The following is a 46,535-nucleotide window of genomic DNA, read 5'->3' as shown; positions in this document are numbered from 1 at the left end:
GAGCTCTTTGTTAGGTATTCCTTAAACCAAGCTCCATTTACATAATTCTCTTCGTCCTTACGCTTGGCTTCTTAGAACGACAAAGCTTATGAGCAAGCCTGAGGAATGTCATGGATTCCTCGTAAAACCATCTCTACTTTTGCTTTCACTACCTGCAGAAATCGGATACTTTATCTCCTTGAATTCTGTAATCTTTCACCACAACCGTAAAGCATAAATTAATGACGAAAACATCGGACCGAAAATTGGCCAAAGGCTGCTACGAACACCTCGGTGGGCAGCTCGGTAAGCTTCTACTGGAAAAGTTTCTAAAAGAGGGTTGGCTTACCAAAGACGACGCTGGCGATAAGTATTTTTATATTACCGAAAAAGGAACCCTGGAGTTTACTAAACTGGGTATCGACTTATCACTAATTAAATCCTGAACACCATGAATCTCATCCATGATTTTGATAACTTCTTTCTCCCGGCCGACAACCTGGAGGAGGCAAAGGAATTCTACACAAAGAAACTAGGACTTGAAACGAAGTTCGACTTTTCCGACAAGGGGATGACGGCCTTTAAAGTCGGTGACAACGAACCGGCCATTATCCTTAACCGTATGCCGAATGCAAGTCCTGCAATCTGGTTTACCGTAGACGATGTTCAAAAGGCATATGAAGCACTCCAGCAAAAAGGGGTACATTTCCTAAGTGAACCTTTCGAAATAGCGACTGGGTTTGCGGTCGAATTCCATGATCCGTTTGGTAATAAGCTTGGGATAACGGATTATTCTAAGATGAAGGATATGAACATACCGAATTAGCGGGAAACGATACTCTATAATAGGCGAAGAAGTTACACTTGCTTAATAGACTTTCTAATTTTGAATTTGCTAGGTCTCAGTAATAGTTAAGACCTTTACATCTCCGTTGTGATCCAGAAGCTCAGATCAATATACTAATTCTTTTTCATTAAATCATTCTTATGCCCACTTTGGCAACTATACGACATTGATATTAAACATCAGAATTGATGAGAAAATTAGATTAATGGAGCACCAAGCTAAAACAAAAGAGACATATGTATGAGTTGCGAACGAAACAGCTATTTGACTTGATTCTGTTTATTACTATAACTATAAACAAGGTTTTACTTATGATAAATCAATTACCTACAATGAATTTATTAAAAATTTAATGGGAATAAATAAACTTAACTGTAGAGCTTGATTCTTCCAAGCATCCGGGTAATCTGGATTGGTTAAATTCAATTTAGAAAAGCTTCTCTCATAACTTACCTTAATTGTAAAATAGTCTCTGTCAGATAAAAGAATTTTACTACCAAGACCAATCTCACCTCCCCAATTAAATTTTTTAAACCGATTTTTAGCATTTTCTACAAAATCTCCTCCTTGCGTATTAGTGTAGATATGTCTAGAAACATCAAGAATATATCCTGTGGATAATCCTACAGAAACAAATGGTTTAAATAGGAATCTTTCTAATAATGATACTTGTATAAAGGGTTTAAGCTCCAACATTTTTAATCTGTGTTCTAATCTCCCAAATATTATAGTTTGATTATTTAATGGATCAATACCTGAGGCAGTTTTATTGTCCGCATACGCAGAATATGTTAAGTTTACTCCAGCATCAATAAATGAATTCACCGAATAGATATTTGTTAATCCTGCTTTAAAGCCAACACCGGTTTTAAAAGGGCTGATGCTTTGATTAATGGAAGTTGCTCCAATGGATCCTTGTATGCCCCAATAGTTACGCTTTTGATTAGCCTGAAAGGGATTTTCCTGTCCTCTTGATAGGAAAAAAGACAAGCTTAGACAAATAGTATAAATCAGCCGAGGTCGGATAAAGCACATAAATACAGAATTGAAACAGTGAAGAACAAATATAAGTAAAAGTTCAAGAGAAGAACAATTAATCAAGATAAGAAAACTATATCATTACAAAAATGAATACACGATAAATATGAATGTATTAACTAATGAAATGTTGACGTACTGTCCTATTTTCATATCTTAATTCCAGGGTATAATGAGCAAAATTGCTGCCAAATGCACACCCACAGCTAATAATCAGCATACTTACAAAAGAACTAGACAGTCAATGAAGGTCTTTTTACAAACACGCTAATTGTTTTATAAGCCCCTAGTACTAGTAATGATGATAGCACCAGGACTACCCATATACCCGTACTATTCAAACTTTTTGTGAGGTGTTGGTTTTTAGAATTGATTTTGTACTTCATCAATTTCGTTTCCACAGTAGCTACATCATCTACAAAATAGCTTCCTTTTTCATAGTAGGGCTTAATGAGCACTTTTCCCGTTTGGTCTACATAACCAACTTTACCATCAGCGATTACTATGGCTATTCCGTTATAAAATGGAGACACCTTGTCATAGATACAAGGTACCATTAAAACGCCCTGATTGTTAACAATACCCGTTTTTTTATCTTTTACAATCGAGTAATCTTTCAAAGCCTCGATCACGTCTGTATACACAAAAGGAACCAAAACTTTATTACTAGCATTAATTAGACCCCACCCTTCATCTGATCTCGCCCAGATAAAGTTACTATTTTCAGATTTTTTAAATTCAGTATACGTTAAAGGTATAATGATCTTACCATCAAACGTATCAACAAAGCCAACTTTGTTAGTTAACTGTATTTTACTTAGGTGATTAAATCTCTCAAATCTGTTCGTGTCAATTAAATCATAAATTAATGGCACTGCTAACTCTAAGCTATCTCCTAATAAGCCATATTTATTACCTTTTCTTACGATTTGCAGCGTATCTTCCATAAAGCTGTACTTCCCTCTACTCTCAATAAAGTCAAATTTTCCAGGCATAAGAAAATTTCCACTATGATCTATATAATTACTGGAATTGTTCGATAGTTTTACATAAGCAATTCCTTTATAAAAATCATTTACATATTTGAATCTCTTTTCAGAAAAAATTTTCTTATTAGATTTATCAATAAAGTAGCTAGATTGTGTCGAATCATAAACTGCCGCTAATCCCTCTGAAAAGTTAGATACATATGGATACATGATAGGTATTACAATTTCTCCTTTTTTATTGATAAAGCCTTTTAACCCTTGGTAATCAAAAAGGTAGGCCGTTCCTCTTTTACTTTTTACAACTCTTGCTATTCCATCATGGAATGAATCAATATTATCGTAATAATTATCAGTAATCCGGTGCCCCTCTTCATTACACAAATAGGCTCTCCAGGAATTTCTATAAAAGATCGTGTCGTTATCTTTTAAATGCGGCGTTCTGATATATTTTCTGCAAATAAATACACCTTCACTTAACACGACTTCGTCGTACTTTTTTACCCACTTATATTTTTGAGCAAGTACAGTATCTTGAGTGGTACGGCTATAAATCACAACTTCCTTTTGTGAGTAGGCCGGGCTTGTGAAACCGAATAAAAGGATAAATAGTAGTACCAAATTGAAAAAGGAGGCAGACAGATTAGGCAGATATAGCATTTTCTTCATCAATTAAGTTTTGGGAAAATACTTATTTATACGTTATCCACGCAAATTAATATTAATTTATTGCGAAATTTTATCATTTAAACTTGCTGCTTCTTTAAACTTATTTCAAGTGTCGCAACCTCAAGTATAAAAGTAGTTGTACTTATGAATGCCATTCTATTGCAAAGGCATTTATATCTATTCAAATAATTAAGATATATCCTATCTCAATTATTGCTCAATAGAATAACGGGACTTTAAGGGAAAGTGTATTAGAAGTAATCTATGAATCTACCAATTCAACCCAGTGAATAGAAACCTAATGGAAAACATGATTGTAAATTAGTGGTTCAATCGGAGATATAGAGCCGAAGAAATCAAATTCATTTTATTCGGTCGAGTAGACGCCTGTAACCGTTGTTACGAAGTTTATGGCAGCCAGCCTTGTCGGTATGTCCTAATGGGAAACGTTTTCTTCTCTTTTAAAAGGGCCTTAAATCTGGCAGCAAGAGGCTAACAAAAAAAAAGACAAAGCAGCCGATGGCTACTTTGTCTTTTGAAGTCGGGATGGCGGGATTCGAACCCACGACCTCCACGTCCCGAACGTGGCAAGCTACCAGCTGCTCCACATCCCGCTGATGTGATCGAAATCTTGCCGTTTTAGCTAATTTCGGAGGGCAAAGGTACGATCTCTGGCGAGAATTCGCAAAATCAGGAACGTAAAAATTCCTGTCGGTATTGCAGTGGAGCCAGCCCGGTGGTTTGTCGGAATTGCCGGTTAAAGTGCGAAATATTCCCAAATCCACTCTGAAAACAAACTTCCGAAACCGTCAGGTCACCATCCGAAAGCAAAAGCTGACTGGCGTACCGAATGCGGTACTCGTTCAGCGAATCGATAAAGGTCTTTTTCGTGACTTTCTTGTAATACCTGCAAAAAGACTGGGGCGTCATGTTGATTAGCTCGGAAATGGTTTCCAGACGAATCTCCTGCCGGAAATGCTCGGCCATGTACGCGTAGATTTTATTCAATCGTTCATAGTCCGTTTTCGGCAATTGGGCAAAAAACTGACTGGTATCCAGCGTATGTACTTCCTGACTATCGGCCAGCGTATGGAGCAAATCAAGCAGGCCCAGCAACCGGTGAAAATGGTTATCTTTCAGCAGATACTGCATTTCCTTCGTAGCCCGTTCCGCCGTTTTACCGTAAAAATGCAAACCGGATTTAGCTCGTTGCAACAAACGGGCAATGGGTAAAAATTCAGGCTTCCGGAAAAATTCAGGACCTAAAAATTCTTCCTTGAACTGAATGACAATCGAATGGGCCGGGTCCGTATTGTTCTCGTTTTTCCAGTAATGAGGCACGTTGGGACCTATCAGTACTAGATCGCCCGCCTCAAAATCCGATACATTCGTACCCACAAAGCGTTTACCCCGGCTCGAAAGAATCAGCGTTAACTCAATTTCAGGGTGAAAATGATACGGAGCATCGAAGGCTTTCAGAACGTGCTCGCGAAAGGTAAAAGAACTATCAGGTAAAGCATCTATGTGTTCAAAAGATGGCTTCATCTTGTATGATTTTGATCCTTGATTTAACAAAACTATAGATTCTGGGTAGTATTACATAAGGTTCTGTTCAAAATATATGCACACTGCTTTTTAATAACTTTTTGAACGTTATCAACTATACGAAATAAAAATACCGCAGAAAGTTGCCTTGGCAAACTTCTGCGGTAAACAAACGTAGTACTTGGTATTATTTGCCAGCTCCGGATTTCAGTAAAGACTCGTAGCGATTCATGTCTTTGAAAAGCTTGAGTGATTCCCGGATTTCGGGATCTTTACTGAACGAATGTTCGCGTACTCCTTTTTGCAGGTAGTACCGTAGGATGACTTCCTGTTCCAGCATGTACCGGATTTCATCTTTGAATTTCAGAAGATCCGAATCTTTACTGTGAGCAAATTTGGTCTTCAAAACCTTCAGCTGCTCCTGTACCACATCGTAGTATTTTTCTTTTCGGGCGGACGCTTCCAGTTCCTCGAATTTCCGTTCCACGTCAGTCGTGTAATCGTAATCTTTGTCGCTCAGCCACTTCACAAATTCCTGATACTCCGCATCCGAAAGGCTGAACTCACGACCGTCTTTAATACTGGGGTGTTCTGACCGGTATTTGTTAGCGTAATCGAAAATGTAGCCTTTCCGTAAAAGACTCACCAGAATGGCTGACTGGGCCGGACGATCTACGGTAACGTCCGGAGCAATGCCCCCGCCGTCATACACCGTACGACCGCTTTTCTTGGTCTTAAACGCCGTTTGCAGGGAATCGGGAATTTTCCCCACTGATCCATCCGGATTCCGGTGACCGTAATCAATGGCCTGAATACAGCGACCCGAGGGAATGTAGTACTTGGCCGTAGTGATCTTGAGTTTGCTGTTGTAGCTCAAATCACGCGTGATCTGTACGAGACCTTTCCCAAAGCTTCGCTGACCGACCAGTACGCCCCGATCGTAATCCTGAATCACGCCGGCTACAATCTCGGCAGCCGACGCACTGCGGCTATTGGTCAGTACGACCAGCGGAATTTCGGCATCCATGGGTGGATTCAGGGCCGTGTAGGTTTTGTTCCATTCGCTGACTTTTCCTTTGGTACTGACAATTTCAGAATCTTTATTGACGAAGATGTTTGAAATATCTACCGCCATATTCAGTAGCCCGCCCGGATTGTCCCGCAAGTCCAGGATGACTTTTTTCATTCCTTTTCCTTTGAGATCGGTGAAGGCCTGGCGTACTTCCTTGGAAGCCGTTCCGGTAAAATCTTTCAGGTCAATGTAGCCTACTTCCTGATCAATCATGCCGTAGTAGGGAACATTCGTCATTTTCACCACATCCCGCCCTACGCTGATTTCCTCGGTATTTTGCTGGCCGTATCGCCGGATGCTCAGTTTCACGGTTGTACCCGTTTGCCCTTTCATCAGCTTATCGACGTTCATGCCGGGCTTTTTAATATCCAGGCCATCGATTTTCAGAATCTCATCCCCAATGCGAATTCCCGCTTTTTCGGCGGGTGTTCCTTCGTACACCATGAGTACCGTAAATCTGCCCTGTCGTTGCTGCGTTAGGATACCGATACCGTTGTATTTGCCGGTCGTCATGGTCATATAATCCTCGATATCGTCTTCGGGGTAATAGACTGTATACGGATCCAGATTTTTAAGCATCGCGTCGATGCCCGTCCGAATGGTTTTATTCGGATTCACCTCGTCTACATAATACGTATTGAGTTCTTTAAACAACGTAGCGAAGATGTCGAGATTCTTCATGATCTCGAAGGTCCGCTCTCCCGGGTCCGTGAAGGAAAACAATCCGAGGCCTCCGACCAGGCAGGTAGTAAGAATGCCGACTTTCAGAGCGGTACGTTTCATGCGAATAAGGGCTGGCGATGAAATCCTGTTTTTAAGAACAATTTAGCGATTTTTTTTCAATTTTCGGTTATCTAACGGCGAGATTTGCAAATTCGCCGGAGACTATTGCCCGTTTTCGCCTTAGGGAAGCGTCGGTGTACTGGTTTTCCCGAGTTGTTTGAGTACGAATTTCATCTTTTTCTCGATGTCAGCGAAAGGCAGTATTTCTTTGGCTACGTACACAAAAGCAATCGCCACGGGTACCGATTCGACCTCCGTAATGAGGGCTTTATGCAGGCGATACGCTTCCCGCATCCGGCGTTTAATTAGATTTCGATCAACCGCTTTCTTGAAGTTTCGCTTGGATACGGATACCAGAATCTGCGGAAGCGGAGCCGTACCGGAAGCCGGCAAGGCATTCACTTTCAACGGGTAACTGAATACAGCCATACTCGTATTGTCCTTCCGGGCAAACAGCTGGTCAAGCATTTTTTTGCTTTTCAATCGTTCCGTTTTCCGCAAACGCTGATCCATGGGTCGGGCTCTAAGTAAGAAGGTAATCGCGATACCTGCGTTCGGATTTCTTCTGAATGAATGGAAATGAATGAACGGCAAAGATACGGCGAAAGTACCGCAGGCCGTTCCAGAAATAAGGAAGCACCCCAAACCGATGTCCACGATGTCTGCCAAACAAATACTCTTAGTCGAAGACGATCAGCGTTTATCCGAAAGCATTTCGCGAACGCTCACCCGTAAAGGATACGAAGTATCGCCGGTTTTTGACGGTACGGCCGGATTACAGGCGGCCCTGGGCCAGCGATACGATCTCGTCATTCTGGATGTGGTTCTGCCCGGTCTGGATGGCTATGCCATTTGCGGCGAACTCCGTCGGCAACGCCCGCGGCTACCCATTCTGATGCTCACGGCTCTGGATGATACGGAAGATCGCCTGCGGGGCTTTGAACAGGGCACGGACGACTACCTCGCGAAGCCCTTCGATATTCGTGAACTGCACGCCCGTATGCTGGCCCTGCTTCGCCGGAATGAGTTCATGGACGAGATTCCGATGCAAACCCGGCTTCAGATCGCCAATCTGGAAATGAACCTGTTGAGCAAAACCGTCACCCGGGATGGCGAAAAGCTGGAGCTGACCGCCAAGGAATACGCGTTGCTGGAATACTTACTGCTGCATCAGAATCAGCTTATCACCAAAATGGAACTGCTGAAAGAAGTCTGGGGCCTGAACTTTGATCCGGGTACCAACATCGTTGAGGTCTACATTGCCTATCTGCGGAAGAAAGTCGATCGTCCCTACGAACCCAAGCTCATTCATACCAAACCCAGCCAGGGATACATTCTCCGGCCCGAGTATTAATTATGTTCATTCGCTACAAACTGGCCTTGCTGTTTTCACTGGTCGTGGCCGGATTACTGACTTTATTTTCGGCCGTGATTTACCAGATTTCCGCTTCGTACCGCGAGGAGGAGTTTCTGGGCCGACTGGAAAACAAGGCTCGCACAACGGCCCGTTATCTGATGGATGTCAAGGAAATCGATAATGATTTGCTGAAAATCATCGATCAGAATTCGCTGACGTCCTTATTCGAAGAACAGGTTCTCGTGTTCGACGAGCATAATCGATTGCTGTATTCGAGTCTGGACGATCAGCCGCCCCAGTATGATCCCGCCTTGCTGGCTGAAGTACGCGAGGAAAAGCGGGTGGAGCAAAGTTCGGCCAAAATTGACCTGATTGCCTTGGCTCTGCCCTCAAGTCTGAAAGCTTCGGGCAGTGAATACGTCGTGCTGGCTTCGGCCTACGATAAATTCGGTAAAAGCAAGCTCATTTATTTGCGAAATACGCTGATGATCTGCTGGGTCGTGGGCGTAGGACTGACCGTAGTCGTCAGTGGTCTGCTAGCGGGTTTGTTTCTGCGGCCCATCGCCACGATTAATACCCAGATTCAGCAGATTACGGCCCAGAATTTGAAAGAGCGTCTTCCGGAAGGCAATGGGCGGGACGAAATGGCTCAGCTGGCGATCAACTTCAACCAGATGCTTAACCGGCTTAATCTGTCTTTTGAACAACAGAAGAGCTTTGTATCCCACGCTTCGCACGAACTCCGAACGCCCCTGGCGGCCATGAAAACCGATATTCAGTCGGGTCTGGAAGAAGCCTTATCCTCGGAAGAATATCGCCTGATCCTGCGTGATCTATTTCAGGATACGCAACGTCTCATTGGACTAACGAATGGACTTCTGCAACTGGCCCGTCCGCTGGACCCGGTACTCCGCCGAAAACTGATTTCCATTCCTGAATTATTGCTGGACATTTACGCGGAACTCAGTTCGTTGCGAAAAGCTCAAAAGCTGGTCTTTGAGCCCGTACTCGATGAACGCCGGGAGCTTCTGGTACCCGGTGACGAAGCTTTGCTAAAGACTCTTTTCACGAATCTGATTGACAACGCCTGTAAATACTCGTCTACGCACGAAGCATTCATTCGGATTGGAAGCGATGCAACCCATTGCCTGATCGCCATCGAGGATAAAGGTATCGGCATCCCGCCTGAAGATCAGGAACGGGTTTTCGGACCTTTTTTTCGGGCAAACAATGCGTTGATTTATAGTGGGTATGGCATTGGCCTGGCCGTTAGTCAACGGATTGCGGAATGGCACGGAGGCAGCATTTCGCTCCATAGTACGCTGGGGCAGGGAAGTACCTTTACCGTTCGATTACCCCTGAGCTAAAGGCCCTTTGCCCGTTTATTTTAACATCGCTCGAAATGCGAACTTTATCCCGGTAATCAGCATATTCGCCGCTTTGAAATTTGATACGAAATGTACTTTCGTACTTTAGTGTACAACAACACACGGACGACTTGTGCGAGAATTTAAGACGAAAACTTTTACTCAATCGTTGACCGGGCTGATGCACCTGGCATTCTGGGCATTTTTTCTGTCCCTGCCGTTTCTGCTTCGTTCCCCCCAGAACCCGCCGGGTACGCCCAAGGTAAAGGTACCAGACGAGGTGGTGATTCTATTACAGATGCTCACCATTCCGCTGTTTTACATTAACGCTAATTTTCTGATTCCCCGGGTATTACAGCGTCAGGGCGTCTGGTATTACCTCGCCTATATTTTGCTGTCGGTAACGGGCGTTTTATCCATCAATCTGAGCTTACGCAATTACGTTTTCTTTCCCGAACTTCCTTCCGCTCGCATCACCTTTTACACCCTGTTTCCGGTCTTTTTCATTCTGGCGATTAGTACCATTTACCGTCTACTGAGTGATTATCTGTCGGATCAGCAAGAGCGGAAAGAGCTGGAAAACGAACGACTTAAATCCGAATTGAGCTTCCTGCGTTCGCAGATTAGTCCGCACTTTATGTTCAACGTGCTTAACAGTATCGTATCGCTTTCCCGCAAGAAATCGGATATGGTTGAACCCGTAGTCATTCAGCTTTCGGATTTGATGCGGTATATGCTTTACGAGTCGAATGGCTCGCGGGTTTCGCTGGAAAAAGAAATCAAGTACCTTAACAATTACATTGATTTACAACGAATTCGTTTTGGTAACGATGTGAAGATTCATTTTCACGCGGATAATCAGCTCACGCACCAGTTAATTGAGCCCATGCTGCTGATTCCATTCGTTGAAAATGCATTTAAACACGGGGTTGGTCTGATTAGTGATCCGGTGATTGAAGTGTCGCTCGAATCCAGGGATCATACGCTGATCTTTACGGTGCGTAACAAAGTCAATCGTCGGTTCAAGGAGGTTAAAGACGGTAGTTCAGGCATTGGTTTGCCCAATGTAAAACGCCGGCTGAGCCTGTTGTACCCCGAATCGCACGAATTAGTGATTGACGAAAATTCGGACTGGTACGAAGTAAAACTTACCCTGCACTTTACCAATGACCACCCTTTGAAAGACCGCTCCTGGAAAGAAGCTGTGAATCACTAACCAAATTCATTTTCGAAATGAATCAGTAGTGAATCCAACTATTTACTTTTGCGGTGTACCCAAAACAAACGAAACCATGATGAACTGCCTCGCCGTTGACGATGAGTCGTTAGCCCTTGACTTACTGGAAGATAACATACGAAAAGTACCCTTTCTGAATTTAGTAAAGCGTTGTAAAAATGCCTTCGAAGCTCAGGAGGTGATGCAGCAGCAGCCGATCGATCTGCTATTTCTGGATATTCAGATGCCGGGTATTAGTGGGGTACAGTTTGTCCAGAGCATGACGCAGGCTCCGATGGTCGTTTTCGTAACGGCTTACGAAGAGTTTGCCCTGGAAGGATTTAACCTCGACGTACTTGATTATCTGCTCAAGCCCGTCTCTTTTGAACGCTTCTTAAAAGCAGTCAATAAAGCGTACGAACTCCATAATTTGCGGCATCAGGAAACGCCAGTAGTAGCCGAGCCTACGCCCGCTCCCACCCAGGAATACCTGTTTGTTAATGCCGATTATTCGTTAGTAAAAATCCGTATTGCCGATATTCTATACGTAGAAGGATTAAAGGATTACGTAAAGATTTATCTTGAAGGACAGAGCCGTCCGGTAATTACGCGACTGACGATGAAAGCCATGGAAGAAAAGTTACCCAGCGGTCCTTTTCTACGCGTTCATAAATCGTTCATCATTGCATTCGATAAAATTGAATCGATTCGTAACTTACGGATCAAAATTGGTCAGGTACACATCCCCATCAGTGAATCGTACGGAGAGGCCTTATTCAAAGCCATCAATGCGGGTAAAGTTGAATGAGTTCGCTTTTTGATAAGACTGAAAAATTTTTCGTCTTATCTCTCTTTTATACGATCTGATCGGCAGAAAATTGAAGGGAGTATATTTCCGATTTTTACGCTAGTGGCTTTCCGCTCAGATTGATTTTTATTTGATTCAGTATTCCGCAGCCTCTTACGGGCCTGCCCTTTTCAAATTCGATTATTCGCTGATTTTCATAGCCCGGCTAATGCTACGAGCACGAGCCGAAAAAGGAATCCCCTTGTGGGTAGTTTAAGTTTTGGGGTGAGAGTAACCGTCGTTTCTTTGAAGCGACGGTTCTTTTTTGTACCTAACGTCCCGCTTTCACACAAAACCTTTTTACGGTATGTCCACATTTCGGGATCAGGTCGTCTGGATTACGGGAGCTTCGTCAGGCATTGGCGAAGCCTTAGCTCATGCCTTCGCCCGCGAAGGAAGTTGTCTGGTACTTTCAGCCCGGCGAGAAACCGAATTACAGCGGGTGGCTCAAGAGCTGGCTCTGCCCGCCGACCGCGTCCGGATTGTGGTCATGGATATGAGTCAACCCCATACGTTTACTGCTTGCCTTCAGGACGTTTTACAAACCTTTGGCCGTATTGATATTCTGGTACAGAACGCAGGGATTAGTCAGCGGTCACTGGCTCTGGAGAGCTCCATCGATGTAGATCGTCGGCTGATGGAGGTCAACTATTTTGGCGTCGTTGCCCTGACTAAAGCGGTATTACCCACGCTACTAGCTCAGAAAAACGGCCTGATTGTACCCGTTTCAAGCATTGCCGGGTACGTCGCTACACCGATGCGGACGAGTTATGCCGCCTCCAAATTCGCTATTCGTGGTTTCTTTGATTCGCTACGGGCCGAAATCTGGCGGGAAGGACTTTGGGTGACGATCATCTGTCCGGGTTACATCAAAACCGCTATTTCGCTTAATGCCCTGAACGGTCGCGGCGAAGCCAATAACCGGATGGATGAAAACCAGGCCCGGGGCATCCCCGCCGATGTATGTGCTGAACGTATCCTCAAGGCCCTCCGCTCCCGCAAGCGGGAAGTGTACATCGGAGGCCTGAAAGAAGTAGCCGGGGCCTATCTCAAACGATACGCACCCGGCCTGTTGTGGTTGATGATCCGTAACTACAAAATTCGCTCCTAACGGCTGCTGACTTTAGCCGACTTGTGCTGATCGGCGTAGTCTACGACCAAATGACAGAAGGCCCGGATGCCCAGTTCAAACCCGCCTTCGTCAATGTAAAAGTCCGGCGTATGGTGTGGAGCGGTTTGTGCCTGGGATTTGTTAAGCGGAGCTCCGCCCAGGAAGAAAAACAGTCCGGGTACTTTTTGCTGGAAAAAAGAGAAATCTTCCGCTCCGGTTACGGCGGGTGTCAGCAGAACGTTGTCTTTCCCGGCCACTTCTTCCAGCGAACCAACCATCTGATCCGTCAGGGCCGGATCATTATAAGTAACGGGATACATGACATCAATTTTCACATCCGCTTTGGCTCCCTGGCTTTCGGCTGTTTTTTCGGCCACCTGCCGAAGGTTGTCATGAATCACCTTTTGCATCGGAGCATCCAGGTAGCGAATGGTCCCCATCATATTCACTTCTTCGGGAATAATGTTCTGCCGGATGCCCCCGTGAATGGCCCCGACTGTTACGACAGCCGCTCCGCTAGTCAGATCCAATTTACGACTAACGATCGTTTGCAGGTTATTGACAATCTGAGAAGCCGTCACAATCGGATCGATACTCAGCCAGGGATAGGCTCCGTGCGATTGTTTCCCTTTCACTTTCACACTGAAGAAGTCAACGGCAGCCATGGTACCTCCGGGCCGGTATTTGATCTGCCCAATGGGTGTCTGAGCATTGAGGTGTAAGCCGAAAATGGCATCTACCTTAGGATTTTCCAGTACGCCTTCTTTAATCATCAAAGCCGCTCCGCCTTCTTCGCCCTGCGGGGCTCCTTCTTCGGCGGGCTGGAAAATAAACTTGATGGTTCCTTTTAGCTCATTCTTTACCCCGGCCAGTACTTCGGCTACGCCCATCAGAATGGCTACGTGGCCATCGTGACCGCAGGCGTGCATAACCCCCGTTTGCTGTCCGTTATATTCGGTGGTAACCTTTGAAACGAAAGGAACGTCTACGCGTTCTGTTACGGGTAAGCCATCCATGTCCGCCCGTAAGGCAATGACCGGACCGGGTTTACCCCCTTTCAAAATGGCTACAACACCCGTCTTGGCAACGCCCGTTTTTACCTCCAGCCCCAGAGCCTTCAAATGAGCCGCTATCTTCTCGGACGTACGGAATTCCCGGTTTCCCAGCTCCGGATGTTCATGAAAATCCCGCCGCCAGGTAATCACTTTTTTCTCAATCTCTTTAGCCATCTGATCCATGCGTTTTTTAACGGGATCCACCGCAGCATGACTCCCTAGAGAGACCAGTAGTAAGGCGGCCAAAATAGAATTTTTCATAGTTTTCTCTGGTTAGAACAGACCTTATTTTGAAAATGATAACAAAATATAATTTTGCCTTATAAGCTTTTCAACCAATGAAATCAGGCCTCGTCAAGACTCATAAGAAAAAAACATAGGACATTTCGTAAAAAAAATACTTTCCTATTGTCTGACAAAATAAACCTTCTACTTTTGCAACCCATTGGAATTTTCCTTAACCAAAACTTCATCAACATCGTGATTACTTTTTTCCTTACATCCCCTAAACCAGGGCCGATTCTCTGCGGCTGTCCGGTTTTCTAACCATCGTCAGCTCTTCTGGGATTACTCAGGTATTCATTCGGCCTGAGCCGGAAGTCTATGTTGCCAGGTTACTGGCAAGAATCTGGGTATTCATTCCTGTGTTACCTCCCGTTCGTTGTTGCAACCCTGAGGGCTTACGTACAGGAACGTGCAGTAGCGGCTACGGCTACTATGGCTGGTGACGATAAATCCATTCTGATGTCATGAGCAGGGAAACGAGCTATGGCGTAGTTACAAACGGCACGGCTAGCCGATGAACCTCTGAATTCAGCAACGTATGACAACTGTTTCAACAGTTGTATGCGATCTTAAGAAGGGCGGTAATGTTTCCACTGATGCTTTGACTTCTGCCGTAGGAAGCCAGAGTTACAACGTACCTCGCTAGGACCAGGCAAACAACCAGATTCTGCTAAGGTGAGTTATGGATTGTTTAATCGCTAACCTACAGACGGATTCTCGTTCCTACTATTTCCGCCCCGGTTTATACCAAATACCTCTGATCGATTTCAGCTTTTGAACGAGCCACGAATTTGCTGGCAACGGATAACTAACTCCTTGTTTCTTTCCCTTCACCGAGGCGGCCTCTTTTGAAGAACAGGCCGCCTCGGTATCTATGTATAGTCTCTATTTTCCTGTAGCCACCGTCCTTTTTTTACACACCTGATACCGAGACTAAATCGCAAATTATAGTACTATATACTCAACCCATATTGGAGGAGCAAATTTTGATTTTTGTCCCGCTTTCCAGGATGCTAAACATTGGATAACTCCAGAATCATCAAAATTTAATTTCTTTAAAAATTTTAAAATATATCTAATTTTACTGGAGGACATTGATCAATTTATCAAAAATTCTGCCTTCAAAGAGCTTTTATTAGCATTTTTAAAAAAAACGGCTTTGGATCATTTCCTTAAAATGTAATTACTTAAATAATATTTTACCGAATTTTATTCGGATATCTATAGCAAACAGCTAATTTTGTAGCCCATTTTTAAAAGGCCTCCTTCACAAAGGCTATTTTTAAGTAAAAATGCTCACATTTTAAAATTATACTTTAAGTACTTAGCCATTACTTACTTCATCAACTCTTAAAGCTATGCCTAACTACTACACGCTCCTCTCCACGCGAAATTTTTTGCTTTCGACAGCCTCTTTTATCGGATAGAATTTGCTGGATTCTCCTATCAGTAAGGCTCTGCTTTTCCTGTTTCCTTTTTGTCTATTTCTTAACCAATTTACCACAACCATGAAGAAACTTTTATTCTTCACTTTTCTGATGCTATTCGGGTGGATTGCCCAGGCACAGGATCGTATCGTAACGGGTACCGTTACGGCCTCCGAAGATGGAGCACCCATTCCTGGGGTTACTGTTGTTGTCAAAGGCAGTAACACCGGAACCAATACAGACGCGAAGGGCACTTATCGGTTGACCCTACCTGCAAACGGTACTACCCTGGTATTCAGTGCGGTCGGCTTCGGTCGTAAAGAAGAGGAAATCAACGGCCGGACGACGATTGATGTCGTTCTTCAGTCGAGTGTTGAATCGCTGAACGAAGTGGTCGTCACCGCACAGGGTATTGAAAGAGATACGCGTTCGCTGGGGTATGCTACTCAAAATGTAAATGGTTCTGCCTTGGCCCAACGCTCGGAGCCCAACGTGCTGAACACCTTACAGGGTAAAGTAGCCGGGGTTAATATCACGAGCTCTTCGGGTGCTCCGGGTGCCTCTACGAACATCAACATCCGCGGGATTACTTCCTTCAATGGTAGTAACCAGCCGCTCGTCGTTGTGGATGGGATCATCTTCAACAATGACGTAGACAACTCTCAGAATACGCTTTTTGGCTCTCAGCCTTCTAGCCGTCTCGCCGACATTAGCCCGGAAAGTATCGAGTCTATCAACGTACTGAAAGGCCCTGCCGCTTCGGTATTGTATGGTTCCAGAGCTTCCGCCGGGGTGATTGTGATTACCACGAAAAGCGGGAAGGGCTTAAATGGTAAAACCGAGGTGACGTTTAACTCTTCGGTAAACTGGCAAAATGTTGCGTATCTGCCCAAGCTTCAGAACCAGTACGGACAGGGTACGCAGAACAACTACGTAAACAATAGTACGAATTCCTGGGGACCTGCGTTTGGTACGCCTGGTTTCGAAACGGTACAGAACTTCCGGGGAGAAACGGTTCCCTACCGGGCTTATCCGAATAACATCCGGGATTTCTACAAAACGGGAACTATGTTCCAGAACGCCCTGAACATTGCGGGTGGCGATCAGAACAACAATTTCGCGGCTACGATTTCCAGCACCATTCAGAATGGGGTCGTTCGGGAGAGTGATTTCGATCGTCATAGCGTACAAGTGGGTGGAAACAGCAAGCTGAAAAACGGTATTAAACTGGGCGGCACCATCACGTACGTAAAGTCGGCTCAGAAAAATACGCTGATGGGTAATGGCGGTAGTGCTTTTGGACAGATTACGCGTATTCCCAGAAGTTACGACCTGGTCAACACCCCTTATCTGGATCCCCTCACGGGTGAAGATTTTTACTTCGTGAATGGTCAGAATCACCCGTTATGGAGCATCCAGAATACCTTCTTTAACAGCAACGTTGACCGGGTTTTTGGTAACCTTTCCGTCGGATACGACATCACGAACTGGCTGAACGTTAGCTACCGGGTGACTGCGGATACGTATACGGACAACAGAAAGCAGATTCAACGCGTGGGAGCCGCCCGTGCACCTCAGGGCCAGATCGATGAAGATCTACGTTTCCGGTCGGAGTTAAACGGTGACCTGTTGATCAACGCCAAGAAAAATGATCTGTTTGTACAAGGCCTGAATGCGAATCTGTTGTTAGGACAAAACCTGAACCAGCGGTCGTACAGAGAATCAGGCGTTATTTCAGAATCACTGGCTATTCCTGGTTTTGACAACGTGGGCGTAGGTTCCGTATTTACTAAATCCTATGCGTCTACCAACCGACGCCGCCTGGTAGGTCATTACGGTCAACTTTCGTTGGATTACAAATCGTATCTGTTTCTGGAATTATCGGGCCGCGTAGATCAGTCTTCTACGTTACCAAAGGAACAAAATGCCTATTTCTATCCTTCGGCTGCGTTGAGCTTTGTCCCGCTTGAAGCGTTTAACGTAAAAACGGAAGCAGTTTCTTATTTGAAAGTGCGAGGAAACATTGCCCGGGTAGGTCGTGATGCTGATCCGTATCGCTTACAGTCTTTCTTTACTTCAGCGACTTTCGGTAATAACGTTGCGGATATAACCTTCCCGCTGAATGTGGGCGGTACTAGCCTCCCCGGTTTTCAACCCGATGGCCGGATTGGTTCCACGAACTTAAAACCTGAGTTCGTAAACTCCTTTGAAGTAGGTCTGAACGTAGGCTTCTTCAACAATCGTCTGGGCGTTGATTTTACATATTTCAATACCAGAAGTACCAGCCAGATTTTCAACGTAGCGATCTCAAATTCCAGCGGTTACGACACTCGCACGACGAACATCGGCGAAATGCAGAACAAAGGGATTGAGTTACAGCTTTCGGCTACGCCTATTCGTACGTCTTCCTTCAAGTGGGATGTGTTGTTGAACTTTACCCGTATTCGCAATAAAGTGGTTGCGATCTCGGAGGGTGTTAACAACTCCAACATCACGGGCGACAGTTTCTCCGGTATTGCTCCTTCGATTGCCGTTGGTTACCCCTACGGCGTAATCATCGGAACGGCCAATGCCCGTACCGAAAGTGGTGAATTGCTGGTTAACCCCAATACGGGCTTATTCGTGCCCGGTATTGCCGGACAAGTAATCTCGAATCCGCAGAAAGACTGGGTGGCTGGTTTGACGAATAACTTCTCGTACAAAGGTTTCACGTTATCCGCACTGGTGGACGTCAATAAAGGCGGACAACTCTATTCCTTCTCTCAGGTAGATATGCGAAATGCCGGCCAGACGGAAATTACCGGTGTTGACCGTAACCAGCCCCGCATTTTACCCGGCGTTATTCTCAATGCGGATGGAACCACCCGTCCGAATAACATTCAGATCTCCGCTCAAAGTTACTGGCAGAGCCTGGGTGGTTTAGCATCACAAGGAGCCGTATTTGACGCAACGGCGTATCGTCTTCGGGAGGTTGCTCTGAACTACGCCCTTCCCAGCTCGCTGCTGAGCCGTACGCCTTTTGGCAACATCAGCATTGGCGTCAGTGGCCGGAACCTGTGGATGTACGCTCCTGGTTTCCCCAGCGATCCTGAAATCAATACGCAAGGAGCCGGTAATATTCAAGGTCTAGACCTGAACGGTATTCCTACTACACGCAATTATGGAGTTAACCTTCGTGTAACATTCTAATTCTGTACTTAGATGAAGTTCTCAGCAATACATAAAAAATGGATAAAGGGAGTAACGATGGCCTGTTCGGTAGTCGCTCTTTCTTCCTGCTCGGATTATCTGGACATCAATCAGAACCCCAACAATCCTATTACTGTACCTCCTGCTACCCTGTTACCGAGTGGACTGGCGGGTTCTGCATTCTCCAATGCTAATGATCTCAACCGCTTTGCCAGTGTGATCATGAGCGTAACGGCCGGAGCCAACGGTAGCCCCGTTACCTGGGATCGCTACAATACGGATGGATCTGATTTCGGAAACCAGTGGCGATTTGAAATCTACGGTGGTGCTCTGATCAATTATCAGAAACTTATTGAAGTAGCCCAGACGAGCAATTCCAACGCCTATGTCGGCATTGCCAAAATCATGAAAGCGTATACGTTTTCCATCGCAACGGACGTATGGGGTGATGTGCCATATTCGCAAGCTCTGCAGGGAGATGCCAATACGCAACCTCGACTGGATACGCAGAAAGAGATTTACCTGGGCGATAATGCCAAGGGCATTCAAAGCCTGTTTGACCTGGTGAAAGAAGGGTTGGCTGATCTGGAAAAAACCAGTAGTACCACGCCCGGTAGCGACGACATCGTTTACGGCGGTACGATCGAAAACTGGAAAAAAGCCGGTAACACCTTACTGTTGAAGCTAGCCTTGCAAATCAGTAGCGTAGAGCCCGCGAAGGCGAAGTCAATCATTGATGAAGTCATTCAAGGCAATGACTTCATTACGACGAATGCTCAAAATCTGGCCGTGAATTTCGGATCGCAGGTAGGTAGCCAAAGTCCGATTTACACGTACACATACAACTCTTCCTTCAGTACGGATCAGTTAATCAGTACCCGTTTCGTAACGTTACTACAGGGATTGAAAGACCCCCGGCTTCCGTTATTCGTAACCCGGCCTACCGGCAACTACGTAACCATTGATAACGGTTTTGCCGGTACCCCTCCACAGGCGGCGAATCGCTCCATGTTCAGCTCGTACGTAACGGGTGAAAACGGAGAAGGTCCCGTTCGGTTAATTACCAACTGGCAGCGTGCCTTCATCTTAGCCGAATCTGCTATCCGCTTAGGTACGGCAGGCGATGCTCAGAAACTTTACGAAGAAGGCATTCGGACGTCCATGGCATCGGCGGGTATTTCTGACGCGGACATCAGTGCTTACTTCACGGCGAACCCTACGGTCGTAACGTTAGCGGGTAGTAACGAAGAGAAGATCAAACAGATCATTACCCAGAAGTATATTTCACTGTACGGCAATGGTCTTGAGCAGTGGAATGACTGGCGGAGAACGGGTTACCCTACGTTAGCCCAGCACCAGAACGCGGTCGGCGTGGACGGAACGCGTCCGGTTCGGGCTCGTTACATTGATCAGGAAATTGCCAGAAATCCTAATTTCCCGAACAACATACTTCAGAACGTACGGGTTTGGTGGGATGTGAACTAAACACACTTCTAATTATCGACACAGATGAAAAACATATTTCTTTTAATGATCCTGTGCTTTCCCATCCTGCTTACGTCTTGTAAGGATGATTTTGGCACGTTTTACGAAGACAACCGACCCGCAGTACCCGTGACGTTCCCCGGTACGACTACGTACGGATTCAATCCCTACATCACGAAATCCATTAAGGATTCTACCTCAGCGATTGAGTTCACGCTGTCTATTCCAGAAAATAGCGGACGTACGATTAAGGAAATCACTCGGGTTTCGGCTGGAAACAGTAGCATTAACGCAGGTTCAGTAGCGAACGCTACGTACATTGCCCAACCCATTGCAGGCAATGGAACTTCGGTTAAATTCACCACGACGCTGGTTGAATTTAAATCCAAATCAGCTGCTAATGCTCGTCTCGTCACGGCCAACGGTGAAATCGCCTTCATGTTCCTAGTTACACTGGACAATGGCGAAACGATTATTCCCGTACAAGTACGCGTACGACTAACGCCTTAGTACACCAGAACTGAAAAGAGCCTCCGGTATCCCGGAGGCTCTTTTTTTATAATCCGCGATTAGACTTATCGTTCAATCGCCTGCGTCAGATCCTCGATCAAATCCTCCACATCCTCGATTCCTACGCTCAGCCGAATCAGCGTATCCTTCAACCCGGATTTTTCGCGTTCGGACTTGGGAATGCTGGCGTGCGTCATGCTCGCTGGGTGCGTACAAAGCGATTCCACGCCACCGAGCGATTCGCCCAATGAAAAAACCTTGAAGCTCGACATCACCCGAACGGCTTCTTCGTAATCATCGCCTTTAAGTTCGAAGGAGAGCATTCCCCCGAAATCCCGCATCTGTTCCGCCGCCAGTGCATGGCCCGGGTGCGTAGCCAAGCCGGGGTAGTACACTTTGCCAACCTTCGGATGATTGTTTAGAAACTCCGCTACCTGCCGGGCGTTTTCGCAGTGCTGTTTCATACGAATATGTAGCGTTTTGATTCCCCGCAGCACCAGAAAGCAATCCTGTGGACCGGGTACGGCTCCGCAGGCATTCTGAATAAATCGCAGACGGGCAGCCAGCTCATCGTCATTGAGCATCAAGGCTCCCATTACGGTATCGGAGTGTCCGCCGAGGTATTTCGTCACGGAATGCATGACAATATCGGCTCCCAGGTCCAAGGGGTTTTGGAGGTAGGGCGAGGCGAATGTGTTATCCACCACCGTAAGAATGCCGCGATTACGGGCCTGAGCAGCCAGGGAACGAATATCCAAAATACGCAGCAGTGGATTCGTGGGTGTTTCCAGCCAGAGCATTTTGGTCTGTTCGGTGAAAGCCGTTTCAACGGCGGCCGGGTCACTGAGGTCAATGAATTTAAATTTTAGCCCAAAGTCTTCAAAAATGCGTACGAAAATCCGGTACGTGCCTCCGTATAAATCATTCGTCGCCACAATTTCATCGCCCGGCTTGAATAGCTTCAGTAAGGCATCCGTTGCGGCCAGTCCCGAAGCGTAACAAATGCCGTGTTGGGCATTTTCCAGGGCTGCCAGAGCGTTCTGAAGAGCCGTACGCGTAGGGTTGTGTGTACGGGAGTACTCGTACCCTTTATGCACCCCCGGAGCCTGCTGTACGTACGTGGAAGTTTGGTAAATGGGTGTCATGATGGCTCCCGTAGACGGGTCCGGTTCAACGCCCGCATGAATGGCTTTCGTGGCAAAACGCATAGCAATCGAAGTTTTAAACGTGTCACAGCGTACGTTAGCCGTCCCAACGTTCAGCTAACGATTTGTACATCCTTCTTTAGCGAAGTGACTGCGAGGTTAAGCAATCTTTTTCAGATCAGTCCGGAAATCAGGTAATTCTTTTAACTTACCCTTTCTTAAGATCAACCTTTATGAAACCTTACGTTCTGTTTATTCTACTTCTCTTTAGCTTTTCTGACAGTGTGGGCCAACACTTGAAAGCTGGTTTTGATCCCAACGAATACCGCGACATGCTGGGGCTGTTCATGCAGCAGGTAGATACGGCCAAATCCGACCTGATTCCAATTCCCACGCAGTATAAACGACTCTATCGTAGTCCTGAATACGAACTCAAAAACCTCTGGGAACTCTGGCAACGAACGGACGGCGTAGCGGTAATTTGTGTTCGGGGAACGGTACAGGCGACTCCCAGCTGGCTCGAAAACTTCTACGCCGCCATGGTTCCGGCTACGGGCGAACTGGATCTGGGTAGCGGGAGAAAATTCCGTTATCAGCTGGCCCAAGATTCCAAAGCCACAGTACACGTCGGCTGGATGCTGGGTTTAGCGGATTTGGCTCCGACCATCGTGGAAAAGGTACGGGAACTTTACGGCAAGGGCACCCGTGAATTTCTGATTATGGGTCATAGTCAGGGTGGGGCACTGGCGTACCTGACCCGTTCGTACCTGGCTGACCTGGTGCGACGCCAGGAGCTTCCCGGTGATCTGGTCTTCAAAACGTACTGCAGTGCCGCTCCTAAACCGGGTAATCTGTATTATGCCTATGATTATGAGTTTCTCACGCGGGATGGTTGGAGTCATACCGTTTTAAACGCCGCTGATTGGGTACCCGAAACGCCCTTTTCCATTCAGACGCTCCGTGATTTCAATCCCGTCAACCCATTTAAAGACGTTAAACCAGCCCTTAAAAAACAGCCCTTTTTAATCCGAATTTTTGCGAGACGCATTTATAACCGGATGGACCGGGCGACGCGTACCGCCGAAAAACGTTTCCGGAAAACCCTCGGGAAAATGGTGTATTCACAGGTGAAGAAGTACAAACCCAACCTGCCGCAACCTACTTATGCCTCCGTGAACAATTACATGCGGGCGGGTTCACCCATCATCCTCCAACCGAATGATGCGTATCGAAAACGTTTTCCCGAAGATGGCAAGAACGTATTCGTACACCATTTGCTGACACCCTATTACTTTTTAGTGAATACATACTATCCGAAAAAATGATCGGATAGGGGCAATGAAGTAGGGCAACCTGTTTTTTCACTTGACGCCATGCAAGGGACTTGGCCAGCCCGGCAGGCACAGCCTACCAACTAAAAAGTCCGTAGCGGATGCTACGGACAATCTGTTAGCGAGTTTCTAAAACTGAAATTTGAGACGGGAAGACTGAGTATAGGGCTTCAAAAGGGTAAATACATTTTAACCATGGGTACCTGTTCCCTTCCCAACCAAACCCCCAACCCCGAAGGGGTTCAATACACATAGCCCCGCATGCAATGCGGGGTATCGAGATATGCTGCCCCATCAAAACCCAAAAAACCGCTGATCTGAATGGACTCAGATCAGCGGTTTTTTTACCAGCCTAACCAAGGTTAGGCTTCCGTAAGCATATAAAATTCGTAACAGAACGGATCGAACAGGTCCAGTAGCTGACTGATAAACGCCGGATTGGCCAGGTAAAAATTCAGGAAGTTATCCGTACGTTCCTGCAAGCCGCCACCGGGAAACAAGTACGCTTTCAATTCACTCAAATGCCGTACCCCCGTTTCCTGTTTTTGGGCTTCGGAAGCCACCAACCGGCGGTCTAACCGTTCGGCCCAGTTTCTGAGCTTCTGAGCTTCTGCTTTGATGTGCCCGTCCAGCGTCGGATTGACTTGTACGGCTTTCGTTCGCATCGCTTCCAAGGCCTCCAGCATCTGTTGAAGATCAGGCTGAATATCCAGGGAGTAAGCCGCGTGTTTTTCTACATACTGCCGGCGTAACGTTGCTTCATCTTGGAAGAGTTCTTCCGGCGTCAGGCCCAGATTCTGAATCCGCCGCTGCGTTGCCTGACTAATAATCATGGCAAAATTACGCGGCATCAGGATGGGGTAGGGAATCTGGTAATGATCAAATACCGGCTTGAGTTGCAACCAGTACGCCAACTCTCCAGGTCCACCGAGGTACGCCAGATTGGGCAAAATCACCTCCTGATATACGGGTCGCAGAATAACGTTCGGACTGAATACTTCCGGCGACTGATCCAGTAGTGACTGAATTTTATCTTTATCAAAAGTCAATCGCGTATCATTCACCCGAACTCCGTTTTCATCTGGTACCAGACGTTCCCGAATACCTTCGTTCAGATAGAAGAAGTTGATTTCGCGGGGTGTGACCTGCTGTTTATAGCCTATGGCTTCCAGTTTTTCAGAAGCTTCCTGAACGAGTTTAAACGCCGTATGATTGAAGAGATCATCTTCGATTACGGGACGGAATTCGGCTTTCAACGCCCGATCATCGGCATCAATACAGATTAATCCTTCGGCTCCCAGTAATTCGTGGATGTAATAACGAACCGCGTCAGCCAGGGTGTTATGCTGGAGGTACGCCTGTTCAAAGAGGGGCAGTCGTTCGGGAATTTCCTTGAACAGAGTCGCCAGTTCTTTCGGATTCATCCGACCCACGGCTCCTTTTTGTTGCGTATGCCAGGTATGGGTTTTCCCCGAAAGCCGGAAATGATTGATTTCCTCAAAATCATGGTCTTCCGTAGCCATCCAGTACACGGGTACGAACGTATACTCCGGAAACTCCTGTTTCAGTCGCCGGGCCAGGTTAATGGCCGTTACTAACTTGAAGATAACGTATAACGGTCCCGTAAAGAGATTGAGCTGGTGACCCGAGGTTACGGTGAAGGTTTTTTCATCCAGTAAAACCTGAAAATCAGGCTTGGAATCGAGTTCTGCGTATTGTTTTTCGAGCACCGAAACCAGCGTCTGCCGCTTCTGTACATCGAATTTCTTTTGCTCAATCTGCTTTCTAAATCCTTCTAAATCAGGAAATTCACCGTAAAAAGGTTTTAGATTTTCCTGACCGGAAATAAACGCTTGAAATAACGAAGAAAACTGCCGCGTATGGGCTAAAGGAATACAGCTAACCTGCATAATACCGGGATTTGGAGCCCGAAGTTCGTAAAACGGGACTGGCAAACAAACTCGTTCGCCAACGGCTTAGTTCAAAAGGCGGTGAAAGTTTAGTTGGAGCGGGAGAGCAGAGGCTGATTGGAGGACGTTTCAGGTTTGATTCGTTTGAAAAGGTTTCAAGGTTGATGGCGTTTTAAGGTTGATTGATTGAAGTTGAACATTCATCAACCGTATCAAAAAAGCAAAGGTTTGAACAGGTGTCCTTAAACCCCATTCAAACCCTTTTAAACTTAACACTTACTCAAACCTGAAACACCCTTCAAACCCTACACCAACTCCCCGTAAAGGTCAAATTCCTCCGCCGATGTAATCCGTACCTGAGCAAAATCGCCCTGACGTACGTACTGGTTAGCAGCGACGAGTACTTCGTTGTCTACTTCAGGAGAATCGAATTCAGTACGTCCAATAAAATAACCGCCTTCTTTCCGATCAAACAGTACTTTATAGATCTGACCGATTTTGGACTGGTTCAACTCCAGGGAAATGCCCTGTTGTAATTCCATGATGTCATCGGCCCGTTGCTGCTTTTCTTCCGCCGGCACGCTGTCTTCCATCGTTGCCGAGTGCGTCTGATCTTCGTGTGAGTACTGGAATACCCCCAGACGATCGAAACGTGTGTTTTCCACAAAGCGGTACGTTTCCTCGAACAGTTCTTCCGTCTCCCCGGGGTGACCCACAATCAGCGTGGTACGCAAGGCAATGCCGGGCACTTTATCGCGAATGGTATGGATAAGTTCTTCGGTTTTTTCCCGCGTAATGCCCCGCCGCATCAGTTTCAGCAATTCCGTCGAGCCCGTTTGCAGGGGCATATCCAGGTATTTGCAGATGTTAGGCTTGGCGTTCATGACGTCGAGCACGTCCATCGGGAACCCAGAAGGGTACGCATATTGTAAACGAATCCAGTCGATTCCTTCGACGTCCGAAAGACGGTCGATCAGCTCGGCCAAATTCCGCTTTTTATAAATATCCAGTCCGTAATACGTCAGGTCCTGAGCCAGCAAAATCAGCTCTTTGGTACCCCGCCGAGCTAATGACTTGACTTCGGTTTCCAGATCTTCAATTGTACGGGAAACGTGATTCCCCCGCATCAGCGGAATGGCACAGAAGCTACAGGGACGATCGCAGCCTTCCGCAATTTTCAGGTAGGCGTAATGAGCGGGTGTAGTCAGTAAGCGTTCGCCCACGAGCTCATGCTTGTAGTCAGCCTTCAGCGTCTTGAGCAGGCGAGGCATTTCGTTACTGCCAAACCAGGCATCTACTTCCGGAATTTCGACTTCCAGCTCGTCCTTGTACCGTTGCGACAGACAGCCCGTTACGTACACTTTCTCCACCATGCCTTCGGCCTTGGCGTCTACGTAGCGAAGAATGGTGTCGATGGATTCCTGCTTGGCGTTGTCGATGAAGCCGCAGGTATTGATCACCACAATCTGGGAATCGTCCCGCTCGGATTCGTGAGCCACGGCGTAGCCATTACCCTTGAGCTGCGTGAACAGGTTTTCTGAATCAACCAGGTTCTTGGAACAGCCCAGCGTAACGATGTTTACTTTATTCTTTCGTAATGTCTTGGTTTTCATGCGAATGGAAACAAGTCTTTAAAACCGGAAACCAGAACGAAGGCCGCCATCTTCTGTCTCCGGTTTCTTGCTTCTGAACTCTAAAAAACGGCTGCGTAATTGATTTCAAATTGAATCTCTTCGTATTTCCCTTTTCGAACGGTTACTGGAAAAATATTTCCCTGCCCATCCGTAAGGTTCGCCCATAAGCCCTGCGGCTCTTTGGTAAACAGCGAGTAGCGGCCCGGGGCAAGCTTGACTTTAAAGCGACCGCTGGCATCGGTAACTACTTTCCTGACCCGTTTGGTTCGGATGTTCCGGTAAAAACCTTCCTGCTGTTCGGCCTGGTTCTGATTCGTCAGCTGATAAATCCAGACTTCCCGCTTTACGCCCTTGGCCGCCGATGCCGGCCGGTCGGGCGAGGGCATTTGGTTACCAGATTTCCAGATGACCTGTCCCCGAATCCCCGAGGTCAGGCGGGTGGTTTGAGCCTGATTTTGAAAAACGAGGCACAAAAGTACGCATAATATCAGTAACCTTCTCATAGCCAGTCGCATAAAAAAGCGGACGTCATTTGGCGTCCGCTTTACAAACGTAAAAATTTCGCTAAAAATTTACCCCAGCACCTCTTTTACCAGTTCGGGAATATTTAACCCATCAAACGTACCGGATGACATCAGCAGCAAGTTAGATTCGTTCCACTGCTGACTCAACAAAAATTCTTTTAACGCCTGATTGTCCGTAAACACCTGCAGGGCTGGATTTCCGAAAGCTTCAATAATGTCTTCGGGTGAAATCGGCGTCAGTTTTTTGTGTTCAATCGTATGCGGACTGTAGTACACGGCGGCCACATCCGGCGTATTGAACTTGCCTTTGTACTGCGGCAAAAAGTACTTATTCAGACTACTGAACGTGTGTAATTCCACAACTGCGACCAGTTTACGTTCGGGAAACTGACTTTTCACCGCCGTAGACGTAGCTTCCAGTTTAGACGGAGCGTGAGCAAAATCCCGGAAAATAACCGTCTGCTCGTTCTCACCCACCCGTTCCAGCCGATTCGCGGCACCCGAGAAGGACTGAATGGCTTCGTAGAACATGAAATCTTCTACGCCCAGTTTCTCCAGGACGATTCGGGCTCCGTTCAAGTTTTTCATATTATGCCCACCGAAGATTTTCAGGGGCACTTCCTCGCCGTTGGGCTTAAGCAGGTACGTTAACCCGTCACGAATCACGTGCGGGTGCTCGCCGTAGCCAACGGGTTGTACATCTGCCCGTTCTTTCTTGCAAATCACCGATATCACATCATCCGTATCATCGTAGATAAGCATACCGCCTTTGGGTGAATCTTCGGCCAGCAGTTCAAACTGACGAACGTATTCCTCAAATTCCGGATACACATTGATATGGTCCCAGGCAATGCCCGAAATCAGGGTAATGTGGGGATGATAATGCAGGAATTTCGGCTGACGATCAATCGGCGAAGAAAAATACTCATCGCCTTCAATCACGATCACCGGAGCATCGTCGGAAAGTTTGACCATAGTATCAAAACCCGCCACCCGGGCTCCTACCAGATAATCGAATTTCCGGTTGAAAAACTTCAGTACGTGCAGAATAATGGCTGTAGTAGTGGTTTTTCCGTGACTACCCGCAATGACCACCCGCTGTTTATTCAGGCTTTGCTGATACACAAACTCCGGGTAGGAGTAGACCCGAATGCCCAGTTCCTGAGCCTTCAGTAACTCGGGATTGTCGGCCCGGGCGTGCATGCCGAGAATAACGGCATCCAGTTCTGGCGTAATTTTTTCGGGAAACCAGCCCATCTGATCCGGTAAAAGGCCCGCCTGTTGCAGACGCGATTGGGCCGGTTCATAAATTTCATCGTCCGATCCCGTTACGAGGATTCCTTTCTGATGCAACACGAGAGCCAGATTGTGCATGGCTGCTCCACCGATCGCAATAAAGTGAATGCGTTGAGACGGGGTTATTTCACTGGATAAAGTCATTCAAAATCAGCTTTTAAAATTTTACTTTCCTGGCTCCTTTCGTTGAAAAGCCAATCTTGGGGCCACGGACAAAAAAAATGACCGAACCTGCAATTATTGCGACGGTTTTTCGGTTGCAAAGGTTATAATTTCCGTGCAATTTCGCACGCTTGTTTTCAATCGGTCTTTGCAGGCGTAAGTCTTTAAAGCCGCGTGAGTTCAAGTTTTTCGATATAATTCACCTTTTAAAATGTATTTCCGTCCCAAAGGATGAAAAACTACATTGATCTTATTGAGCAAACCTTTGAATTCCCAACCCGGGAATTCGGTGTGGACGAGAAGAACACGCTACTCTTCAATAATGTCCCGCTGATGGATATTATTCGTCAGTACGGTACGCCGCTCAAACTTACGTACCTGCCTAAAATTGAAGAGCATATCGAGCACGCCCGGTTGCTGTTTCGGAACGCCATGAAGAAATTCAATTACAAGGGCAGCTATACGTACTGTTATTGTACGAAATCTTCGCACTTCCATTTCATTCTGGAAGAAGTGCTGAGTAATAACTGCCACTTAGAAACCTCTTCAGCGTACGACATCGCCATCATCCGGGAACTGTACCGGCAGGAGAAGCTGACGAAGAATACGTTTATCATCTGTAACGGCTATAAACTTCCGCAGTACCAAAAATACATCACGAACCTGATCAATGACGGGTTTAACTGTATTCCCGTACTCGATAACCTGAAGGAAATTGATTATTACATCGAAAATACGCACACCGAGGCCGTAAATCTGGCCATTCGGATTGCTACGGATGAAGAACCCAATTTCTCGTTTTATACGTCACGTCTGGGAATCCGGTATTCGGATATCATGGATTTGTACAAAAACAAAATCCAGCCCAATCCGAAACTGAAGCTGAAAATGCTTCACTTTTTCATCAATTCCGGTATTAAGGATAACGCCTATTACTGGTCGGAATTGACTCGCTTTATGTTCAAATACTGCGAAATGAAAAAGGTATGTCCCGACCTGGATTCGATCGATATTGGCGGTGGGCTGCCCATTCAAACCTCGGTATTCTTTAAGTACGATTACCAGGCCATGATCGACGAAATCATTGAAAATATTCAGTGGATCTGTAACAAGAATAACGTACCGGTTCCGAATATTTTCACTGAATTTGGTAGTTATACCGTCGGCGAAAGTGGAGCGGTGATTTACAAAGTCATCGACAAAAAACAGCAGAACGACCGTGAGCTGTGGTACATGATTGACGGTAGCTTCATTACGCAACTACCTGATTCATGGGGTATTGGTCAGAAATACATCATGTTGCCGGTGAACAACTGGGATTCGCCCTACGAGAAAGTGAACCTCGGTGGACTAACCTGCGACTCGCAGGATTTCTATAACACCGAAGCTCATTCGGAAGATTTGTACGTACCTAGTTTCGATATTGACAAAGAAGATCAGTACATCGGCTTTTTCCATACCGGAGCGTACCAGGAATCATTGGGTGGCTACGGCGGTATTCAGCACTGCCTGATTCCAGCCCCCAAACACGTCATTGTAGACCTGGACGAAGATGGCAATATCACCAGCCGTTTGTTTGCTCCCCAGCAAACGCACGAAAGTATGCTACAGATTTTGGGCTATGGCTTGAAGCCGAAGGAAGGCATTGCCGAATCCGCTGAAATGCAGGCTCGGGCCCAGGAAAACCCGGAATTAGTCGAACAACAGGAAAAATAGGAAAATGATACGGCAGGAAACCCGGAAACGTTTCCTGCCGTATTTATTGAGAATAATTTGTAACTTGCTGAGGTTTAAGCATTCACAAACGTATTTATCCGCATCCAATTCCATGAAAAAATCCGCTTACCTGCTGGTTCTTCTAACACTTGTATCGCTGGCCTCGTGTGCTCGTAAGAACAATTGCCCGGCGTATGGCAATACTAGCGTAGAAAGTACTAAACGCTAAACTGTTACATCTGGTTGGAACTATTTTGCAGATACGCCTAAATCTTTAGGCGTAATCGTTTGAGCTATCCGCTGGGTTGCTTACTTTTGCGTTCCAATTTCAATAGCACCTAACAATGGCAAAGAAAAACAGTGGCTTGGAGTTCCTGGAAAGCCCCGAAGGACTAGCGGGCGAGTTCGGAAAAGCCCAGTCTTTTTTTGATAAAAATCAGAAAGTAGTATACGGCATTATTGCTGCAGCCATTGCAGCAGTCGGGCTATTTTTTGGCTATCAGTATTGGCAGGATACACAAAACGCAGAAGCCTCTGCCGTTCTGTATCCGGCAGTCAATGAATTTGAAGCAGATTCTTTGAATAAAGCATTGAAAGGCGGTCCTGGTGTAGAGGGACTGACGGCCATTGCGGATGAATATGGCTCTACGAAAGCTGGTAAACTGGCGAGTTTTTACGCTGGTGTAGCTCTGCTGAAACAAGGCAAGTACGACCAGGCTATTGAGCAACTGAAAGATTTTAGCAGCAACGACCTCCTGATTCAGGCTCGGGCGTATGCTCTGATTGGTGATGCGTATCTGGAGAAAAAGGACGCGTCAAACGCCATTGATTACTACAAAAAAGCGGCTGATTACAAGCCGAACAAATTCTTTACCCCGACGTACCTGCTGAAACTGGCTACGGCATACGAAGTAGCTAATCAGAACAAGGAAGCCATTGATTCGTACTCGAAGATTATTGAGAACTACCCTCAATCGGCTGAGTATGTAACTGCGAAGAAATACAAGGCCATTTTAGAAGGGCCGGCTTCCGAGTAATTTGGGGCGATATCGCACTAAAAATGAAAGGGATGAGGCCATATGGTCGCATCCCTTTTTTGTTGTCTATCGTTAGTGTATCACTTTCTCTATCTGTGACAAATGGCTTCTGAACTTAAAAACCTGAGCGTTTTCTCGACCGAAAACCTGCCCGATATTAGCGAAAAACATTTTGCCATTCTGGTGGCCGAGTGGAACAGTGAAGTGACCAATGCTCTTTTCACCGGAGCGTACCAGACGCTGGTCAATTACGGAGCCAACGAAGAGTTTATCCACGTACGCACGGTACCCGGTAGCTACGAACTCAGTTTTGGAGCGGCTCTGGCGGCTCAGGCCTCGCACATTGATGCGGTAATTTGTCTGGGTTGCGTGATTCAGGGTGAAACGAAACACAACGATTACATCAATCACGCCGTCGCTCAGGGACTTACCAACGTAAGTATTCAATACAACAAACCCGTCATCTTCGGTGTATTGACGCCCAACAATCAACAGCAGGCTCTGGACCGGGCGGGTGGCGTACACGGCAACAAAGGCGACGAAGCCGCTATCACCGCCATTAAAATGCTGGGTGTTTCCTTTTAGGCTGGTTTGAAGATTTCAGTGGTTTGAGGGTTGAAAGGTTTGATCGAGGGTTTAACGTTTGACAAGGGTTTGAAAACCCTTAATCACTTGAAACCCTTTCCAACTTCAAACTACCTCAAACCCACGTAAACCTCAAACCCCAGTTCAAACCTTACAACAAAACCTTTTTTAACTATACGTACCTCATGCAAGTCTGGAAATTTGGTGGTACTTCCGTCGGGAAACCCGAACGGATGCACTCGATTCGAAACCTGATTACAGCCGATAACGGCAAAAAAATTGTTGTTCTCTCCGCTTTATCCGGCTCGACCAATGCCCTGCTTGCGATGGGAGAACTGGCCAAAGTGGGTAACGACGAAGAACTGGCCCAGAAAATCGCCGAACTGCGGGCTCATTACGACGCCTTCATTCAGGAACTCTACCAGACGCCCGAAGGCTTAGCCAACGGTCAGGCGATTGTGGAAAAAGAATTTTCGTTTATCCAGTCGGTTACGTCGATTCGTCCGTTTACGCTCAAGCAGGAAAAAGAACTCGTGGCCGAGGGAGAAATTCTTTCGACGCAGATGTTCGAAGCCTATTTGCAGGAGCAGGGGGAAAGCTCGGTACTCTTCCCGGCTCTGGATTTCATGCTGATCGATGCCGATAATGAGCCCGTACTTTCGCATACGGAAGAAGCTCTGGGGCAAATGCTCGACCAGCATCCCGATAAGCAGCTCATCATTACCCAGGGTTTTATCTGCCGGAACCCTCGCGGTGAAATCGATAACCTCAAACGCGGTGGCTCGGATTATACGGCTTCCCTGATTGGTGGAGCCATCCGGGCGGATGAAATTCAGATTTGGACGGACATTGATGGCATGCACAACAACGATCCCCGGATCGTAAAGAAGACGTTCCCGATTCGGGAATTGACCTTCGAGGAAGCCGCGGAACTGGCGTATTTCGGTGCCAAAATCCTCCATCCCAGTACCATCACGCCCGCCAAATTACGCGGCGTTCCGGTACGCTTGAAGAATACGATGGAACCAGCCGCCTTCGGTACGCTGATTGCGACGAAGTCGAGCGAGCGGGAAATCAAGGCTATTGCGGCCAAAGATGGTATTACAGCCATCTATATTCATTCGACGCGTATGCTGAATGCCTACGGCTTTTTGCGTCGCGTATTCGAGGTGTTTGAAAAGTACAAAACACCCGTGGATATGATAACTACTTCGGAAGTATCCGTCTCGGTTACCATTGATAATCCAGAAAACCTGGAGAAAATCACGGCTGAACTGAAGCAGTTTGCCGATCTGGAAGACCACGATTACAACCAGACGATTATCTGTATCGTCGGAAATTTCTCGGCCGACAAAGAAGGCGTGGCCCTGAAAGTACTCGAAGCCATGAAAAACATCCCAATCCGGATGATTTCGTATGGTGGCTCCGAGCATAACATTACCATTCTGGTGGATGGTAAATATAAAAACGAAGCTTTGAACGTACTCAATGAGCGTCTCTTCCACTACGAAGACGCGATGAAGGGTATTTTTACGGCTCCCTGATCCTTTAAGGCGATACGCAGCAACCGCGGATGACGCCGAACCTAAACGTAGCTTCGTTTAGTGCATTCAGTGTCATCCGCGTTGTTTTTGTTCGTCATTCCAAACGATTTTAATGGCCCTGTGCCGACTTGATTATGTTACAACTCAACTTCATCCGGGAAAATAAAGAAGTGACGATTGCCGGTTTAAAGAAAAAGTACTTCAAAGAACCCGAAGCCGCCATTGAGCAATTGCTCACACTGGATCAGAAACGCCGCGAAACGCAGGCCGATCTCGACGCTACGCTGGCCCAGTCCAATGCCCTGGCCAAACAGATTGGCGGCCTAATGAAAGAAGGCAAAAAAGACGAAGCCGAGGCTGCGAAAGCACAGACGGCCCTGTTGAAAACCCGTTCCAAAGAACTGGAAGAACAACTGCGGCAGGCGGAATCCGTGTTACAGGATGAACTGGTCAAGTTGCCCAACTTACCCCACGAAAGCGTTCCGGAAGGCCGTACACCCGAAGAGAACGTAGAAGTATACACCTGGGGTGAAAAGCCCGTACTGGCCGATGATGCCCAACCCCATTGGGAACTTATTAAGAAGTACGACATCATTGATTTCGAGCTGGGCAATAAAATCACCGGAGCTGGTTTCCCGGTGTACAAAGGCAAAGCTGCTCGTTTGCAGCGGGCCATGATTAACTTTTTCCTGAACGAAGCCGCGGACGCTGGATATCTGGAGATTCAACCGCCCATTCTGATCAATAAGGAATCAGGCTTTGGTACGGGACAGCTACCCGATAAGGAAGGCCAGATGTACTACGCCAGCGACGATGATCTGTACCTGATTCCGACGGCTGAAGTACCCATTACGAACATCTATCGCGATACCATTGTAGCCGATCAGGAGCTTCCGGTTAAAAATACGGCCTATACGCCCTGTTTCCGTCGGGAAGCCGGTAGCTGGGGAGCCCACGTACGCGGTCTGAACCGTTTGCACCAGTTCGATAAAGTGGAATTGGTACAGATTCGCAAGCCCGAAGAATCGTATCAGGCTCTGGAGGAAATGGTGGAACACGTAAAAGGTTTGTTACAGAAGCTGAATTTACCTTTCCGGATTATTCGTCTGTGTGGCGGTGATATGAGCTTTACCTCTGCGTTGACGTACGATTTCGAGGTATGGTCTGCGGCTCAGCAACGCTGGCTGGAATGTAGCTCTGTCTCTAACTTCGAAAACTACCAGGCCAATCGCCTGAAACTGCGGTACAAAGTGGACGGCAAAACCCAATTGTTGCATACGCTGAACGGCTCTGCTCTGGCTCTGCCGCGTATCTTGGCTGCTTTGCTGGAAAATAATCAGTCTGCGGAAGGTATCCGCATTCCTGAAGTACTGGTTCCGTACTGCGGGTTCGATACCATTCAGTAGTACCGTTTATACTTATCCACAAAAAAAGGAAGCCTTTCGGGCTTCCTTTTTTTGTTATCCACATTACAACTGTGGATAACTTTTAGGGTAAGAATCGTAATTCCACCCGACGGTTTTTCTCCTGACCTTGTTTCGTGGTGTTATCTCCAATCGGTTTGAAGGCACCGTACGCTTCGGTAAGGATGCGGCTTGGATTCGCTACCCCCGCTTTGATGAGGTAGTTTTTCACGGCCTGTACCCGACGTTCCGAAAGGGTAATGTTATGGCGATCTGAAGAGCGACGATCCGCGTGACCGGTCAATTGCAGACGACAGTTGGTCCGGTTGAGCAGCTCGACGATACGCGTCAGCATTTCGTTGTACTCGGGCCGGATGACGCTCTTGTCGGAATCAAAATTCACGTTGGCAAAAATTTCCAAACAGGCCTGACCCGGCGTCAGTGAGTTAACGATTTGCTCAAAGTCAATGGCAACCCCCGCTCCGGAAACGATACTGCCCGCGGGCGTATCCGGTTGCTTGTCAAAGTAATCCGATACGCCGTCGTTATCCGAATCGATCAACAGGCGAGGATCGATGTCCTTGGGCCGGTTGGCTTTGGCAATCGAATCGATTTCTGACATGCTAAGAATTTTCTCCGGCTTATACAGCAGGCGAGGGTCAGTGTACCGCAGGTTGTAAGTGCCTTTCGCCGAATCCCAAACCTTGTCACGACCTACCTTGATCGCATTTTTTCCAAACTTGTACGTCAGCGTCAAATAAGGCGTAGCGAATTTATCCAGATCGGAGTTTCCGCGTTTGTAATCCTGAATGTTTCCGCGATTACCCGCCCGATCGTACATACTGGTGTTGTCGCCCCCAACGGTAGCGTCCAGTTTTTCCGTATTGACGTTATTCAGGACGAAATCGATACCAATATCAAATCGGGGTGAAAGTTCATAGGCAATGGCAAGTCCGACGGGAAATACCACCGCATTGGAGCGTTTCCTGGGAGACACATCCAGGCCCGCGTACGGTCCGTTGGGTCCATCCCTATCAACGACTTCCTGCGTAATATTCGACATCCGTTTGATGCGACCCGTTCCGATTTCGTAAGCTGTGGATTTAAACCATAACACCCCAAAACCCGCGTGCAGGTCGATCTTCCAGCGATTCAATTTACGGGGACCAAACAGCAGGCTTTTCATGTTGATGTTTCCTACCAAAGCGGTCTGGAAGTATTCGGCCCGGAAATACGAGTTATAAATCCGGCTTTTAGCTCCGCGAAGATTACCCGCATCGAGCTTCAGACTGGCTCCAAACAGGTGCGAAAGCTGTTTATTCACATCCAGTCCAAAACCTACGGCTCCCCGTTCCGAGGCTGGGCGGTATTCTTTCGGGTGCGGAGCTGGCCAAAAATCGTACTCCCGTAAGTCTCCGTAAAACTGGGGCGATCCACCGCGTACGCTTATGGACCACGTATTCAGCTTATTTGGACCTTCGTATAACGCATTGGGACGGTAAGGATCGGTTTGAGCTCCGGCGTTCCCGGCTAGCATTCCCGTAAGTACGACTAAAGACAGACAGCGTATACTTCTCATAAGCTCATTTTAATGGAATTGCTGACAATTCCCAGGTTGATAAGTTAACATCAGGCCTCGCAAAAATAGAAGTTAATTCCGTTGCTCAACCGTTTTACAGAAAGGAGACAGACGTTAGCAGATATACGACGAATGCTTCCTTCCTGTTTCGTTTCGGGGAAAAGATTCACCCTTACAAACGCCGCATGATCTGTTCTACCATCTGGTTTTTCCAGGGCAGATACGTACCGTTTAAAATTTGCTGGCGGGCTTCTTTCACCAGCCACAAATAAAAGGTAAGATTATGCACACTCGCAATTTGTGGTCCCAGCAATTCGTCGGATTTAAATAAATGTCGCAGGTACGCTTTGGAATAAAACGTGCTGGTATATCCACCCAGTCCTTCATCGATGGGACTAAAATCTTTCCGCCACTTCTCGTTTTTGATGTTGATAATTCCCTGCGTCGTGTACAAAATGCCGTGCCGGGCGTTGCGAGTGGGGAGTACGCAGTCCATCATATCGATACCCAGAGCAATACTTTCGAGGATGTTCGCTGGCGTACCCACGCCCATCAGGTAGCGGGGTTTGTCCTGCGGCAGAATGGAGCAAACCAGGTCGGTCATTTCGTACATATCCTCGGCGGGTTCACCCACCGAAAGGCCGCCGATGGCGTTTCCTTCCCGGCCCAGCGAAGCAATAAATTCCGCCGATTGCCGCCGTAAGTCCGGATACGTACTACCCTGAACAATTGGGAAAAGGGCCTGTGAATGCCCATATTTCGGCTCCGTCGTATCGAAGCGATCGCAGCAGCGTTGCAGCCAGCGGTGCGTCAGTTCCATCGAGCGGCGGGCGTACCCGTAATCGCAGGGGTAGGGCGTACACTCGTCAAAGGCCATCACGAAGTCGGCCCCGATGGCCCGCTGAATGTCCATGACGCCTTCGGGCGTAAAGACGTGCGTAGAACCGTCGATGTGCGATTTGAATTTCACACCCGCTTCGTCAATCTTGCGTCCCGTACCTGCCAGCGAGTAGACCTGAAAACCACCCGAATCCGTCAGGATGGGCCGATCCCAGCCGTTGAATTTATGCAAACCGCCCGCCTGTTCCAGTACCTCCAAGCCGGGCCGCAGGTAGAGGTGGTACGTATTGCCCAGAATGATCTCAGCCTTAATGTCTTCCTTTAGTTCCCGTTGATGCACCGCCTTCACACTGGCCACCGTACCTACGGGCATAAAAATCGGGGTTTCAATCGTACCGTGATCGGTCTGGATCGTTCCGGCCCGAGCCTTTTGATCCTGTTTTATGACTTCAAACTGCATATGCTTCTTCCTAAAAAAACGCAAAGGTACTAACAATCAGGGGGCCACCCTAGTTTCTTACGAATTCCGTAAGAAACGCTTATTTTTGCGGCCGCTTTGACAGACACCCTCCCGTGATTGCTTTCATTCTTTTGGGTATTGCCGTCGGAATTCAGTTGTTGTACCTGCTGATTTTTTCGAAAACGGCCTTTTATACGGTACCAAATGCTATCTCTGAAAGCCTTCCCGGCGTTTCGGTGGTCGTTTGTGCCTGGAATGAACTGGAGAATCTACGGGAACTGATTCCGATCCTGCATGCCCAGCAATACGAAACGTTTGAGGTCATTATTGTCAACGACAAGTCCGAGGATGGGACCTTTCCTTTTCTAAAGCTCGAATGTGAGGCTTACGAACGTCTGCGGGTGATTCACATTGACCAGACCCCCGCTCACATTGCCTCGAAGAAATACGCCCTTACACGGGGCATACAGGCGGCTACGCACGATCTCATTCTGCTGACAGATGCGGATTGCCGTCCGGCTTCCCCACAGTGGATCCAACACATGGTTTCGCAACTAAGTCCGGACAAAGAAATTGTACTGGGTTTTTCGCCGTATCAGCGGGAGCCGGGATTTTTGAATACGTTCATTCAGTTTGAAACCTTTTATACGGCCCTGCAATACGTTTCCTTCGCTCTGGCGGGACTTCCGTACATGGGGGTAGGCCGGAATCTGTTGTACCGAAAATCGCTCTTTCTGAAACATAAGGGCTTTGATGGTTTTTTGAACGTACTAGGGGGCGATGATGATTTATTCATCAACAAAGCGGCAACGGCTTCCAACACGGCCGTATGCCTGCATGCCGATAGTTTTACGTACTCGATTCCCAAGCAAAGCTGGTCGGCGTGGTTTCACCAGAAACGGCGGCATGTATCGGTAGGCGGGCATTACAAACGACGGGATCAGTTCCTGCTGGGTTTGCTGGCGTTTTCGCACCTGGCCTGCTGGGTATTATTTCTGGGAAATTTCGTTTATTTCCTATGGGAGCGAAATACCGAAATGATGGCCTGGACGGGTGGTATCTTTGCTTTGCGTACGCTGGGAGTCTGGTACCTCTGGGGCCGGGCAAACCAGACACTCGGAGGCCGGCTTAGCTCCGGTATGATTCCAGTTATGGACGGCCTGCTGACGTGGTATCTACTTGGAATGGGCTTTGTATCTACTTTTTTCAAGAAGAAAATTACCTGGAAATGAGCAGAAGACCGAATTTAGGCTAGGCCCTGACTTATTTTACGTTCTATATTCTGATTATTAATCTCATGGAAATCATAAAAAAATACTTTCCTGACCTAACGCCCCGGCAGGAAGAACAATTTGGGCAACTGGGCGAACTGTATCGGTTCTGGAACGAGCAGATCAACGTCGTATCCCGGCAGGATGTGGATAACCTCTACGAACGGCATATTTTGCATTCGCTGGGCATTGCGAAGGTAATGCAGTTTAAGCCCATGACCGAGATTCTGGACGTAGGTACGGGAGGCGGTTTTCCGGGTGTTCCGCTGGCGATTCTGTTCCCCGACTCGCAATTTCATCTGGTGGACAGTATTGGGAAGAAAATCCGCGTGGTGGAAGAAGTGTCCAAGGCCGTTGGGATGACCAATCTGCGGGCGGAGCAAAAACGGGCGGAACTGGTACCTGCGGCGGCGTACGATTTTATCGTGAGCCGGGCTGTAACGCGACTGACGCCCTTCTACGGCTGGGTGAAGACGAAAGTCCATAAGAACCAGTTCAACGACCTTAAAAACGGAATTTTATACCTGAAAGGCGGTGACTTAACCGAGGAACTTCAGGAACTGGGAAAGAAAACGACGGTTTATGAGCTGTCCGATTATTTCACGGAAGCGTTTTTTGAGACCAAGAAAGTCGTGTACGTACCGTTCTAGCACTAGATTTTTAGGCAACGTACTGAACCAGAAGCATTCCCCTCTACTTTTGTAGGGCAAACATCCTCATTACAGAAAACAACAGAATACTATGGGTAGCTATGTAAACAATCACCTGATCAAAGACGAGCAGGTCATTTTTGAAACCAATTACCACTGGACCATTTTCTTTACCTGGGCTTCGCTGTTTACGCTTACCATCGCGGCCTGGATCAAGCGTTCGTCCGACGAATTTGTGATTACCAACAAACGGCTTGTAATCAAAACCGGCTTTATTTCCCGGGATACGATTGAGCTAAACCTGAACAAAGTGGAAAGTATTCAGGTAGAACAAAGCGTCTGGGGTCGTATGTTCGGCTTCGGAACGGTATCTATTCACGGCACGGGGGAGACGAGTCAGGTTTTCACGCGAATCAGTGATCCTCTGGAGTTTAGAAGAAAATACCAGGAGCAGTACGACCAGTACACCCACGCTCGCGGAACATTTAATTAAATTTTTTTCACAAAATACTTGCGTTAGGCTGTCTGATGCCTTAGTTTTGCACTCGCTTTCAACGCAGTCCCGAATAGCTCAGTCGGTTAGAGCATCTGACTGTTAATCAGAGGGTCGCTGGTTCGAGCCCAGCTTCGGGAGCCTAGTAATCAAGCACTTACGAGATAAAACTTGTAAGTGCTTTTTTATTTGCACAAGATTTGCACAAGGAAAATATTTTTTATTTCAACTGACTATTTTCTTTTCATTTGAGTGTTTTCCTCTTCACTGAAAGATAAATCGAAACTTAGCTTCCATTCAGTTTTCTGCTTTCTCAATTTTCTTGCGTACATATATTCCAAGTATAATTAAGATAAACGACTTTTCCTTGAAGCCTTCATTAAATAAGATAAGTCGAAATGACAAGGCTTTCTCAATTGACAGAATTAGAACCTTTGGTTGATTTCTAGTATACAAACTGTCATTTGCCTTACCTTATCTGAAAGCATAGAAGATTATATGCTTCTGTTACCCATCTGCTTTCGATAGTACTTGGATCATGTAAGAGCAGTTGCCAATTTCTTACTAAATGCACTTTTACATTGCTTAAAATACCTTTCTCTCTCTGATAAGCTCCAAATTCCTTAATGTACACAAGATTTCGTCACATATCTTGACAAAATTTGTGACATATGATAGATATATTTCTGTCACAAATTATTACTAAATTTGTGACAGAAATATAGGTTATATAAATATGCAAATCGTTGAAAAACAGATAGAAAAAAGTATTAAGTCCAAACAGAGGGGAGTGCTCCTCTTTCCAGAGGATTTTGCTAGTTATGGTTCCTCTGAAGCGGTGAGAAAAGCACTAGATCGGCTAGAAGACAAAAAGCTACTTGTTCGGGTTGCTCAAGGAATCTACGTAAGACCAAAGCAAAACAAACTCATCGGCTCCGTATTACCGTCTGCGGAAGAAGTGGCTGAAGCCATTGCCAAACGCGATAAAATTAGAACCGTTCCCAGTGGGACTTATGCCTTGAATGCCTTGGGGCTAAGTACCCAGATTCCGATGAAGGTAGTCTTACTCACGGACGGTTCTCCACGCGAAATCAAAGTGGGCAAGCGAACCATTAAGTTAAAAAAAACGACTCCTAAGAACTTGCTTGCTAAAGGAAAAACTAGCCGACTGGTGATTCAGGCCTTAAAAGAGCTAGGCAATGGGAAGGTTAGTGAGCAAGAAGAGAAAAAAATCATAGCATTGCTTAAAAAGGAAAGCTTTGCCGATTTAGTGCATGATATTGCTTTAGCTCCAGTATGGATTCAAAAAATAATGAAAAAGGCTTTATAAGATGACCTCCAATCCTTTTTACCAGCTTCCTGCTTCTGACAAGGAAGCCATTTTTCAAGCGATCAGCAATCAGACTGGAATGCCTGCCTTTGCTGTAGAAAAAGATTGGTGGGTCACTCAAACCCTGGCCATCATTTTTCAAATGGAGGTAGCTCCTCATCTGGTATTTAAAGGGGGCACTTCCCTGAGTAAAGCATGGAAGCTCATTCATCGCTTCTCTGAAGATATTGATTTAGCCATAGATCGAGCCTTCCTGGGTTTTAAGGGAGAACTTACCAAAAGCCAAAGAACCGCCTTACGAAAAGCAGCAGGAGAATATACAACCGGCCCCTTCTTTGAAGAATTACAACAAAGATTCTCAGAAAACGGATTGGAAGATGCGATTTTGCAAGTTGTACCCGCAGCAGATAGTGATCAGGACCCAAGGATCATTGAAGTTCATTATCCTCCTATTATTTCAACACCTGGCTATGTTCAACCACGCGTGCAAATTGAAATCGGTTGTCGTTCCCTTCGTGAACCGTTTACCCCTTGCCGTTTCGGTTCACTAGTGGACGAACTTTATGCAGAAAGCGATTTCGCGGCTCCACTTGTTGAGATACCTACGGTTGATGCGGAGCGGACATTTTTAGAAAAATTATTTCTACTTCACGAAGAATTTCATCGTCCACCGGAAAAGATAAGAGTTGATCGGCTAAGCCGCCATCTATACGATGTTCATCATCTCTCTCAAACAGAAATTGCTGATCAAGCTTTACAAAATCAAGAGCTCTACCAGACCATCGTTTCGCACCGATTTACTTTTTCCAAGGTTGGAAATGTTGATTATAATCTTCATAACCCTAAATCGCTGAATCCCATTCCACCCGATCAGCTAATTCCTGCCTGGTCCGATGATTATAAAAAGATGCTGGAGGAAATGATCTACGAAGAAAACCCTCCGACCTTTGAGGCATTAATAAGCTCTCTAAACCAAGTAAAAGAAAAACTGCAAAATCTAGGTTGGGAATTTACCATAGAATTTTAAAGGAACTATGGTTACTCACTAAGCACTACTTTTTCTAACCTCGTTGATTATTAAATCGGGTTACAGATTATAAATCACTTCAATCGAGGAAGTTAATAGAAATTAGGACTCCAGCACTTCTCTAGTCAAATGCTTGTTGCGATGCGAGAGATTTTGTATGTTCGAATATCGCATTAGCAATCTTACCCATGCAAGTTATTTGCCTCGAAGAAGCCGCCTTTTACGAACTGGTTGATCAAGTTGTTACCCGCTTGAGAGAAACTTCGTCCCAAGTGAATAGTCGTTGGGTAGATGACAGCGAAGCCATGAGATTGCTTGGAATCAAATCGAAAACAACGCTTCAAAAGCTTCGGGATGAAGGGAAAATTCGATTCTCGCAGCCGCAGAAGAAGATCATTCTATACGATAGGCATTCCATTGATGACTATCTGAATAGTAATGCTCGCAATACGTTCTAATATGGAAGAATATCCCATCCATCCTGACTATATCAAAGGCTTCAATGACAGCTACCTGCTGGCCCAGCACTTGCCTGAACTGGCCGAGAAGTTATCGACCCTTCAAGGAAATAGTCCTCGCTTGTAAGGCATGCGAGAGGGCCGTCAACAGTATCTATCGGAACAAGTCAAAGCGAAAATGCCGTCCTGGCTTAAAGAAGATCGTCTTAGCAAAGGCAATCGTTCGTCGCCTCCTGATAAAAAACGGGATATAGACCCTCCATCCAAATAAGCTATTACTTACCTGGCAGGTCTTTACCCTTACTATTATTTGGGCGTATTCCGGGTAAATTAGATTCCTGAACTTTCGTATAGCTAAGTGATTGCGTAAATCTAAGGGAGATTGAAAATGGTTTCTTCTCTTTTGATGCTTCTTCACGTATGAAGGATGGCTTTTCTTTTTCTTCTTGCTGAAAGTTTCGTTTTCGCTGTATCATATAATCCTGAGAATAATTAATATCTTTTTTTACCTTCGACAACATCTCCATCTCCTTCTTTGATTTTCCCTCAAAGGGATTTGGATGAAGCGTATGTAGCGTCGCCTGACGCAGCTGTTTGGCAGTCTCATCGTCAAGGTCAAACTTTTCAATTAAATGCTCTACGCGTTTGTTTACATCCGCTTCAATAGTCTCCTTTTTCTTCTCTAGGTCATATACCACATGAGCTGGATTTATAGGTTTTACGGGCTTCAAAAATCCGGGAGGATTATACCTGGGTACAGGGGACTGAGGAGTATCCATCTCGCGAGGGGTTCGATCGAGTTGTTTATCCAGTACTTTAATCTTTTCACGGGCTTCTTTGGCCATTTCTTCTATAAATTCAAATCCTGCCGGAAATGCGTGTTCTTTGGAGGGATCTTCTGGGTTATCCATGCTAAAAAAGGTTTTAACGCTTGACATAGTACGTTTTTCTGGTAAGCTACAATCAGACTTTATGTATTTTACGGGGTGATGAATGGACTGTGAGACCTATCTACTTGAGACTGTGTTGGATGGCGATAAAGATCAATTTGAAAAAAATATCGCAGAAGAGCGTAACGAGGCCGTTAGTTGGAGGGCATTAATGGCTTCCACAGAAACTCCTTCTTGGGTCAAAAATCTTAAATCCTTTAAACCCTATACGGGTCTTTCCTATCAATTGGCACCTCTTACTTTTGCCCCCTTCTCTTCCTTTTTGGCAGAACCATCGGTAACCTTACCACGAAATCTACCGAGCTTTGATGATGCAGAACTGTTCAAGCAGTGATTTTCGTTTACCCGTAGGAATAGCAATACGATATCCGCTACATAGTACTTCGTCCCCTTCAATTCCGTTGACATGATCCAAGTTGATGCCTTCTGATTTGGACAAACGATAAAAATTGTCAGTCAAATGATGTTCAAAGAGGTAGCCAAGGTTTGCGTAAAGCTCCACCTTTCGATGCGGATGAATACGATGATACCCCTCTTCCGTTAGATGAAACCGGGAAGCGGGTCCTTTCGCTTCAATGTAAATAATTTCGTGATTGAAGACCCGGATGAAAATACCCCCGACTGACAAAAGGAATCCATCGCTTTTCTTCGTCGGATTCAAAAGCGGGTGTTGATAAAAGTTATGAATGGCCAATTCTATTTGAAGCGGTAGTTCCGCCATTCGAAACGGTTTGATCAGGTAGGCGGATGGATTAGTTTGCTTGGCCCGATGTAACACCTTCATATCGGAGTGAGCGGTCAGGTAAATGACCGGAATCGAATACTGACTTGAAAGTCGTTCCACGATCTCTATTCCATCCAAGGGGCCATTGAGCTGTATATCTACTAGTAGAATATCGGTAGGAGAGTTTTCTAAAATACCCAGGGCCTTTTCAAGCGTCCGAGCAATGCCGCTCACCTCATAGCCGGATCTAATTAAATTCTCACGGATATCGTGAGCTACCATTAACTCGTCTTCAAAAATAAGGATTCGCAGTGCTTCCATGCTTTAGCCATTAAAGGATAAACAAAACGTAGTTCCGGAGTGATGATGAAATTCGTACGCTCCATCCAGTTGTTCGGCTAGGATAGCAATGAGCCACATACCAAAGGATGAGGTAGTAGGATCCTCTGAAAAGCCAGGTCCGTTATCAGCGACGGTAAGCAAAACACATGATCCCTCGTGCTTACACGTAATGGACAGGGATGGAGTTACCGTATCGGTAAACGCGTATTTGCAAGCGTTGACGACTAATTCATTGATCATCAAGCCTAGAGGAACAGATCGATCGACGTGCAACCAGATGGGTTGAAGCTGGTAAACGGGTTGAAGCGTTCCAAAGCCGTACGTCTGTAAGATTCCATCTACTAGATCAGGTATATACGTGGCCAAATTCACCTTGACGAGTTGCTCTCCATCATACAGCTTGCGATGCAGCACGGCCATCGCCTGCACCCGAAGCTGGCTTTCTTCTACGGCTTGTTTAGCCATTGGATCCGAAAGCCGATTGAGATATAAACTCAGCAAGCTGGATACCACTTGAAGATTATTCTTGACGCGATGGTTTTGCTCGCTGACGAGTCCAGCGTTCCAGCGACTGATGCGGCGATTCTTTTGAAACAATCGAAAAAACACAACAGTGATGACTAACGTCAATAAAAGCAATATAGATATGAGTACGATGAATTGATTACGCCGAGCTAATTCATCGTTTTTTGACTGTAAGAGAAGTTCTTTTTTTTGCGTTTCGTATTCAATTTCTAACCGAGCCAAGGATCCATCCCGGTCAGTTGAAAGAGCGGCTAATTCATACGTATGCACTTTTTCCAAATGCTGAAAAGCTTCTTTCCACTGTCCTTTGCTTTGGGAGAGCTCCATAGACACCCTTTCCAGATCTATACTGTGCAAAAAGTCTAAGCGTTGATGCTCTTTGGCGAGCTTTTGAGCTTTCTGCAACGCTGCCAATGCTAGATCAAATTTTCCCTGGCGGGTGTAAATAGTTACCAACTTCAACTGCGTATTGAAAATGCCATTGTAATCGTGCTGCTTGGTATACACCGCAAGGGCATAATGGGCGTAGTGTAAGGCCCTCACTGGATCGCTTTTACTATATCTAGCAGAAAAGATCGTATAGACATTTGCAAGCTCACTAGAAGGTTCCATGGCACGGGCATATTTTAAGACCTCTCTTTCACAGTAATAGGCACTGTCTAAGTAGATAGCGGCCTTACGTTTATCCTTTTCTTTATAGCACTCATAGCCACGTTCATAAGCACCTGATAAAACCATGTGAGAAGATACCAAGCCTCGCAACGAATGGACATGCTGATGGTTGATCAAGGCCCGACGAGCGTATAGTCTGGCTTCCTTAAAATGATTAGC

At 46.4% G+C, this 46,535-nt stretch carries 39 protein-coding genes and 2 tRNA genes (1 of these 41 only partly in view); 24 read left to right on the top strand and 17 right to left on the bottom strand.

Annotated elements, in window-relative coordinates; genetic code table 11:
• The first annotated feature begins 221 nt into the window (after window positions 1–221).
• The gene (locus BWI97_RS14195) at window positions 222–425 is read left to right on the top strand and encodes an ArsR family transcriptional regulator (RefSeq protein ID WP_102201443.1); all 204 of its coding nucleotides are present in this window, start codon (window positions 222–224) and stop codon (window positions 423–425) included.
• A gap of 5 nt (window positions 426–430) precedes the next feature.
• Window positions 431–805 carry a VOC family protein gene (locus tag BWI97_RS14190; RefSeq protein WP_233207858.1) on the top strand — a complete coding sequence of 125 codons (375 nt, stop codon included), beginning with the start codon at window positions 431–433 and terminating at the stop codon, window positions 803–805.
• 348 nt (window positions 806–1,153) lie between these two features.
• Here the strand turns inward: BWI97_RS14190 and BWI97_RS14185 are convergent, their stop codons facing one another.
• The 6 genes from BWI97_RS14185 to rnpA all read right to left on the bottom strand — a co-directional run bounded on the left by BWI97_RS14185 (window position 1,154) and on the right by rnpA (window position 7,432).
• Window positions 1,154–1,816, bottom strand: coding sequence for an outer membrane beta-barrel protein (locus BWI97_RS14185; protein ID WP_158242759.1), 663 nt, complete (start codon window positions 1,814–1,816; stop codon window positions 1,154–1,156).
• A gap of 281 nt (window positions 1,817–2,097) precedes the next feature.
• Window positions 2,098–3,519 carry a WG repeat-containing protein gene (locus BWI97_RS14180; RefSeq protein WP_102201441.1) on the bottom strand — a complete coding sequence of 474 codons (1,422 nt, stop codon included), beginning with the start codon at window positions 3,517–3,519 and terminating at the stop codon, window positions 2,098–2,100.
• Window positions 3,520–4,060: 541 nt separating this feature from the next.
• A tRNA-Pro gene (locus tag BWI97_RS14175) sits at window positions 4,061–4,133 on the bottom strand.
• 76 nt (window positions 4,134–4,209) lie between these two features.
• Window positions 4,210–5,064, bottom strand: coding sequence for an AraC family transcriptional regulator (locus tag BWI97_RS14170; protein ID WP_094813209.1), 855 nt, complete (start codon window positions 5,062–5,064; stop codon window positions 4,210–4,212).
• Between the two features lie 187 nt (window positions 5,065–5,251).
• Window positions 5,252–6,919, bottom strand: a complete 1,668-nt coding sequence (locus BWI97_RS14165; RefSeq protein ID WP_094813211.1) for a S41 family peptidase — start codon at window positions 6,917–6,919, stop codon at window positions 5,252–5,254.
• A gap of 120 nt (window positions 6,920–7,039) precedes the next feature.
• Entirely contained in the window at window positions 7,040–7,432 is a 393-nt protein-coding gene (gene rnpA / locus BWI97_RS14160) for a ribonuclease P protein component (RefSeq protein ID WP_102201440.1), read from the bottom strand.
• A 70-nt stretch (window positions 7,433–7,502) separates the two neighbouring features.
• Here rnpA and BWI97_RS14155 point away from each other — a divergent pair, with 70 nt between their 5' ends.
• From BWI97_RS14155 to BWI97_RS14135, 5 genes are all read left to right on the top strand, one after another.
• Entirely contained in the window at window positions 7,503–8,273 is a 771-nt protein-coding gene (locus tag BWI97_RS14155; RefSeq protein ID WP_233207857.1) for a response regulator transcription factor, read from the top strand.
• A 2-nt stretch (window positions 8,274–8,275) separates the two neighbouring features.
• The gene (locus tag BWI97_RS14150) at window positions 8,276–9,643 is read left to right on the top strand and encodes a HAMP domain-containing sensor histidine kinase (RefSeq protein ID WP_094813217.1); all 1,368 of its coding nucleotides are present in this window, start codon (window positions 8,276–8,278) and stop codon (window positions 9,641–9,643) included.
• Window positions 9,644–9,824: 181 nt separating this feature from the next.
• On the top strand, window positions 9,825–10,859 hold the full coding sequence (locus BWI97_RS14145; protein ID WP_094813219.1) for a sensor histidine kinase: 1,035 nt from the start codon (window positions 9,825–9,827) through the stop codon (window positions 10,857–10,859).
• Between the two features lie 76 nt (window positions 10,860–10,935).
• On the top strand, window positions 10,936–11,667 hold the full coding sequence (locus BWI97_RS14140; RefSeq protein WP_369826592.1) for a LytR/AlgR family response regulator transcription factor: 732 nt from the start codon (window positions 10,936–10,938) through the stop codon (window positions 11,665–11,667).
• A 346-nt stretch (window positions 11,668–12,013) separates the two neighbouring features.
• A complete protein-coding gene (locus BWI97_RS14135) occupies window positions 12,014–12,817 on the top strand; it encodes an SDR family oxidoreductase (protein WP_102201439.1) in 804 nt (267 codons plus the stop codon).
• Here the strand turns inward: BWI97_RS14135 and BWI97_RS14130 are convergent.
• Complete coding sequence (locus BWI97_RS14130) at window positions 12,814–14,133, bottom strand: amidohydrolase (RefSeq protein ID WP_094813223.1); 1,320 nt, start codon at window positions 14,131–14,133, stop codon at window positions 12,814–12,816. The two genes, BWI97_RS14135 and BWI97_RS14130, sit on opposite strands and share 4 nt — an antisense overlap.
• A gap of 1,532 nt (window positions 14,134–15,665) precedes the next feature.
• Here BWI97_RS14130 and BWI97_RS14125 point away from each other — a divergent pair.
• From BWI97_RS14125 to BWI97_RS14115, 3 genes are read left to right on the top strand one after another with little or no spacing between them, the layout of a single operon-like run.
• On the top strand, window positions 15,666–18,773 hold the full coding sequence (locus BWI97_RS14125) for a SusC/RagA family TonB-linked outer membrane protein (RefSeq protein ID WP_102201438.1): 3,108 nt from the start codon (window positions 15,666–15,668) through the stop codon (window positions 18,771–18,773).
• Between the two features lie 57 nt (window positions 18,774–18,830).
• Window positions 18,831–20,258: a SusD/RagB family nutrient-binding outer membrane lipoprotein gene (locus BWI97_RS14120; protein WP_233207856.1), complete on the top strand. Its 1,428-nt coding sequence runs from the start codon at window positions 18,831–18,833 to the stop codon at window positions 20,256–20,258.
• Between the two features lie 45 nt (window positions 20,259–20,303).
• Window positions 20,304–20,768: a hypothetical protein gene (locus tag BWI97_RS14115; protein ID WP_233207855.1), complete on the top strand. Its 465-nt coding sequence runs from the start codon at window positions 20,304–20,306 to the stop codon at window positions 20,766–20,768.
• Between the two features lie 65 nt (window positions 20,769–20,833).
• Here the strand turns inward: BWI97_RS14115 and BWI97_RS14110 are convergent, their stop codons facing one another.
• Entirely contained in the window at window positions 20,834–21,976 is a 1,143-nt protein-coding gene (locus BWI97_RS14110; protein ID WP_102201435.1) for a cystathionine gamma-synthase, read from the bottom strand.
• A 170-nt stretch (window positions 21,977–22,146) separates the two neighbouring features.
• On the opposite strand from BWI97_RS14110, the gene BWI97_RS14105 reads away from it, so the two are divergent.
• Window positions 22,147–23,238 (top strand): hypothetical protein, encoded by a 1,092-nt coding sequence (locus BWI97_RS14105; RefSeq protein WP_094813233.1) that lies wholly within the window; start codon window positions 22,147–22,149, stop codon window positions 23,236–23,238.
• Window positions 23,239–23,606: 368 nt separating this feature from the next.
• On the opposite strand, the gene bshC is transcribed toward BWI97_RS14105, so the two are convergent.
• The 4 genes from bshC to murC form a co-directional block, all read right to left on the bottom strand.
• Window positions 23,607–25,154, bottom strand: a complete 1,548-nt coding sequence (gene bshC, locus BWI97_RS14100; RefSeq protein ID WP_102201434.1) for a bacillithiol biosynthesis cysteine-adding enzyme BshC — start codon at window positions 25,152–25,154, stop codon at window positions 23,607–23,609.
• 305 nt (window positions 25,155–25,459) lie between these two features.
• Window positions 25,460–26,767, bottom strand: a complete 1,308-nt coding sequence (gene rimO / locus BWI97_RS14095) for a 30S ribosomal protein S12 methylthiotransferase RimO (RefSeq protein WP_102201433.1) — start codon at window positions 26,765–26,767, stop codon at window positions 25,460–25,462.
• Between the two features lie 80 nt (window positions 26,768–26,847).
• Window positions 26,848–27,261, bottom strand: a complete 414-nt coding sequence (locus BWI97_RS14090; RefSeq protein WP_233207854.1) for a carboxypeptidase-like regulatory domain-containing protein — start codon at window positions 27,259–27,261, stop codon at window positions 26,848–26,850.
• Window positions 27,262–27,360: 99 nt separating this feature from the next.
• The gene (gene murC / locus BWI97_RS14085) at window positions 27,361–28,752 is read right to left on the bottom strand and encodes a UDP-N-acetylmuramate--L-alanine ligase (protein ID WP_102201432.1); all 1,392 of its coding nucleotides are present in this window, start codon (window positions 28,750–28,752) and stop codon (window positions 27,361–27,363) included.
• Window positions 28,753–29,001: 249 nt separating this feature from the next.
• Between murC and BWI97_RS14080 the strand changes: the two genes are divergently transcribed.
• The 5 genes from BWI97_RS14080 to serS all read left to right on the top strand — a co-directional run bounded on the left by BWI97_RS14080 (window position 29,002) and on the right by serS (window position 35,058).
• Window positions 29,002–30,486, top strand: coding sequence for an arginine decarboxylase (locus BWI97_RS14080; protein ID WP_102201431.1), 1,485 nt, complete (start codon window positions 29,002–29,004; stop codon window positions 30,484–30,486).
• A 344-nt stretch (window positions 30,487–30,830) separates the two neighbouring features.
• A complete protein-coding gene (locus BWI97_RS14070) occupies window positions 30,831–31,523 on the top strand; it encodes a tetratricopeptide repeat protein (RefSeq protein ID WP_094811149.1) in 693 nt (230 codons plus the stop codon).
• A gap of 102 nt (window positions 31,524–31,625) precedes the next feature.
• Window positions 31,626–32,108 carry a 6,7-dimethyl-8-ribityllumazine synthase gene (gene ribH, locus BWI97_RS14065; protein ID WP_094811147.1) on the top strand — a complete coding sequence of 161 codons (483 nt, stop codon included), beginning with the start codon at window positions 31,626–31,628 and terminating at the stop codon, window positions 32,106–32,108.
• Window positions 32,109–32,293: 185 nt separating this feature from the next.
• Window positions 32,294–33,652, top strand: coding sequence for an aspartate kinase (locus BWI97_RS14060; protein WP_102201429.1), 1,359 nt, complete (start codon window positions 32,294–32,296; stop codon window positions 33,650–33,652).
• 134 nt (window positions 33,653–33,786) lie between these two features.
• Window positions 33,787–35,058, top strand: a complete 1,272-nt coding sequence (gene serS, locus BWI97_RS14055) for a serine--tRNA ligase (RefSeq protein ID WP_102201428.1) — start codon at window positions 33,787–33,789, stop codon at window positions 35,056–35,058.
• 82 nt (window positions 35,059–35,140) lie between these two features.
• Here the strand turns inward: serS and BWI97_RS14050 are convergent, their stop codons facing one another.
• Window positions 35,141–36,634 (bottom strand): OmpA family protein, encoded by a 1,494-nt coding sequence (locus tag BWI97_RS14050; protein ID WP_094811141.1) that lies wholly within the window; start codon window positions 36,632–36,634, stop codon window positions 35,141–35,143.
• A 172-nt stretch (window positions 36,635–36,806) separates the two neighbouring features.
• A complete protein-coding gene (gene tgt, locus BWI97_RS14045) occupies window positions 36,807–37,934 on the bottom strand; it encodes a tRNA guanosine(34) transglycosylase Tgt (RefSeq protein WP_102201427.1) in 1,128 nt (375 codons plus the stop codon).
• A 113-nt stretch (window positions 37,935–38,047) separates the two neighbouring features.
• Here tgt and BWI97_RS14040 point away from each other — a divergent pair, with 113 nt between their 5' ends.
• From BWI97_RS14040 to BWI97_RS28915, 8 genes are all read left to right on the top strand, one after another.
• Window positions 38,048–39,166, top strand: coding sequence for a glycosyltransferase (locus BWI97_RS14040; protein ID WP_102201426.1), 1,119 nt, complete (start codon window positions 38,048–38,050; stop codon window positions 39,164–39,166).
• 65 nt (window positions 39,167–39,231) lie between these two features.
• Window positions 39,232–39,855, top strand: a complete 624-nt coding sequence (gene rsmG / locus BWI97_RS14035; protein ID WP_102201425.1) for a 16S rRNA (guanine(527)-N(7))-methyltransferase RsmG — start codon at window positions 39,232–39,234, stop codon at window positions 39,853–39,855.
• Window positions 39,856–39,946: 91 nt separating this feature from the next.
• The gene (locus tag BWI97_RS14030; RefSeq protein WP_094811133.1) at window positions 39,947–40,348 is read left to right on the top strand and encodes a PH domain-containing protein; all 402 of its coding nucleotides are present in this window, start codon (window positions 39,947–39,949) and stop codon (window positions 40,346–40,348) included.
• Window positions 40,349–40,415: 67 nt separating this feature from the next.
• Window positions 40,416–40,489: transfer RNA gene (locus tag BWI97_RS14025), tRNA-Asn, on the top strand.
• A 595-nt stretch (window positions 40,490–41,084) separates the two neighbouring features.
• Window positions 41,085–41,678 (top strand): DUF6088 family protein, encoded by a 594-nt coding sequence (locus BWI97_RS14020; protein WP_102201424.1) that lies wholly within the window; start codon window positions 41,085–41,087, stop codon window positions 41,676–41,678.
• Between the two features lies 1 nt (window position 41,679).
• Window positions 41,680–42,705: a nucleotidyl transferase AbiEii/AbiGii toxin family protein gene (locus tag BWI97_RS14015; protein WP_102201423.1), complete on the top strand. Its 1,026-nt coding sequence runs from the start codon at window positions 41,680–41,682 to the stop codon at window positions 42,703–42,705.
• Window positions 42,706–42,893: 188 nt separating this feature from the next.
• Window positions 42,894–43,163, top strand: a complete 270-nt coding sequence (locus tag BWI97_RS14010; protein WP_102201422.1) for a helix-turn-helix domain-containing protein — start codon at window positions 42,894–42,896, stop codon at window positions 43,161–43,163.
• A gap of 1 nt (window position 43,164) precedes the next feature.
• Window positions 43,165–43,290 carry a hypothetical protein gene (locus BWI97_RS28915; RefSeq protein ID WP_255402861.1) on the top strand — a complete coding sequence of 42 codons (126 nt, stop codon included), beginning with the start codon at window positions 43,165–43,167 and terminating at the stop codon, window positions 43,288–43,290.
• Window positions 43,291–43,438: 148 nt separating this feature from the next.
• Here the strand turns inward: BWI97_RS28915 and BWI97_RS14005 are convergent, their stop codons facing one another.
• The 3 genes from BWI97_RS14005 to BWI97_RS13995 all read right to left on the bottom strand — a co-directional run.
• Window positions 43,439–44,074, bottom strand: coding sequence for a hypothetical protein (locus BWI97_RS14005; RefSeq protein ID WP_102201421.1), 636 nt, complete (start codon window positions 44,072–44,074; stop codon window positions 43,439–43,441).
• A 334-nt stretch (window positions 44,075–44,408) separates the two neighbouring features.
• On the bottom strand, window positions 44,409–45,158 hold the full coding sequence (locus tag BWI97_RS14000; protein WP_102201420.1) for a response regulator: 750 nt from the start codon (window positions 45,156–45,158) through the stop codon (window positions 44,409–44,411).
• 3 nt (window positions 45,159–45,161) lie between these two features.
• On the bottom strand, window positions 45,162–46,535 hold the 3' portion of the coding sequence (locus BWI97_RS13995) for a sensor histidine kinase (protein WP_102201419.1). Its footprint extends 360 nt past the window's final position; only the last 1,374 of its 1,734 coding nucleotides appear in the window; the start codon falls outside the window, past its right edge; the stop codon is at window positions 45,162–45,164.

This window comes from Siphonobacter sp. BAB-5405, assembly GCF_002872335.1.
Classification (GTDB): Bacteria; Bacteroidota; Bacteroidia; order Cytophagales; family Spirosomataceae; genus Siphonobacter.
The sequence above is the reverse complement of the archived record's forward strand: the minus strand, read 5'-3'. Positions and strand labels throughout refer to the sequence as shown.

Coding starts and splice junctions, on each gene's coding strand:
- BWI97_RS14155 (WP_233207857.1), top strand. CDS start 7,503: ATGAACGGCAAAGATACGGCGAAAGTACCGCAGGCCGTTCCAGAAATA.
- BWI97_RS14000 (WP_102201420.1), bottom strand. CDS start 45,158: ATGGAAGCACTGCGAATCCTTATTTTTGAAGACGAGTTAATGGTAGCT.
- tgt (WP_102201427.1), bottom strand. CDS start 37,934: ATGCAGTTTGAAGTCATAAAACAGGATCAAAAGGCTCGGGCCGGAACG.
- BWI97_RS14080 (WP_102201431.1), top strand. CDS start 29,002: ATGAAAAACTACATTGATCTTATTGAGCAAACCTTTGAATTCCCAACC.
- BWI97_RS14125 (WP_102201438.1), top strand. CDS start 15,666: ATGAAGAAACTTTTATTCTTCACTTTTCTGATGCTATTCGGGTGGATT.
- BWI97_RS14070 (WP_094811149.1), top strand. CDS start 30,831: ATGGCAAAGAAAAACAGTGGCTTGGAGTTCCTGGAAAGCCCCGAAGGA.
- rimO (WP_102201433.1), bottom strand. CDS start 26,767: ATGAAAACCAAGACATTACGAAAGAATAAAGTAAACATCGTTACGCTG.
- BWI97_RS14135 (WP_102201439.1), top strand. CDS start 12,014: ATGTCCACATTTCGGGATCAGGTCGTCTGGATTACGGGAGCTTCGTCA.
- ribH (WP_094811147.1), top strand. CDS start 31,626: ATGGCTTCTGAACTTAAAAACCTGAGCGTTTTCTCGACCGAAAACCTG.
- BWI97_RS14015 (WP_102201423.1), top strand. CDS start 41,680: ATGACCTCCAATCCTTTTTACCAGCTTCCTGCTTCTGACAAGGAAGCC.
- BWI97_RS14020 (WP_102201424.1), top strand. CDS start 41,085: ATGCAAATCGTTGAAAAACAGATAGAAAAAAGTATTAAGTCCAAACAG.
- BWI97_RS14165 (WP_094813211.1), bottom strand. CDS start 6,919: ATGAAACGTACCGCTCTGAAAGTCGGCATTCTTACTACCTGCCTGGTC.
- murC (WP_102201432.1), bottom strand. CDS start 28,752: ATGACTTTATCCAGTGAAATAACCCCGTCTCAACGCATTCACTTTATT.
- BWI97_RS14150 (WP_094813217.1), top strand. CDS start 8,276: ATGTTCATTCGCTACAAACTGGCCTTGCTGTTTTCACTGGTCGTGGCC.
- BWI97_RS14030 (WP_094811133.1), top strand. CDS start 39,947: ATGGGTAGCTATGTAAACAATCACCTGATCAAAGACGAGCAGGTCATT.
- BWI97_RS14060 (WP_102201429.1), top strand. CDS start 32,294: ATGCAAGTCTGGAAATTTGGTGGTACTTCCGTCGGGAAACCCGAACGG.
- BWI97_RS14145 (WP_094813219.1), top strand. CDS start 9,825: ATGCACCTGGCATTCTGGGCATTTTTTCTGTCCCTGCCGTTTCTGCTT.
- bshC (WP_102201434.1), bottom strand. CDS start 25,154: ATGCAGGTTAGCTGTATTCCTTTAGCCCATACGCGGCAGTTTTCTTCG.
- BWI97_RS14120 (WP_233207856.1), top strand. CDS start 18,831: ATGGCCTGTTCGGTAGTCGCTCTTTCTTCCTGCTCGGATTATCTGGAC.
- BWI97_RS14180 (WP_102201441.1), bottom strand. CDS start 3,519: ATGAAGAAAATGCTATATCTGCCTAATCTGTCTGCCTCCTTTTTCAAT.
- BWI97_RS14170 (WP_094813209.1), bottom strand. CDS start 5,064: ATGAAGCCATCTTTTGAACACATAGATGCTTTACCTGATAGTTCTTTT.
- BWI97_RS28915 (WP_255402861.1), top strand. CDS start 43,165: ATGGAAGAATATCCCATCCATCCTGACTATATCAAAGGCTTCAATGAC.
- serS (WP_102201428.1), top strand. CDS start 33,787: ATGTTACAACTCAACTTCATCCGGGAAAATAAAGAAGTGACGATTGCC.
- BWI97_RS14110 (WP_102201435.1), bottom strand. CDS start 21,976: ATGCGTTTTGCCACGAAAGCCATTCATGCGGGCGTTGAACCGGACCCG.
- BWI97_RS14010 (WP_102201422.1), top strand. CDS start 42,894: ATGCAAGTTATTTGCCTCGAAGAAGCCGCCTTTTACGAACTGGTTGAT.
- BWI97_RS14130 (WP_094813223.1), bottom strand. CDS start 14,133: ATGAAAAATTCTATTTTGGCCGCCTTACTACTGGTCTCTCTAGGGAGT.
- BWI97_RS14195 (WP_102201443.1), top strand. CDS start 222: ATGACGAAAACATCGGACCGAAAATTGGCCAAAGGCTGCTACGAACAC.
- rnpA (WP_102201440.1), bottom strand. CDS start 7,432: ATGGATCAGCGTTTGCGGAAAACGGAACGATTGAAAAGCAAAAAAATG.
- BWI97_RS14190 (WP_233207858.1), top strand. CDS start 431: ATGAATCTCATCCATGATTTTGATAACTTCTTTCTCCCGGCCGACAAC.
- BWI97_RS14140 (WP_369826592.1), top strand. CDS start 10,936: ATGATGAACTGCCTCGCCGTTGACGATGAGTCGTTAGCCCTTGACTTA.
- BWI97_RS14105 (WP_094813233.1), top strand. CDS start 22,147: ATGAAACCTTACGTTCTGTTTATTCTACTTCTCTTTAGCTTTTCTGAC.
- rsmG (WP_102201425.1), top strand. CDS start 39,232: ATGGAAATCATAAAAAAATACTTTCCTGACCTAACGCCCCGGCAGGAA.
- BWI97_RS14005 (WP_102201421.1), bottom strand. CDS start 44,074: ATGGATAACCCAGAAGATCCCTCCAAAGAACACGCATTTCCGGCAGGA.
- BWI97_RS14115 (WP_233207855.1), top strand. CDS start 20,304: ATGATCCTGTGCTTTCCCATCCTGCTTACGTCTTGTAAGGATGATTTT.
- BWI97_RS14050 (WP_094811141.1), bottom strand. CDS start 36,634: ATGAGAAGTATACGCTGTCTGTCTTTAGTCGTACTTACGGGAATGCTA.